Origin of the sequence: Chryseobacterium sp. Leaf201 (genome assembly GCF_001421435.1) — a bacterium.
Lineage (GTDB): Bacteria > Bacteroidota > Bacteroidia > Flavobacteriales > Weeksellaceae > Chryseobacterium.
On sequence record NZ_LMKA01000068.1, the window covers coordinates 57672 to 115342 of the forward strand.

A 57671-nucleotide genomic window follows, 5' to 3' on the forward strand; every position below is an offset into this window, starting at 1 on the left:
AGAATTTAGGGGCAGTTCTGGAAATAATAATCTGCGGCTTTGAACCTTTGAAATCTACCGTTTCAACAATAGCTCTGATATTCTCACCCTTTTTAAAGAAGTCTGACGGAATCTGATTTTCTTTAGGCAAAATGAATTCGTTCTCTTCATCATCCAGCAAAATCACGTGTTTATGACGGATATGGTGGATCTCCCCTACTACAATTTCCCCGATTTTATCTTTAAACTGCTCGTACAGCATGGCATTGTTGTGTTCCTGCAATTTCGTAGCCAAAATCTGTTTCAGGGTAAGGATATTTCTTCTCCCAAGCTGGGCAACAGGAATTTCCATGGTAAAATCTTCTCCTACTTCGAAGGTAGGGTCAATTTTTTTTGCTTCAGAGATTTCAATTTCCAGGTCATCATCTTCAGACATATCGTCTTCAACAATGGTTTTATTTAAAAATATCTGAAAATCTCCTTTATCAGGGTTTACAATGACATCAAAATGATCATCCGAATCGTATCTTTTTCTCAGAAGTGTCTTCAGGGAATCCTCAATAATTGCCATAAGGTCAATCTTACTGATCCCTTTCTCGTCTTTAAAATCACCAAAGGATTCAATCAACGCTATATTGTCCATTTATTCTTTTTTATTTTAAAATTTAATCGTTACTAATGCTTTCTTAATCTCAGAGTACGGAATTTCTTTTTCCTCCTCCACATCTACCTTTCCTTTACCCACCTCTTTCGGCTTACGGTAACGTAAGATCAATGTAATTTTTTCTTCATCCACTTTTGCCAGTTCCCCTTCTACATTTGTTGCATCATTCAGCAAAACGTCAATTTCTCTTCCTATGTTTTTAGCAAACTGCCTTGGGGTTACCAGAGGCTCGCTTAATCCGGCAGACATTACCTGCAGGCTGAAATCGTGTTCTTCACGATCCATGTTGAATTCTATGGCACGGCTTGCATCCAGACAATCCTGCAGGGAAACTCCGTTATCACCATCCAGGATTACGGTAATGTCATCTGCTGCAGAAAACTTCAGATCAATAAGAAATAAATCTGTTCTGGCCGCCAGGAATTCATGCAATAATTCTTCAATTTTCTTTCTAAACTCCATACGTTATTTAAATCTTGATTTACCCGTACGAAAAAAGGCTTTCTTCCGAAGGCCTTCCCATGTTTTTCCTGTAAATCCACTGCAAATATACAAATTTTTATTAAAAAAGCAAATATCTTATTATCAGGTTGATAAGTTAATATTTATTTACACTAATTTAAAAGGCGTTATGATGGTATTTTTATTACTTTTGTGACTGAATTTTTAAAAACATACATTTTGAATATTACTATTGTAGGAACAGGTTATGTAGGATTGGTTACAGGAACCACTTTAGCAGAACTTGGAAATTCAGTATACTGTGTGGATATTGATGAAAAAAAAGTAGAAGGCATGAAAAACGGCGTAGTTCCCATCTATGAGCCGAATCTTGAAGAAATGTTCCTGAGGAATATCCAGTCGGAAAGATTATTTTTCACTACTGATTTAAGAGAGGCACTGGATAAAAGCGAAGTTATTTACCTTGCCCTGCCTACCCCTCCGGGAGAAGACGGATCTGCAGACCTTTCCTATGTACTGAAGGTAGCGAACGACCTTGGAGAAATGATGACGGAATATAAGGTTATCGTTAACAAAAGTACCGTTCCTGTGGGTACAGCCGACAGAGTAAGGGAAGTGATCGCTTCAAAGACGCAGATTCCTTTTGACGTGGTTTCCAACCCCGAATTTTTAAGAGAAGGGTTTGCCGTAGAAGATTCCATGAATCCTGCGCGGGTCGTGGTAGGATCAAGCTCAGATAAAGCCAAAGATATCATGGCTAAAATTTACCAGCCGTTTACCAATACCGGAATTCCGATTATTTTCATGGACGAAAAGTCTTCCGAGCTTACGAAATATGCAGCCAATTCATTCTTAGCGGTAAAAATCACGTTTATGAATGAAATTGCCAACTATTGTGAAAAGGTAGGGGCAGATGTAGACAAAGTAAGGCTGGGTATGGGAAGTGATGACAGGATCGGACAAAGGTTCCTGTTCCCCGGAATCGGATATGGAGGAAGCTGTTTCCCGAAAGATGTAAAAGCACTAATTAATTCAGGAAAGCAGGAAGATTTTAATTTCCAGATCCTGGAAGCGACAGAAAACGTAAATATTGCCCAGAAAGTAATCTTGGTTTCTGAAATTGAAAAATATTTCAGCGGAAACATCGCAGGCAAGACCATTGCCATGTGGGGGCTGGCTTTCAAAGCGAATACCGATGACATCCGGGAGGCTTCATCCCTGGACAATATTGCATTGCTTTTGGAAAAGGGTGCAAAAATAGTAGCCTATGATGCCATTGCAGAAGATAATGTCCAGAAAGTTTTAGGAGATAAGATCCAGTATGCAAAAAGTATGTATGAGGCACTGGAAAATGCGGATGCTTTGTTCATTGCTACAGAATGGCCGGAATTTAAGAATCCGAATTTTGAATTGATGGGCCGGAAAATGAATAACAAGGTTATTTTCGACGGAAGAAATATGTATCCGCTGGAAATCCCTGAACAGAATGGTTTCTATTATAAAAGTATCGGACGTAAAACAATTTTAAATTAAAAAAAGATGAAAAATATAATTATTACCGGCGGGGCAGGATTTATCGGCTCCCACGTGGTAAGAGAATTCGTAAAGAACAATCCGGACTCAATGATCATCAATCTTGATGCCCTTACCTACGCAGGAAACCTGGAAAACCTGACCGATATTGAGAACGAACCGAATTATGTTTTCGAAAAGGCAGATATTACAGAGCCTGAACAGTTAAGAACCATATTTGAAAAATATAATCCTGATGCCGTGGTGCATCTGGCTGCAGAAAGCCACGTGGACAGAAGCATTACCGATCCGATGGCCTTCATCAATACGAATGTTAACGGAACAGCCAATCTTTTGAACCTCTGCAAAGAATTCTGGACGCTGAATCCCGATCATACCCACGGAAGATTCCCGGATGAGAAAAGAACCCATCTTTTCTATCATGTTTCTACAGATGAAGTATACGGAAGCTTAGGTGAAACCGGATTCTTTTTAGAGACCACCGCTTATGATCCGCAGTCTCCGTATTCCGCTTCAAAAGCAGCGTCTGACCATTTGGTAAGGGCTTACGGAAATACTTACGGAATGCCTTTTATCGTTTCCAACTGTTCCAACAATTACGGACCGAACCATTTCCCTGAAAAGCTGATCCCGCTTTGTATTTCAAATATCATCAATGAAAGGCCTCTGCCGATTTACGGTGACGGGAAATATACTAGGGACTGGTTATTTGTTATTGACCATGCAAGAGCAATACACCAGATTTTCAATGATGCGAAGACCGGTGAAACGTATAATATCGGAGGCTTTAACGAATGGCAGAACATTGACCTGGTTAAAGAACTCATCAAACAGATGGATGAAAAGCTTGGGAATCCTGCAGGACATTCTGAAAAGTTAATTACCTATGTTAAAGACAGACCGGGCCATGATAAGCGATATGCTATTGATGCGGCGAAGCTGAATACGGAGCTGGGCTGGAAGCCGTCGGTAACCTTTGAAGAAGGATTGGGAAAAACCATCGACTGGTATCTTGAAAACAAAGAGTGGCTGGAGCACGTAACGAGCGGCGATTACCAGAAATATTACGAAAAACAGTACAACTAATACAACACACAATACGATGAAAGGTATCATTTTAGCCGGAGGTTCCGGTACCCGACTTTTTCCCCTCACCATTGCAGTCAGCAAACAGCTTATGCCTGTTTATGACAAACCGATGATTTATTATCCCCTGTCCACTTTATTGCTGGCCGGGATTAAAGATATTCTTATTATTACCACACCTCATGACCAGTCAGGTTTCATTAAACTCTTAGGAGACGGATCCCAGATCGGCTGTAATATTGAATATATGGTACAGCCAAGCCCGGACGGACTGGCGCAGGCTTTTATCCTGGGTGAACAGTTCATCGGCAGTGATGCTGCGGCATTGGTACTGGGTGACAATATCTTCTACGGTTCGGAAATGGGGACTCTGCTTAAAAACAAAACCAACCCGGATGGTGGTGTTGTTTTCGCTTATCATGTCTCCGATCCTGAAAGATACGGTGTAGTGGAATTTGATGATGATTTTAAAGCAGTATCCATTGAAGAAAAACCGACACAGCCCAAATCCAGCTATGCTGTTCCCGGACTTTATTTCTATGATAATGAAGTGGTGGAAATTGCAAAGAACATCAAGCCTTCTCCAAGAGGAGAACTTGAAATTACCGACGTTAATAATGTTTACCTGCAAAAAGGAAAGCTGGAAGTGGGCGTTTTAGACCGCGGAACTGCCTGGCTGGATACCGGAACGTTTGATTCCCTTAATGATGCTTCGGAGTTTGTAAGGGTGATTGAAAAAAGGCAGGCTTTTAAAATCGGGTGTATTGAGGAAATTGCCTTCAGAAATAAATTCATTAATGAAGAAAAACTGCTGGAAACCGCTGCCAAATACGGCAAGAGCGGGTATGGCGAATACCTGAAACAGCTGGTTAACGAATAGCCTGAATATAATTATCTGAAACCTAAATAAGAACATTGGTTTTATTTGAACCCAATTTATAAATACCGATCTCCATATTACACTACCGCTCAGGAAAATACACTCATTTTTCCTGAAAAAGAGACAGTTATTTATTTTACTTTAAATTTGCAAAAAATTTATTTTGAAAACGACAGTTTATACCTCCGAAAAAAAGACCCATTTTTTTCAGGAACTTAAAGCCATTTATAAAGATATCAGGTCTTCCAATTTCCTGGCTTATCAAATGGCTAAAAGAGATCTGCAGTCACAGTACAGGCAGTCTTTTCTGGGCTTCTTCTGGGCATTTGCCCCTATTATTACCAATTCCCTGGTCTGGATTTTCCTAAGCAGCTCAGGTACGGTAAACGTAAATGCGGACAGCAGCATCCCCTATATTGTATTTGTGGTAATCGGTACTACGCTGTGGAGTATTTTTACTGAAGCCCTTCTGATTCCGCTCACTTCTGTAAACGGCGCCCGGTCAATACTTTCAAAAATAAACTTCCCAAAAGAAGCACTCCTGATATCCGGATTTTATAAAATGCTATTCAATCTGGCACTCAAGCTGATTCTTGTTGCCGGTATTTTATTAATTTATGGGATAAAGCCGGGAATCGGCATTGTATTATTTCCTTTCATATTGCTTGTTATTACTCTTTTTTCTTTTTGTATAGGACTGCTTCTCACTCCGATAGGCCTTATCTATACTGACATCAGCAAATTGCTGACTACTGCCGTATCGTTTATCATGTATATTACGCCGGTTGTATATGCTGTTCCAAGACAGGGTCTGTTTAAAAAACTTTTTCAGGTTAACCCTTTAACATATATGTTTAACGATGCCCGAAACAGCCTGATTGATCTGCCGTTTAATAATGCCGCTTTTTTAATTGCAGCAGCGGTGATCAGTTTTTTTGTCATGCTGGTAGGACTGGTAATTTTCAGAAAGTCTATGCCAATAGTTATTGAAAAAATAGGATAATATGAAAGATCAGGAAAAAGAAATACTCGTATCTGTACAGAATGTTTCCAAGAAGTTTTCGATGGATATGAAATCTTCTCTAAAGTATGGAGCTCTGGATATTATCAAAAGTACATTAGGCATAAAAATAAACAAAGACCTCCGTCCCAAAGAATTCTGGGCGGTGAAGGACATCAGCTTTAAACTCAGGAGAGGGGAATGCATAGGATTGATCGGGCATAACGGTGCGGGCAAGAGCTCGCTTCTGAAAGTTTTGAACGGACTTTATGCACCTGATAAAGGCCAGATCGTCATGAAAGGAAAGATCGGAGCGCTCATTGAACTTGGTGCCGGATTCAATCCTATTCTTACAGGCCGTGAAAATATTTATAACAATGCATCTATATTAGGTTTTACCAGAAAAGATGTAGAAGAAAAAATTGATTCCATCATTGAATTTTCTGAGATTGAGCAGTTTATTGATATGCCGATTCAGAACTACTCTTCCGGAATGAAGGTAAGGCTGGGATTTGCTATTGCTGCACATCTTGAGCCTGACATCCTGATTATCGATGAAGTACTTGCTGTAGGAGATTTGGGATTTGTTTTGAAATGCTTTAATAAGATTGATGAGCTGCTTCCCAATACTGCGCTAATTTTTGTTTCGCACAGCATGCCGATGATTTCCAGGATCTGTAACGAAATCATTTTAATGGATCATGGCAAGGTGGAATATTATGGAAATGATATCGGGAAAGGTGTACAGCTCTATTACAGTAAATTCTCTAATAATGATGAAAATGTAGTGTTTGACAGTGGTGTATTAGAACTGATTTCAAAGCAGACTGATCTTACAGACAATACCATACAGCGTAATGTTGATTTCACCCTGACTTTTACTGTTAAAATTAAAAAACCACTCCTTAAGTCTCCGGCCATTTATGTTGAATTCAAAGATAAAGATCAGAAACCTATTGCCGCAGTATATGTTAAGGATGAAATAGATGTATCACAGGAAAATAGCACAATCACTTATTCTGTAAAGGTGAAAAACCCACTATTTACCTTAGGTAAATATATTATTGATGTGGGTTTTTACAACAAACAAAACACAGATACAATGCTAAGAATCAACAATATACATGAATTCATTGTAAGCGGCAAGGAGGAACAATGGGTTCCCTTTGAACTGGAGGCTGATAATATGATAACATTAATTTAAACACTATGATTCCTGTAACGAAACCCTTTCTCCCTCCTGTAGAAGAATATAATACATATCTGGACGGTATCTGGAAAAGAAACTGGCTTACGAATATGGGTCCTCTGGCCAGCCAGCTGGAAATGGAACTGAAAGAACATTTAAAGGTTAATCATTTACTCTTTGTAACCAACGGAACTGTTGCCATACAGATGGCAATAAAAGCCCTAGATATTAAAGGCGAAGTTATTACGACTCCTTTTTCCTTTATAGCGACTACCAGTTCTATTGTCTGGGAAGGCTGTACTCCGGTTTTTGTAGATATAGATCCTGACAGCCTGTGCATCAACGCTAATAAGATTGAAGAAGCTATTACTGAAAACACAGCAGCAATTCTCGCTACTCACGTATATGGCAACCCTTGTGATGTAGAAGCGATTGAAATTATTGCTAAGAAACATAATTTAAAAGTGATCTATGATGCAGCGCATGCTTTCGGTGTGGAAGTAAACGGAAAGTCTGTTTTCGAATACGGTGATATTTCTACCTGTTCCCTTCACGCTACTAAGCTGTATCATTCTGTAGAAGGAGGACTGATTATCACAAAAGATCCTGAACTGCTAAAGAAAATTGCCTCTATAAGAAACTTTGGAATCTCCGGCTTTGACTCTTTTTCGGAATTGGGAATTAACGGTAAAAATTCTGAATTTCATGCTGCGATGGGACTGGCTAACCTGAAATACATTACCCGGATCCATAACAAAAGAAAAGCACTGGCAGAACTTTATGATGAAAAGCTTATAAATCTTAAAGCCGTAAAACCTTTCTGGCATCAGGGTGCCAGTGAGAATTATGCCTATTATGCAATTGTACTGGAAAGTGAAGAGCTCCTTCTCCGTTTAAAGGCTGAAATGGATAACTATGAAGTGTTTACAAGAAGGTATTTTTACCCAAGCCTGGCTTCAGCACTGCCCTATCTTCCAAAACTGGAGCTGCCGGTAACTGAAGATATTTCCAAAAGAGTTCTATGCCTGCCTTTCTATTATGACCTTACTTTTGAAGAAGTAGAGTTTATTGCAAGATTGATGTTAAGAATCCAAAACAACAAATAGTATGAAAGTAGCTATAATGCAGCCGTATTTTATGCCGTATATCGGATATATAAGCCTAATTAAACATTCTGATTTGTTTATACTTTTTGATCCTATACAATTTATTCGGCACGGATGGATTGAACGAAACCGTATTCTTAAACAAGATGAAGGTTGGCTGTATATTCAAGTGCCTTTAATTAAAGGTAATAGAGATACATTAATCAAAGATTGTTATGTTGACAATTCAAAAGACTGGAAGAAAAAGATTTTATCCCAAATTCAGATTTACAAGAAAAAAGCTCCTTATTATTATAAGGTAATCAAACTGATTGAAGAAATTTTTGAGTATGACTCTGATACGATTACAGGTATAAATAAACATGCATTGGAAAAAATATGTCAGTATTTAGGATTTGAAAAAAAATTACCGGTGTTTTCGGATATGAATTTAAATATTGAAACTCCTACTGGGCCTGATGAATGGGCATTGAATATATGCAAGAAGCTGGAATCGGATAGAGATATACATTACATTAACCCAATCGGGGGAATTGATTTCTTTAACACACAAAAATATACAGATTGTAATATCGAAATTTCATTCCAGAAAATGATTCCTGTAGATTATGATCAGAAGAGAGAAAATTTTGAATACGGACTGTCTATTATTGATGTAATGATGTTCAACTCACCGGAAGAAATTAATATGATGTTGGATCAATTTGAACTAATCAAATGATTAATAAAGCAATAGGAGGATATTTTGATCTTGAATTACCTGACCATAATCAAAGTCATTTATATGATAACCTGATCAATCTTAATTCTGCAAGGAACTGTCTGGAATATATTCTTGTTGCAAAAAAATATTCCAAGATATATATTCCTTACTATACATGCGATGTTATTTTGGAGCCGGTTAGTAAGCTGAATCTGACATATGAATTTTATGATGTAGACTTTAATTTAGAACCCCTATTTGATTTTTCTAAAATTAAAGATTCTGAAGTTTTTTTATATACAAATTATTTTGGAATCAAAAATAGATATGTAGATATTTTATCCCGCAAAATACCGGATCAGATCATTATTGATAATGCCCAGGCTCTATTCTCAAAGCCTGTATCGCATATCGACACATTTTATTCTCCAAGAAAATTTATCGGAGTAGCAGATGGCGGTTATTTACATACAGATACAAAGCTCAATGAAAATTTTGAGCAGGACAAGAGTTATAACAGGATGAGCCATCTTCTGAAAAGAATCGACTGTTCTGCCGAAGAAGGATATTCAGATTTTTGTGACAATGATCGATCACTTGAAAATCAGCCTATCAGAAAAATGTCTACATTGACAGAAAGAATATTATCTGGAGTTGATTTTAAGCATATAATAAAAAAAAGAAGAGAGAATTTCAGCTTTCTACATGAAAAATTGAAAGAAAAAAATCTTCTGGATATTGACTTTGACGATGACTGTATACCGATGATTTATCCTTTCCGTACCAATGACATGGAAATCAGGCAGAAACTCATCAATGAAAGAATTTATTGTGCATCATATTGGCCAAATGTACAAGATTGGTGTGATGAAAATAAAAATGCTTTTACCTTATCAAAGGAAATTATTGCTCTGCCGATAGATCAGAGATACTCTATTGAACACATGAAAAAGATTTTGGAATATGTATAACGTTTTAATCAGGCCGCTTGTCATACAGGATGCTTTAACTTCATATCAATGGAGAAATGACAATGAAGTCTGGAAATATACAGGTTCAAGGCCAAATATTGATATTACGGCAGAAATCGAATCTTCATGGATAGAAAAAGTTTTACAGGATATATCCAGCAAAAGATTTGCTATTCTTTGTAATACCCAATATATCGGAAATATACAACTTACAAATATTAAGGAAAAAACAGCTGAATTCCATATATTCATTGGAAATAAAGACTTCTGGGGTAAGGGAATTTCTCAGCTGGCTACGTACCAGATTCTTTATTATGCCAAAGAAATTTTAAAGCTTGATGAAGTATATTTAACCGTAAGGCCTGAAAATAAAGCCGCTGTGAAGTCTTATCAAAATAATAATTTTAGCATAATACAGGAGACGGAAGAGTTTATAAAAATGTCTCTGAAACTTTCTGAACTCAGCCCTCCTACATTAAGTATATTTGTAATGGTTTATAATCATGGCATATATTTAAAAGAATGTCTGGACAGCCTTCTGATGCAAAAAACAGCTTTTAATTATGATATTGTCATTGGTGAAGACTGTTCCACAGATCATTCAAGAGAAATCCTGCTTAATTACCAAAAATTATATCCAGGAAAATTCAAACTTTTGCTTCATGATAAAAATATAGGTGCCGCAAACAATCAGGAGCAGACTTATAAAAATTGTACCGGTAAGTATATTGCTGTCTGTGAAGGAGACGATTACTGGACTGATCCTTTAAAGCTTCAGAAACAGGTAGATTTCTTAGAAGGAAATAACGATTACAGTATGTGTTTTCATAATGTAGAAAAAATAGATATTGAAGGAAAAATATTAGACATCCCAATTACTGAATCTGAAACAGCAGAAAAAGCCTATACCATTGAGGACTTAGCCGAAGGAAATTTCATTCATACTGCATCGGTTATTTTCAGAAAGAACTTTGAAGCATTACCTTCGTGGATTATTTCTTCCCCTGCGGGAGACTATCCTATACACATGATTAATGCTTCATATGGATTAATCAAATATTTTCCGGAGAAGATGGGTGCCTACAGAATAGGACAGGGCATCTGGAGCTCACAAACAAAACAGATTCAGTATATTAACACCATATTTGTAATAAAACTGATGATAGCCAATTTAAGCTTAAATGAACAAGTGGTAAAAAATCTTAACGAACAGATCCAGAGGCTAATTTTATATATAAGAGATACGCTGCCTGTGAGTAATTATCCTCAGGATCCTGAGAAAGCGGCATACAGTCTTTCCATAAAAAAATTGATCATTATATTATTAAAGAAAATCAGATATTCTTTTTAATAGTTTACAGAGGAAACTTTATTATATAAGTGAGATTATTAAAATATATAATAAAACAGTTGTAAAATCTCGAATCCTGCCTGAATTTATCTAAATATAAGTATGAAAAAAAATAAGAAAATATTATTTATCAGTCATGAAGCGAGCTTATCGGGTGCTCCTATCCTGCTCTTGAGCTTACTGAAAAGAATTAGAAAAAATACGGATCATACTTTTGATGTTTTGCTTTTGCATAACGGAGCTCTATATAATGATTTTGCAGCTGTGGCAGATCATGTTTTTTTAGCCGCTGCCCAGACTTATGAACCTTCATTTCTAAAAAGAAATTTAAAGAGGGTAAAAAGGCTTATTATAAAAGAGACAGCCGTTAAAGAAAATCCGGTTGATAAAATTACTGCTGACTTATTATCTAACGGGTATGATCTTGTATATGGAAATACCATGCTCTCGCTTTCGTGGCTGCTTCCTTTTAGTAAAAATAATATTTCTACGGTAATTGCTGTACATGAATTAACGTTTGGGATCGAAAGCAGTGTTAAAAAAGACCATGTTATCGAAAACCTTAACAGAATTGACGAGGTTATTGCAGGCTCAAAAGCCGTTGCAGACAATCTCATAGAAAATTACGCGGCAGATGCAAAAAAAATATCCGTAATTCATTCATTTGTAGATGAGAAAATAGTTATTGACAAAGATTCCGAACATATAAAAAAAGAAACTGGCATAACTGACAATCAATTTATCATAGGCATTGCGAGTGCTCAGGAATTAAGGAAAGGAACTGATCTGGTACCCATGCTGGTAAAAAAAATTACAGATAAGGCTCCCGATCTTTCATTTAAATTTATTAACCTCGGAGGAACAGTTAATAATTCTGCAGTAAGATGTTCAAAATTGGATGCAGAAAAAATGGGTGTAAACAATAAAATCATTTATATAGAACATAATTCGGCACCCAATAACTATATTAATATCTTTGATGTTTTTTTACTGTTATCCAGAGAAGATCCTTTTCCATTGGTAATGCTGACAGCGGCTAAACTTGAAAAACCCATTATTGCTTTTGAAAGAAGCGGCGGAGCGGAAGAATTTCTCAGTGATAACCATGGAATTCTTGTTCCCTATCTTGATCTTGATAAAATGGCAGAGGAAATTATAAAATTATCAAAAGACAAATCTGGCAGGAAGGAATTAGGACAGAAGATTAAATACAGAATTGACCATGAATATTCTGACAATGATCTGACTCATAAGACATTGAATTTGATAAACAAATATTAGAACTGAAATGATTACAGGCAGAGGACTTATAGCTGAATCACTTAAAAGTATCGATTCAGAAAATTTTTTATTTTTTGCATCAGGTGTTTCAAATTCTCTTGAAACAAAAACATCCGAATTTGAAAGAGAACATACACTTTTGAAGAACAGCATGGCTGAGCATCCGGAAAAAAAAATAGTATACTTTTCTACACTCAGCATTCATGACCAGTCTAAAAAAGACAGCCTGTATGTTCTTCATAAACTTAAAATCGAACGTTTTATTCAGGATAATACTGATAATTACTTAATATTGAGAATAGGGAATATTGTTGGAAAAGGCGGCAATCCCAATACGCTTTTCAATTTTTTAAAATCAAAAATAGAATCAGGAAGTTCTTTTTCACTTCATAATAAAGCAAGGAGATTATTTATAGATATTGATGATATTTCCGGGTTTTTAAAGAAAAACGGACAGTTAAAAAAACAAATCGTCAACGTTGCTTTTCCGGATTATTATGATTTAAAAACAGTAGTAGAGGCTATCCAGCAAAAAACAGGTAAAAAAGCAGCCTATCAGGAAATTGAATTCGGAGATTTTTATCATGTTCCGTTCTGTGAAAATATAACCGATCATTTTAAAGGTATTGCTGCTGAAGATTATTTGCAGAATTTAATTAAAAAGTATATTTAATTTCAAATGCTTTCCATCATCATTTCCTCATATCAGCCCCATTATTACGATCAGCTTGTTAAAAATATTAATGAGACCATCGGTAATGATTTCATGTATGAAATTATACAGATCCAAAATCCCAATATAATGGGTATTACCAAGGCTTATAATGAGGGTGCCCGGAAAGCGGTGTATGATTATCTCCTGTTCTTACATGAAGATGTCCTGTTTAAGACCCAGGGCTGGGGAGTGAAGCTTATCAGTCATCTGGATCAACCTGATACCGGTGCGGTAGGAATTGCAGGATCTTCATATGTTCCGTCTGCTCCCTGCGGATGGTACATTAATAATTCTTCATACAATCATATTTACTGCATTCAGAACAGCAAAAAAAATACTCCTTCTCTGATTTCTACCTTTCAAAGCGGAGAAACAGAAAAAAGGGCTTTTGCATTGGATGGTGTCTTTATTGCCACCGGAAAGAAAAACTTCAGGGAAATCCTATTCAATGAAAATCTTACCGGATTTCATGGATATGATCTTGATTTCAGCCTGAGAATGGCAAAGAAATTTAAAAACTTTGTGATTGGTGATATCCTGATTGAACATTTTTCAGAAGGGAACCCTGATCAGAAATGGTTTGATAATATAACAGAAGTAAGAAAAAATATACTCCCGGATTTTAACCAGACGACTGACATGAATGTTGAAAAAAAAGCTTTTTTAGAGTTCATGAAAAAGTACTTTTCTTATCATCTCATCAGTACGAGGACGATTAGAGAGACTTTGCGGTTTTTCCCGAAAAGATTAAATTTCAGGGATAAAACAGAGATTCTTAAAAGTTATTTTTATTATATAAGGTATTCCAAATCATACAATAAAAAATTCACGAATGAATAAGCTGGCCATCATTGTCCCCTATTATAAAATTACCTTCTTCAAAGAAACACTGCAGTCACTGGAAAACCAGACTGACAGGAAGTTTTCTTTATACATCGGCAATGATGCAAGCCCTGATGACCCTGAAAACCTCATCGGAGAAATTCTGCAGGACACCCCTTTTCAATATTTTAATTATCCTGATAACCTGGGAGGTAAAAACCTTGCCCTGCAGTGGGAAAGAATTCTGGAGAACGTTAACGAAGAATGGTTTCACATTCTGGGTGACGATGACGTGATCAGCAAAAACTTTGTGGAACAGTTCTACAAACACATTGAAGATATTGGAAAAAATGGCTGCAATGTTGTTAAATATGCCCTTTCACGGATTGATGATGCAGGAAATATGATAGATGAAGGCCCTGAGTTTACAAAGCTGACTGATCCCATTGATAATTTTATGGGAAAATTTACGGAAGGAAAACTGAACAGCCTCAGCGAACACATTTTCCGGAAAACTAAGTTTGACCGGTATGGGTTTAAAAAGTTTCCTCTCGCATGGGCTACCGATGACCTGGCGATCCTGGAATTCAGTGAAGGGAAAGCTATTTATTATATTGATGAAGCAAAAGTGCTGGTAAGGGTAAGCGGGGAAAGCATCAGCGGGCAGCAGGAAAATATGCCCGAGAAGCTCTTTGCCATTTATCTTTTTGAGCAATATGTTATCCGGAAATTTTATACCCGGCTCCCAAAGCAGTACCTTCGGAAACTTATTAACCAGCAGATCAGCTACGCTTATAAAAACAAACAGAAATTAAAGATCAACCTGGCCAGATTGTATTTATATCTCAAGGATTATAAAAAGCTTCTGGAACTTCCTAAAACCTATTATTATTTAGCTGAAAAAAAGAAATGACCATTCTCTCAAAAATAAAAGCTTACGGCCATTACCTGCGGTACCTGTATCTGCTGAAAACCAGTCCACTGCTGAAAAAGCATCTGCAGGATCCGCTGACCATTCCTGTAATTATCATTAATTACAACCAGCTGCATGATCTGAAACAGCTGATAGGTTTCCTGATCAGCCGGCGTTTTAAAAACATTGTCATTTTAGACAACCATTCGGATTACCCACCTCTTCTTGAATATTATAAAACAATTAAAGATTCTGTAACCGTGGAGCTGCTGCCTGAGAATTACGGCCATATGGTTTTTTTTGAACGGAAAGAACTTCAGCATAAATACGGGAAGGGCTTTTTTATCCTTACCGACGCCGATGTTATCCCCAATCCGTCTTTACCGGAAGATTTTATGAATACCCTTCTGAAACTTATACATACCTATTTCAGAAATGTAACCAAAGTAGGTTTTGCCTTGGATCTTAAAACCATTCCTGATTTTTATCCGATGAAAGAAAAAGTAATCGATTGGGAAAAACAGTTCTGGGCTGCCGAAGTGGAAAAAGACCTGTATAAAGCGAACCTGGATACTACTTTTGCGTTGTATAAACCCGGATACCCAAAGCATTTCAATACACAGAACTTTCTTAAAGCATTACGGATTGCCGGTAATTTCACGGCCGTTCACGGAGGATGGTACATCAATCCTGAACAGTTTACGGAAGAAAACCTGCATTACATTAAATCCGTAGGGAAATCCAGCACATGGAAGCTTGATGAGCAGGGTAAACATGACAATAAAGGCCAGGCAAATTATAATTAACTTTATGCCCGTTTAAGTTCAGACAATGAAATCAGAGAAAACAATTTATAAAAGAAAAGGATGATTATAGGAAGCGGACTTATTGCAAAATCATTACAGCATCTGGATACTGAAAACACGGTATACTTTGCTTCCGGCGTTTCCAATTCCCTGGAAACAAGAAATTCAGAATTTGAAAGGGAATTATCGCTCCTTAGAACAGCTATCCAAAACAATAAAGGTTCCAGGCTGGTTTATTTTTCAACCCTGAGCGTTCATGACCAGTCTAAGCAAAACAGTCCGTATGTGCTTCATAAACTGCAGGCAGAAGACTTAATAAAAAATATTTCGGAAAATTACCTGATCCTGAGAATCGGGAATATTGTAGGCGCAGGAGGAAATCCTAACACTCTGTTTAACTTCCTGAAAAACAGAATCTCAGAAAAGACCCCTTTTATTCTGCATAAAAAAGCAAGAAGAATTCTTGTGGATATTGATGACATTTCCCGGTTTTTTGAATCGGAGTACAAACACCTGAACAACCGGACGGTTAATTTCTCTTATCCGTATTATTACAGCATGAATGAAATTATAGAAGCCATGGAAGAACAGCTGGACACGGCAGCCATCTATCAGGAAAACGAAGAAGGCGATTTCTATCCGGTGGAGTTTGATGACTCCGTGACTCAGTATTACTCAGAAGTGAATGCTGCTGATTATTTAAAACTGCTGATTAAAAAATACCTGTAAAAACATAAAATCAAGATGAGCTTTACCCATATTATCACTACCTCATTCAACGTTCCCTCTGTAAGCTGGAAACAGACCCGCGACGGCAAAAATACCCTCACCAACGAATGGTTTATGGACAGGATTGATATTTTCGACAAATACTGCCTGCCGTCATTTAAAAACCAGACCAATAAAAATTTCTGGTGGATCGTATTTTTTGATGTAAATACCCCGGAATTTTATAAAGAGCGGATTAAAGAAATTGAAAAAGAGTTCCCCAGGTTCAAACCTTACTTCGTAAATGACCTTGAAGAAAAAAAACTTAAATTTCCTGAAATTATCCCCGAATATACAGCAGGTTCATCCTATCTGATTACAACGGATGTAGATAATGACGATATGCTGCACAGGGAATATGTTGATACTATCCATCGTTTATTCCGTCCTATAAACAATCTTGTCATTGATCTTAGAAGAGGCCTGCAGCTTACCCGTACTTCAGGAAATGAAGCCTTCATTACAGAATATTATTCCGTGGCAAACCCTTTCGTAAGCCTGGTGGAAAGTGTGCAGGATTTTAAAACAGTCACCCATCATTTCCATCATCAGTACCGTGATTTTAAAGACATTGCTGTTTTTGATGAGAAACCGCTCTACATTCAATTCATCCATCAGAATAACCTTATGAATAAGACGTTTGACAATAAGAGGTTTTATAAAATTGATTTCAGTGACTACGGACTGAAGGACGAAGACCACTTTACAATATCTTTTTATAAAACCCTGATCTACAATATCAAAAGATATACAAATTTTTTAACCTCAAAAAGATCATGAATATCTCCGTAATTATCCCGGTGTATAATGCCGCTGATTATATAGAAAAGGCAGTTCAATCTGTTTTGCAGTTTATGGAGGTAAAGGAATTACTGCTGATTGACGATGGCTCGAAGGACGGCTCTAGAGAAATCTGCAGAGAAATTACAGCAGTAGATCCACGGATAAAATTCATACAGCATCCGGACAAAAAGAACCATGGCGTTTCCGCTACAAGAAACTTGGGGATTGATCTTGCTTCCCAGGAATTTATTGCCTTTCTGGATGCAGATGATTATTACCTTCCCAACCGGTTTGATGCAGAAAGGGAGTATTTCAAAGATCCTAAGATTGATGGAGTGTTCGGCGCTCTTGCTACAGAATTCATTACAGAAAAAGGCAAGGAAGAATATATGGAAAAATTTATGACGGACGGCCTTACAACAGTATATGAGAAAGCAGAAGGGAAAGATGTATTTTTAGGATTATCTGAAGTAAATAAAAATTTTGGGACTTTTTTTTCCATGATTGCCCTCACGATCAGAAAAAAAGTTCTTGATCAGAATAAGTTAAGGCTGAATGAAAAACTGAAAATTGGCGAGGATAAAGAGTTTATCATTAAACTGTCTTATTATGGATATCTGAAATCGGGGTTTATAGACCAACCGGTTGCTATCCGTACAGGGCATGAGCATAATACGATCACAAAAATTAAAAACAACTCGCAAAACTTTTTCCATCATCAGTATCTTCTCTATGAATCACTGTATTTCTGGGCGGTAAAACAAAAAGACATTCCGGAAATAACTAAAAACTTATTCAGGTACAAATACATGTTTTCGAAAATTGCCAGTAAAAGCGGTTTATCAAAATATACCAATTTCATAAAGTATGCGATTTTTAATCCCAGGCTTTTAAAAACAAGATACCGGTATTATGCATTGAAAAACAATCCGAAAATATAAATAAACAACGTAAAATAATGGCTGTTGAATTGAAAAGACAGTCAAAAAAACATGCTGAACTTCCGCTTAGATCTCTAAATTTTATTTTATAAATTTATACGTCCCTAAATAACCAGATCAGGAAGAAATAAGCAAATACAACATACAGCCAGTGATGAAAAATAAAATATTATGTGCGGAATAGCAGGAATTATAGCCGGTAACGCCCGGAATTACCAGGAAGCGTTGAAAAAAATGACCGATTCGCTGGCACACCGCGGTCCGGATGCTGCCCATGCCGAATATTATGAAAACGCAGCGTTAGGCCACAGGAGGCTCTCCATTATCGACCTTTCCGAAAACGGCAAACAGCCGATGTTTTCCGGTACCCGCAATGAATGCATTGTTCTGAACGGTGAAATTTACGGATACCAATCCATAAAAGCAGATTATTCTGACTACCCTTATCAGGGAAGTTCGGATACGGAAGTGATTCTGGCCATGTACCAGAGAAAACAGGAGAAGCTTATTCATGACCTTCCGGGAATGTTTGCCTTTGCGATCTGGAATGATGAAAAGCAGGAACTGTTCTGTGCCAGGGACCGCTTTGGGGAAAAGCCGTTCTTCTATGCTATCGGCAGCAATAATGAATTTATTTTTGCGTCTGAAATAAAATCGATTCTTGCCTCAGGGCTGATCCGCCCGAAAGTGAACCAGGAAGCACTTTCCCATTATCTGCAGTACGGATATGTAAGCACGTACCACAGCATCTATGAAAATATCCATACCCTTCCTCCCGCGCATCAGCTGATCTGGAAACACGGGAACTTTTCCGTATCCAGATATTACAGCCTGCCTCAGAAAGACCGGGTAGTCAGTCTATCTGATGCCAAAGAAGAATTTACTTACCTTCTTAAAAAAGCAGTCCAGAAGCAGATTGTCGCTGACGTAGAAGTAGGAAGCTTTCTGAGCGGCGGACTGGATTCTTCATCCATTGTGGCACTGGTAGCTGAATTTCTGCCGAACCAGACCACCATCAGCTTCGGGTATGATCATAAAGACAGCGAACTTAAATATGCCAAAGAAATAGCGGATAAGTACAAAACCAATCATATAGAAATTAATGAACAGAAAAAAGATCTGTCGGCCTCCCTGCTTCAGGTAACACCTTTTCTGGATGAGCCTTTTGCAGACCGCTCTTTCATTCCTCACTATGAGATCTGTAAAGCGGCCGGGGAAAACCTTACGGTTGTGCTTTCCGGTGATGCAGGCGATGAGCTCTTTGGCGGATATAATTTCTATCAGATTGAAAACCAGCTGAGAAACCATTTCAGCTATAAAAATATAATCGCTCAATTCGGGATGAAACTCTATCAGAAAATGAGAGAGACCTCATTCATCACCCAGAAAAATATCCAGCATAAAAACATCCTGGATTTCCATCAGAATTTTGTACGGAATACATTCAGCAAGGAGGAAAGAAGCAGATTGGGCATTTCTGAAAATTATCAGCAGCCTTACAGTTTTACGCCGGATCCGGATTCCCTGAATGATATCATGAGGATAGATCTGGAAAAATTTGTTCCTGGTAATATGATGGTAAAATCTGACAGAATGGCCATGGCTAATTCGCTGGAAGTAAGGACTCCTTTTCTGGATGTCGATTTTGCAGAATTCTGTATTCAGCTTCCTGAACAGCTGAAACTGGATAACAGCCATGATAAAATCATTCTCCGTGAATCCATGCAGTCATACTGGACAGAAACCATCAGAAACCGCAATAAACAGGGCTTCGGAATGAGTGTGGAAAGCTGGTTTGAAGAGGAAAACCTGATGAACTTATCCAACGATCTCCTTAAAGATAAAAACCAGAAAATCTTTAATTATATTGATTTTTCATCTGCACAGAAATTCCTCAATAAAGACCATAAACACTGGAACCTCCTGCAGCTGTCACTTTGGGCGCATAATAACCAAACTGTTTTATAATGCTGGAAATATCGGTTATCATTCCCGTCTATAATGCTGCGGAATTCCTTGAAAAAGCCGTACAGTCTGCCCTTCAGTTTGATGAGATAAGAGAAATCATTTTGGCTGAAGACGGATCAACAGATCAGTCACTGGAACTTTGTGAAAAACTGGCTTCCCAAAATCCGAAGATCAGGCTGTACCGCCATGCGGATAACGGCAATCACGGTGCAGGGGCTACGAGAAACTTAGGCATGGAAAAAGCTTCATCAGCATTTATTGCATTTCTGGATTCTGATGACCATTATTTGCCCAATCGGTTCGATACGGAAAAAGAACTGCTTAAAGATCCGGAAATTGACGGTATTTTTGGTGCCCTGGGCGTAGAATACCTGTCCGAAAAAGGAAAGCAGGAATACGAGGCCAAATTTAACAGCTCGCTGCTTACTACTGTGCAGTATGCTGCAGAAGGGAAAGAAGTTTTCAGAGGGCTGCTGGGTCTGACACCGAAAACGTTCGGCACCTTTTTTCATCTGAATACCCTTACAGTCCGTAAATCTGCCGTTGTTCAACATAACCTCCGCTTCAATCCTGACCTCCGGGTACATCAGGATTCTGATTTTATCATTAAGCTCGCCTATTTCTGCCATCTGAAATCAGGAATTATTGACAAAGCCGTGGCCATAAGGGGCGTCCATGACAACAACAGGATTACAAAGATTATCCGGTATTCAAAAAAATACAATGAACGCCAGTACCTGCTTTGGGATTCTCTGTATAAATGGTCTGAAAACTTATCTTTAAAGTCTGACGAAAAAGAAAAATTTTATTTGGAAAGAAAAGCTTTCGAACTTTCCCAGAAACAGGGTTTAAAAAAACTGATAGGATTAGCTTCAGCAGTAATGACAAACCCTAAAATATTAAAAACAAAGTACCGGTTTACTTTTAGCCATACTAATCAATCTTAAAAAAATGATGAACATTTCCGTAATAATTCCGGTCTATAATGCTGAAAAATTTGTTACCCAGGCTGTAGAATCTGCCTTACAGTTTGAGGAAGTAGGTGAAGTTATCCTGATTGAAGACCAGTCTCCGGATAATGCCCTGGAAGTCTGCCGGAACCTTGAAATGAAGCATGAAAGGGTAAAGCTGTTCCAGCATCCTGACAAAGGGAATCACGGAGCGGGCCCGACCAGGAATTTAGGACTGGACAAAGCAACCGGTGATTTTATCGCATTTCTTGATGCCGATGATTACTACCTGCCCAACCGTTTTGATGCAGAAAAAGAACTGTTTAAAAATCCTGAAATAGAAGGCGTATACGGTGCGTTAGGCGTTCATTACTATTCTGACAAGGCGAAAGAGCAGTATTACCATATCTTTGGCGACCGTCTTACAACCGTTTACAAAAAGCATGACCCAAAAGATGTTTTTCCGGGGCAGCTTAACCTGAGAGGTAGCTTCGGGCTTTTCAGCATTGACTGCCTGACCGTCAGAAGGGAAGCGATGGTAAAAAAACTGAATCCTTTTTTCAAAACCCATCTCAGGCTGCACCAGGATACGGAATTTCTGTTCAGGCTGTCCTATTATCTTAACTTGTATCCTGGCATTCTTGATCAGGCTGTGGCAGTAAGAGGCGTGCACGAGAGCAACAGAATTACAGCCGTAGATTCAAAAAAAGTAAATCCGGCTTCCAGCAGGGTTCTGTTATGGAGAGAGGTAAATACCTGGGCACAGAGCGAAAAAACCATTCCCGAAGATATAAAACTGCATATTCTGAGAATGCTCCGCAGCTATGAAATTGCCCTGGCCACTCCGGTAAAGAAATGGCAGATGATTGTAAAATATATGGTTACCGATTATCCGAGTATCAGATCAGGACTTTATAATATTAATTTCAGGAAATATTTACTTTAAAAGTTTTGATTTTAATTTATTAACCACAAGCTTTAATGTAGTCGAAAAACTGATTTTGGAGAAATCTATGGTCTGGTTATACAGCCGGATATAAAATTCGTGCTCGATAATAACAAAGGTATACTCATTTTTCCTGCGGGTAAGAGTCTCATACACCTCATCATAACCTGCAAATTCTCTCTGGAGCAGTGACATCAGCTTTTCCAGCTTTTTCATCTGTGCCGTACCGTTATCAGTCGTCCAGATTCCCGTTCCTACCCTGTAATCAGCCATATTAATGGGCAGATACTTTATTTTACCTTTCCTGGCTACCATCATCTGCAGCGGATAGTCAAAAAGAGGACTTTCCACATACCAATCCGGAAGATTCATATGCTCCGCTCTCATCATCACAGAGGGCGTATACATCATAGATCCTTTGGAAAGATCTGAAAGCGTGTACACAGCTTCTACATTTTCTTTGGGAGCCGGCCCTATTACTTTATCATCAAGAATTCTGTCTACCTGATGGAAACAGATGGAAAAATCCGGATTTTCTTCCAGAAACCGGGCCTGGATTTCCAGTTTTTTCGGGTCTGTCCAATAATCATCCCCTTCACAGAAAGCAATATATTTACCCTGGCATTGCGGAAAAGTATAGATATAATTAGGTAAAACGCCCATGTTTGCATGTGCCAATAGCCTGATCCGGTGTCCGTTCTCATGGTTTTTTATGATGTCTTCAATAATTTCCACAGTACCGTCTGTAGATCCGTCATCAGAAATCACCACCTCATATTCAAAAGAAGTTTCCTGCATCAGCAGGCTTTCTACAGTCTGTTTTATATAATCCTTCTGGTTATACGTAAGGGTACAAACACTAACTAAGGGCTTTGTCATTATAGCTTGGTTCTGTTAATAAATTAATTTCAATCAATGAAACATGGTATTTCAATACGCTAACTGCTTCACTGTTTATGTTTTTACATGGGGTCAAAAGTAAGGCTTTTTTCTGATTTTCACCTTCTTTAAATAATTCCGTAACGGTTTTTCCGCAGCCTCATAAAGGAATGCTGAGACCAGCAGCAGGCACGGAATATAGATCAAAAAGACCGTATCACTCTTATAAATTTCCAGGCTTTCCCATAATATCTTTCTTAAAATATACAGCACAGGAATATGTACAATGTACACGGCATAGCTGATTTCGCCTAAATATTCAAGCGGCTTCCAGGAGAATAACTTCGTCAGAGCGCCGTTGTTGCATGAAATCAGATAAATTACAGGAATGAATAAAACAGCCATTAAACCATTGTGAAAGTTTAAGGGAATAAAGATTAAAGCCAATAAAACGGCTGTAAACAATAAGATGATCATACCGTCATAATTCCTCGGTCTGAAATTTTTCATAAACAGGATTCCCGCGAGGTTCCCTACCAAAAATTCATTAAGGTGTAATAACGGAAAATAATGGATGAACTCATAACTGACGGTATGAGGCCCTTTATATGCTGAAGAAATGATATAAAGATTTGAAAAAATCTGTGTCCCCAGCCAGATCAGAATAATGATAACCCAGATATGCTTATTCCCTCTTATGTAAAGATAATTGTACAGGAAAGGAAAAAGAAGATAAAACAGAAATTCCACAGAAATTGACCATCCTGGAAAGTTCAGCACCATCACATCTCCCGGAACCCAGCTTTGAAGCCCGGACAGATACAGGAACACATTGTAAAAACTGAAACCTGAATATCTTGTAAATAGAAGCAGAAGCATCCCGGCAACATACAAAGGATAAATTCTTGCAAACCTGTTCTTATAAAAATTGGTATAGTCAATCTTTTCTTTTTTATGGTAGGCCACAATCATAATGAATCCGGAAAGGATAAAAAAATAACTCACGCCTACATTTGCCTTTAAGAAAATGTCGGAGAGGTAATTGATTTTATATAAAAATAAATCTTTTTTAAAATGGGAAACAACAATCGCCAATGCAGCGATGAACCGGGTAAAAGTGATCTGGGTGATTTTCACAGAAATAGACTGGTTTTTCTTAACGGCCCCGGATCAATACCCGCACACGACATACATACTTTGGTCACTGTGTTAAATTTAGTGCACAAAAATAAAGATTTTTCAATTATTTTCAGGATATAATTATCTTTGTGAAAATTTATTAACACAAATAAGATGAAATTTTCTGTTTTAATTGCCAATTATAATAATGGAAAGTTTTTTAAAGACTGCTATGAGTCCATTCTCGCACAGGAATATAAAAACTGGGAGGTTGTCATTATTGATGACTGTTCAACAGATAATTCTATTGAAATAATAAAAAGCATCATTCTTGATGATGAAAGGTTTAAACTGTATATAAACAGTTCCAATTACGGCGTTGGCGTAACCAAAGCTGAACTGATTGAAAAAGCATCCGGAAATATCTGCGGATATCTTGATCCTGATGACATCATAAAGCCCAACGCTCTTAAAAGTGCAGTAGAAATCATGGAAAAGAAAAAAGAGGTTGTCCTCACCTATTCCCGCTTGGCAAAATGTGATGAAAACCTGAATATCTTAAAAGAATTCAAAGCCGCAATGCAGGTTCCCAACGGACAGAAAACTTTTTTTAATTTCCCGATCCAGATTGCGCCTTTTGTCGCATTCCGGAGGGATATTTACCTGCAGGGAAAAAAAATAAATCCTGAACTGAAGATTGCCGAAGACCAGGATCTTTATTTTAAAATGTACGAGGTGGGAAAAGTGCACTTCATCAATCAGACCGATTATTTATACCGGGCGCACGCCGGAGGAATTTCCCAGAACGAAAACAAGCCCAAATCAAACAGCTATTATGCACGTTCGATCTGGGAAGCCATGCAAAGAAGAAATATTAAAAAAATCAATGGAAAGACAGTCCCGGAAAGCTATACGGATCCCAGAGAAATTTTTGATCTTTTAGAATACCAGAACCGGATCCCTTTCCGCATCAAAAAGAAAATCACCGTTATTTTACAAAATCTTTTCAGTTAATGCCAGACAACAAAAAAATAAAAGTTCTCTTCAGGCACCGTTCCATGGAAATGGGAGGTGTTGAAAAAGTAGTTTTAAGCATGCTTAACCATCTGGACCGCCAAAAGTTTGATCTTACGGTCTGCCTTAATATGAATCAGGGGGAACTCCGGAATGAAATCCCTTCCCATGTCCGAAAGGTGTATCTTACGGAAGGAAAAGAAGATTTATCCAAAAATGCCCTCATTAAAAAACTCCAGCTGGCTAAAAGAAGGCTGAAGCTTAAGCGGTCTGAAACAAATCCGAAAATTTCGGATAAAGTTCTTCAGGAAACTTATGATGTGGAAATTGCCCCTACCTACTCTGTTTTTGCACCGGTTTTAAACTCCGGCAACAGGAACTCAAAAAAAATAGGATGGTTCCACTCTGACATTACAGTTCCGAAATTCAAGCCCCTTATCCCTGCAGTTTTAAAGCAGATCCCTCAGTTCGATTACTTTATTTTCGGTTCCCAGCAGACCAAAGACATCCTGGTAGAAACGTATCCCGACCTGAAATTACCGGAAAACCAAGTGATTCTTAATGCGATCCCGATTGATGAAATAAGGCAGAAAGCACAGGCTTTTAAACCCAATTTCCCGGATAAACCGGTTTTTGCTTCCGTTGCCAGGTTACACACCCGGAAAGGATTCCATAAATTAATGGATGCACATGCGAGGCTTATAAAGGATGGCTTTGACCACCACATTGTGATTATCGGGGACGGGGAAGAAAGGGAAAATCTTAAAAAGCAGGCTGAAAAGCTGGGTGTTACCGGAAGTTTTGAGTTTTTAGGCTCTCTTATCAACCCTTATCCCTACGTAAAAAATGCCGATTTCTATATCCTTCCTTCGGAATCAGAAGGCTGGCCGCTGATTATCGCCGATACGCTTATCCTTCAGAAGCCTATTATTGCCACCAATGTGGGAGGCGTTCCTGAAATGATTATCCATAAAGAAAACGGATATCTGATCAACTATGAAACCAATGAAATGTATGAAGCGATGAAGCTGTTTCTTACCGACCGTCCGCTGGTTTCAAACATAGAAGAAAACCTGAAAGATATTGACAGGCAGTTCGACAATCAGAAGATTTTTGATGCTGTTGAAGAAATTATTATTAAACTATCAAAAAAATAAACATGATTCTACTATACCGGGCAATCCTTAAGATCCATACTATGTATCATTTTATGATACAGCAGATTTACCTTAAAATCTGTCTTTCCAAAGGCCTGAAAGTAGGCAGAAATGTCCGCTTTGTAGAAGTCCCGCAGTTCGGAACGGAATGTTTCCTGATTGAAATCGGTGATGAATCTACATTTTCAAACAATGTAAGATTTGTCAATCATGACGGCGGGCAGAACGCACTTCACTTTTTTGATGAATATAAAGATGTCCGGACTTTCGGAAGAATAAAGATCGGTAAGCAATGCCTGATCGGGGCTGACACCATCATTATGCTGGGCGTGGAAATGGGTGACAACTGTGTACTGGGAGCAGGCTCCATCCTGACAACTTCGATGCCGAGCGGAACGGTATACGCCGGAGTTCCGGCAAAATACATCTGTACGGTTAAAGAATACGGAGATAAACTACTGGCGAATAACGTAATGTATCCCCGGGAACTGGAGCAGGACAGGCCTAAACTTGAAGCGTACATCAAAGAACATCTTCCGCATACGTATAAACCGGTAAAGAAATAATGAATGGCTGAGAAAAAGAAAATCCTTATCCGCATCGGTTCTCTCCGCCATGGAGGCGCAGAGAAAGTTCTGGTCACGTTTTTAAAAAACCTTCCCGAAGAGCAGTATGAGATTGACCTGCTGCTTAACCTGTATTCCGGAAAATATTTACCTGAAGTCCCGAAATGGATTAATATCCTGTATCTGCATAAAGGCGAGATGATTACTACAAACCGCCCTCATGAAATCCCGAAAAAGGCAGCAAGGGTCCTGTACCAGGGAATGCTGAAAAAGTTCCCTAATATTCTGTACAAAGGAAAACTGAAGAATAAAAAATATGATCTGGAATTTGCAGCCATCCACGGAATGCGCGATGAAATTTTGGGATCTCCTTTAAAAAATTCTAAAAAAATAGTCTGGATCCACAATGATCTTTCGCAGGTAAAAGGCTATACGGAGCAGGAAATCAGGAAGTTTTTTGGTTTTGACAAGATTATGGTGATCTCTGAGAAAATTGAGCAGCTTTTTCACAGCCTGGCCAGAAATGAAAAAGAAAAACAGAAAATTGTAAAAATTTATAATCCTTTAGATACCGGAGAATTTATTTCAAAAGCAGATCAGCCGGTGCTTAATTATACTTTTGAAACTTCAGTTCCTACCTTCATATCCGTCGGGACCGTATTTCCGCAGAAGGGTTTTGACCGTTTGCTGAAAGTCCATAAAAGGCTTTTGGATGAAGGTTTTCAACATAAAGTATTAATCATAGGGGACGGTTATGACTTTGAAAATATTAAGAAACTGAAATCAGAGCTTGATGTTGATGAAACGGCCGTCATGTTAGGGTTTACCGATAATCCCTATCCTTATTTCAAGAATGCGGATTTCTATATTTTAAGCTCAAGGTATGAAGGTTTCCCAACCGTTTTATTTGAAGCCCTTACCCTGAAGAAAAGGATTATTTCTACCGAAGTTTCCGGCGCTGCAGAAATGCTGAATAACGGTGAACTCGGCTTACTGGTGGATAACTCTGAAGACGGTATTTATCAGGGCATGAAGGAAGCATTATCGCACCCTGAATCATTTGAAAAGTATATCTCTAAACTGAAAAATTATGAAATGCCTTTCAAGCTCGAAAATTCAGTCCGTAAGATTGCTTCAATTCTAGATAACTTATAACGATCAGCTTAAACTCATCTATTTTATATTACTGTATGCCAGATCAACATTCTATCCTTCAGAAAGATTTTTACCGGGAAAGCGGAAAATGGCTTTCCACCTTTAACATGTGGGCAAAATGCATCAATCCCAATCTCCATTTCATTTACATTCTGAGAAAAAGCAGGAAGCATCTTAAAACACCTGTATTAAATTTTTTCTGGAAACTTATTCTGAGGCATTACCAGATTAAGTACGGTTTCCAGATCTATCCTGAAACTGAAATCGGGGAAGGGTTCTATTTAGGGCATTGGGGCAGCCTGGTTATCAATCCGAAAGCAAAGATCGGCATGAACTGCAACATCGCCCAGGGCGTTACCATCGGGCAGCAGAACCGAGGAAAAAATGCAGGCTTCCCTGTCATCGGCAATGAAGTATGGATCGGGACAAATGCTGTTATCGTCGGAAGTATTACCGTTGGGAATAATGTACTGGTGGCCCCGAATTCCTATGTCAATTTTGATGTGCCGGATAATTCCGTAGTTGTAGGCAATCCTGCAAAAATTTATCCTAACGAGAACGCGACAGAGGGTTATATTAATAATAAAATCTGATAAATTTATTATTCTCATTCGACCTTAGCCTTTCTAAAATAAAGGGTAACTGTTAAAATTCAGATACTTTTTCTACTTTATTTATGGCATCAGGCTTACTCATAAAATGAGGAAACGATAATCTTACCTGCTTATCATAGATAACCACAGCTTATTTTTCAAAAATTTTTAATATTAAACTTTGTTAAAAATAATTGCTTTTTCCTTAAAAATTATATTTTTGTACTGTTATTGATTTAGTCTATTGAATTTAGAAATAATTTACACGAAATAAATAATTATAAACTTTAAATTTTAATTTATGTCACAATCGTACGAAGTTATTTTCGAAAACAACAGAAAATGGGTAGAGTCTAAAATCGGTGATAACCCAAGCTTCTTTGAAGAACTTGCCAAAACCCAGACCCCTGAGTATCTTTACATCGGATGTTCAGACAGCAGGGCTACGGCAGAAGAACTGATGGGAGCGAAACCCGGAGAAGTTTTTGTTCACAGGAACATTGCCAATGTGGTAAATGCTTTGGATATGAGCGCAACAGCAGTAATAGAATACGCTGTACAGCATCTGAAGGTTAAACACATTGTGGTGTGCGGACATTACAACTGCGGGGGTGTAAAAGCAGCGATGACACCTCAGGATCTTGGTATTTTAAATCCATGGCTGAGAAACATCCGCGACGTTTACAGGATTCACCAGACTGAACTGGACGCTATCGAAGATGAAGGTAAACGTTATGACAGGCTTGTAGAGCTTAATGTTCTTGAGCAGTGCATCAACGTGATTAAAATGGCCTGTGTGCAGGAAAGGTACATCCTTGAGGAATACCCTATTGTTCATGGCTGGGTTTTCGACCTTAGAACCGGTAAAATTATTGATCTTGAGATTGATTTCGAAAAAGTTTTGAAAGACATCCAGAAGATCTATAATCTTAGCGAAGACCAATGGGTAATGAGCAGAAAGAGAAACCAACCTCTTTAAATCTGAGTACATGAAATTCTGGAGTATAATTACATTACTGATTATCCTGAACTTTACAGCCTTGCCGAGCATTGCTGTAATGGCCGGCTGGGAAATCCCCAGGACCAATGTAATTGTCAATGAAGAAGAAACTCACGCTCACTATTCATTATTTTCTGTTTATGAAAAGACACTTCCAAAAACACTGAATGTCTATGACTATCTGAAGTTTTTTGAACCTTCCCTGGAAGGCAGTTCTTTTGTACTGATCGATGATTCCTTTCATCTTTCGCCCTTTTTATCCATATTTTCTCCGCCTCCGGAAGCTTAATTTTTATTTACACTTTTAATGATTATTGATCCCTGCCTGAACTTTTCGGCAGCGGAAACATCCGTATTTTAAAAATTAAATTTCATTTTTTACTGATGTATTGAATTTCAATAGGTCAGTTTATTCACAGCAGTTTTCACATCATGAAAAAAACATCATTAATCGGAGGAATTAAGGAGAATTTCCCTTCAGGACTCGTTGTATTTCTGGTAGCACTCCCACTTTGCCTTGGGATTGCTCTGGCATCAGGGGCGCCGCCTTTATCCGGAATTATTGCAGGCGTTATAGGAGGTATCGTTGTTGGGTCACTCAGCAACTCCAACATATCGGTTTCAGGGCCTGCAGCGGGCTTAACGGCGATTGTATTGACAGCCATTACAGATCTGGGTGCATTTGACATCTTTCTCTGCGCAGGAATTATAGCGGGAGCCCTGCAGCTGATCTTAGGTTTTATAAAAGCCGGAAGTATATCCAATTATTTTCCCAACAATGTTATTGAAGGCATGCTTGCCGCAATCGGGATTATTATTATCTTAAAACAGATCCCTCATGCACTGGGGTTTGATAAAGATTATGAAGGTCACGAATCTATTTTTGACAATGGGCTGAACTTCGGGTATTTTACGGAATTATCCGGGGCTATTCATCCGGGTGCCGTGGTTGTAACCCTGGTTTCCGTAGCTATCCTTATCGCGTGGGACCGAATTTATGTCTTGAGAAGGATGAAAATGCTTCCGGGAGCCTTAGTTGCGGTAGCAGCCGGAATTGCCCTGAACCAGATTTTCAGAATGACAGGAAGTTCGCTGGCCATACAGCCGCAACACCTTGTCTCTTTGCCGGTACCGAAGTCTCTGGACGATTTTAAAAATTTAATAACGCTGCCCAACATCAATGGGTTTACCAATCCTAAAGTATGGATCGCAGGAGCAACCATTGCCATTGTAGCGTCTATTGAAACCCTGCTCTGTATTGAAGCTTCCGACAGGCTGGATCAGCAGAGGAGAATAACGGATACCAACCTTGAGCTGAAAGCACAGGGAATCGGGAACCTGATCAGTTCTTTCATCGGCGGGCTTCCGATGACATCGGTGGTGGTAAGAAGTTCTGCCAATGCCAACGCAGGAGCAACTTCCAAGATGTCCGCAATCATCCACGGGGTTTTATTACTGATCTGCGTACTTTCCATTCCTGTAATCCTGAATTTAATCCCTTTGGCAACACTGGCAGCGGTGTTGATTTTAGTAGGGTACAAGCTGGCGAAACCGGCAACATTCAGGCACTTCTGGCATTTGGGTAAATTCCAGTTTATTCCGTTTGTAGCAACCGTAGCAGCCGTGGTGGCAACCGATTTGTTGAAAGGAGTCGGTATCGGTCTGGCAATTTCCGTTTTCTATATCCTTCAGGGAAATATGAAAAGAGCGTATTATTTAAGCCGTGAAAAGCTGAGTACCGCAGGCGGGATCGTCATCAAACTTGCAGAGGAAGTATCTTTCCTCAACAAAGCAGCCATTAAAAAAACCCTGAAAAACATCAAGCCCAACTCTACGGTAACAATTGATGCCCGGGGTACGTCCTATATCGCAACAGACGTTTTGGAAATGATCCAGGATTTCGCGAACATCAGGGCTAAAGAGGAAGATATCAATGTAGAGCTTTTAGGTTTTAAGACATCGTACAGGGACTATGAAACCGATGAAGATTCACACATCATCGTTACCCATACGAAAGCAATGTAGATAATATTATAAGAAGCATATTTTAGTTAGATAAGTTGATGGAAATTATCAAATAAAGTACATCAGAAGGCTGCCGACTTGGCGGCCTTTTTTAATTAAGACCGTTAAACTATTCAGCTCTTTTCGTTGATAATAAAGAACAGCGGATTAAATACAATTGATTTTACACCATAATCAGGATAAGGCATTTCAATCTTAATTACTTACCTTTGATTTTCAAATAATGTGACAGACAGCTCATGACTATAAAGACGAATACATTTCTGATCGGCATGCTCCTTTTTTTAAGCAGTTTTCTAAATGCCCAGAAGCCGGTAAAAGATACTTTGGCGTACCTTAAAAAATTTGAAACCAATAAAGAAAAATACATCGGGAAGCCCTTTTCTTTGCTGTTGAAAGACATGGCCCAACTGCAGCCGGCAAAAGCCAGATCTGACATCAAAGAAGACAGGGATAATCCGCTGCCAAGCACTGTATTCACCTTTTCCGGGAGAGATATTAATTCCGGAAACCAGCCTTCGATGGTGATCACGTGGAAACCCGATGACCGCCCCACAACACCTCTTGAGTTTTTTCAGGAAGAGCATAACTACCGTTTTACGGTAAGCGAAAAAAATTATTTTGAGAAAAAGATCATAAGGAATATGGTGGTCTCCAAATAGCAAAACCTCCCGGGCCGGAAGGTTTCTCTCTATTATTAAATTCCTGTCTGTTATTTGCCATTAAAGGCAGACATGGTATTGCTGATGCCTGCAAACACAAAAGACAGGCATGCTTTAGAAAACTTTTCAATTCTTTCCGCAAGCTTTTCCGTTTCCTCTGCATTCCAGGTTCCCAATACATAATCTACCTGTCTCCCTTCAGAAAATTCTGCAGAAATCCCGAAACGGAGTCGCGCATAATTCTGGGTATGAAGAACCTCATTGATGTTTTTCAGTCCGTTATGGCCGGCATCCGATCCTTTTCCCTTCAATCTTAAGGTCCCGAACGGCAGCGCTAAATCATCGGTGATGATCAGTACATTTTCCAACGGTATGTTTTCTTTCTGCATCCAGTATTTTACGGCATTTCCGGAAAGATTCATATAGGTATCGGGCTTTAAAACAAATACCCTTCTTCCTTTGTATTTCCCGTCGGCCATCCAGCCGAAATTAGTGGTATTAAAAGATACTTCCAGGGTTTCCGCTATTTTATCCGCTACTTTAAAACCTACATTGTGGCGTGTGTTTTCATATTCAGCCCCTTTGTTCCCGAGGCCAACAATCAAATATTTCATGAAGAAATTTTTTGCAAAATTAAAGCATTAAAAATAAAAAAGCTCAATCTTTGGAAAGATTGAGCCTTCAGTATATAAAAAGATTTCTTTTATAACGGTTTGTAGATGTAGTTGATGCTGTATCCGCGGATCATATATGTCTGGGGATCATAAGCATAATCTGTTGACCTTATCAGCGGATTTGGAATAGGAGTCGTAAGATCTGTTGCAGAGACTCTTTTCGGGCTGTTAGGTGACATAATCCAGAAGTTATTCATATCATGGAACTTGTTTTCTACAGATAAAAGCCTGGAGATTTTATAAGCGTTCGGCAATAATGTAAACGGACTGATCTGTGCATCATAATTCCCGTAATCATAACTCCACCTTTCGGTTACTGTACCGAATACGCTTCCGCTCATGGTACCGAATAATTTTGTTACTTTAGAAACATTATCTCCGGAATATTCATATTTCGTTTTTGAATAATCCGTAAACGAAGTTCCGGGTGCATCCGGACCGTTTTTCATGATAATAGAATCCAATTTTCCTGTAGCCGCAGAATATTTTAAATTATAAAGCGCTTTGGATTTTTTGTAAAGTATCTGAGGACCGGGTGTAGTAGCAGGAGGGGTTATTGTCCTCTTGTAAAATGAGCGGTTTTCTGAAATAATTTCCAGTCTTCCCGTACTTCCATACGTAAACTGCTGGGTATATGATATACTGTCTTTATCAATTTCTCCATTACCATCCAGATCAAGAAAGCCTCTGAAATCAACTCTGCTGATTTTATCACCGCTCCATGCGATGTTGGCCGCAGAATCAGCACTGTCCATCACTACTCTGGACAATTGCAATCCGTTATAATAATAAGTGGCCAGGGTATCTGAATCTGTGATTTCTCTGTATAAAGCTCTCGGACCGTTAAGCCCTGTGTTCGTATTGATGTCAAGCAGCGGGTTCCCGTCTTCATCCATCAGGTCTTTACAAGAATGGACCGTAGCAACACCTACAAACAGTAAAATAAAATAAAAAAGTCGTTTCATTCCGATAGGGATTATTTATTTTTCCACAAATATAATTTTTTTTTGAATAAAAACCATGTATTTATTCGTTTTCAGACAAAACCATTAAAGGATGGTAATTATTATAACGCTTTATATATGTATTTAATTGTCTGGCTCTGGTCAGAAGTTGGATAATTCTGAGAATCATACAAATATCCTTTCGGAACTGAGATCGGAGGCCCCACAGGATTCTGTATGGTTATTTTCCCGTAGTTGTTTGAAGAGATCATACTGTAATTGGTCTGTAATATCATACCGGTTACAATACAGTACTCTTTCGGTAAAGTAGTGTAAGGATTTATTTTAGCATCATAATCTCCGTAAGCGTAGGACATGGTGGAAGCTGTAGAAGGATCAGGGTTGGCCCCGTCCATCAGCATAGCAGTATAGTCTACCTTGGCAACATTATTTGCGGAGAATGTAAATTTGGTTTCCATATAATGGGTGTAGGATGTGCTTCCGCCCATTTTTCTCTTTTCAACAATTCTGTACAGTTGTCCGTTGGCATCATAGAAAACCGTAAAATCGCCGTGGTTGGTTATCCCGAGTACAGATTGGTCCATGGTGAAAGAAGACAGCTTCCCGCTGGTGTAAGAAAGGGTATATAAATTATCATAGATATGCGGATTTGCATTATCAAGATACTTAATTTTTGAAATTTTATTCCCCGTATAGGTTACCGTTGCCGTAATGGTATTATCAGAACCTGCGTCCCGGATAAAAGCCTGGGAGAGGATTCCCGCATTGGTAATATACTCTTCCAGATCTTTATTTCCGCTGTTCAGTTTGCTTAAGATTCTCGGGCCTGTAATAACAGGCGTATTTGTTGAGTTGTTTTTATCCTGGTTCGGCGGATCCTCCGTTGTATTGTCACATGAAACCACAAAAGCAAGTGCCAGTGCTGTTAATGATGAAAGAAAGTACTTTTTTATCATAGTATCAATTTAATGCCGTCAAATATAAATTATTTTGATTAATCTTCCTTTGAATTTTCAATTAAATGGCAGAAAGAATAAAAAAAACCCAAAAACTTTCGCTTTCAGATTTGTAATTTCTATAAAATGGTTTAAAAATCAGTAGGGCTGTAAAACCGAAGTAGTAAGTACCGACTGAGACATGTCTGCATCAAGAAAAACCGTATTCACAGGTATTCCCACACCCAGAGTCCCTGAATTCAGATTTCTCTTTGTACAGGCAACCTTCACCGTGTAATTATTTTTAGGGGTTAAATCGGTAAGCGTGGCATTAAGGTTAAAGATTTTATAAGCTCCGTCCGTTCCGATTAAAACATCCGTCCTTACGGCTTTCAGTTGGTCATCTACAAAAATCCCGCAGGCAAAACCGGTAGAAGAATTTGTATTCGCCGTTTTCTGTGCCGTGGTCTGAAAAGAAAAAACCACTTTATTGGTGGTCTTGGTTACCGAAAAAGTATCCTGTGTCCCGGGAAGTACCGTCCAGGTGCTGTTAATAACAGAATTTTCCATATAGGGCGCCGTTGATCCGTTGATCCCATTGAACACGGCTCCCGTCTGATCAGACACGGTATTCATAAAAAATAAAGACATGCTTCCCTGGCCGTCTGCAATCCTGATGCTTTTCCAGTCGTTCACCGGAAGGTCGGCATTGTTGTGAAAGATCGTCCCCGCAGTTCCGGCAGACCCTTTTACCGTATTTGTCCCTCCTGTCCTTATTTCTTTTCTTGAATTAAAATCTCCTTTGATGTCCAGGGTTCCCACCGGGTTGGCTGTATTTATACCCACCTGCGCATAGGAACAGATGGAAAGTACGGAACCTATGATAAAATATATTTTTCTCATGATTAATTTAAAATGGAATTAAATACCTGCGGCACTTCGTAGACATCTACTTTAAGTGAAGACTGGGTAATAAAGCTATCTATATTGTTAGAAACATTAATGCCTATTCCCAGCGTAGCCGTCGAGTTATAAGATTTCAGTCTTGAGCATGCGACACTCACCGTATGGGTTCCGGCAGAAAGATTTTCGGCCATCCCGATCTGGTTGTGTGTGATAAATGTATTGCTGGAGCTGCTCGCCCTGAGATTCCGCTGTCTTAAATTAACCAGCTTATCATCCACAAAGATCCCGCACGCATAGTCTATGGAAATATCCGGAGCTCCATTGGCCGGGAAATCTGCCTGAACTACCGTTTCAAACTGGAAATAGGTTTTGCTCTGTCCGCTGTGTACCAGAATCGGTTGGGACAAAGATGCTATTTTTTTAAAACCGCTGAGCGTACTGAAATTAGCATTCTTTACAAATGAGGTAGACCTTGTAGATCCGGTGGCCGACTCTTCCGAGCTGGTAAACTTAACGCCGGTACGGTCTGAAAAGGAGTTGTTGAAGATCAGATAGAATTTATTGGCTTCATATTCCGGGATGCGGAGCGTTTTCCAGATCGGCGGAAATCCTGCGCCCTGTGAAACCAGCACCTGATCATGGGTACCTTCGTATAATTTGTTATCCGTAACATTCAGCACAGATAATTTTCCTCTGAGATTGGTATCTCCATTAACGTCTAAGGTTGATTTCGGAGATGTTGTCTGTATACCTATCTGCGCGTTAAGAGATAGGCACGCAGCAAGAAACAACGGTGATAATATTTTCTTCATGTAAGTAAATAACGGGAGATTAATTGACCTGATAAATCACGTATTCAATAACATCTATTTTAAAATCAGATTCTAAAGTAAATGCATTGGAAACCGTATTGGTATTGGATATATTCCGGCCGATGGTAAACTGGGAGTTGAGGTTGGATGATTCAATTTTACGGCATGCCACCTCAACCTTCTGATTGCCTGCAGGAACGTTCTGTTCCGTATAGCTCAGCGTAAAAATATAGTCCTGGATGCCTTCTTTTTCCGTGTTGTTGTTTGAAGTAATCTTGTCCGGACGTATAGCCACCAGCTTACCGTTCCTGAAAACGCCACAGGTAAAGGTAACGCTCTGGGAAGCTGTTGCCACAGGTGCTTTCATCTCAACTCCGGTCTGAAACTGGTAGGTAAGCCTGTTTTTCCCGTTCCTGATCACAAAGTTATTTTCCAGCCCTGCAATCTTTACCCACGTTCCTTTGGAAGTGTCCGTAATATTATCGCCGACCATATTTTTATAAATACCGTCCGCTGCCACACCTGCGGAAAGCGTGGAGATACCTGCCTGGTCTGATGATAAATAGGAGTTGATGAGTTTGTACTGCCCTTCTTCCATAAAGGACACATTTAAAGATTTCCACACCGGGGGCAAACCTTCGCCCTGGGATACCAATACCTGCCCGTTGAGTCCGGGATTACCTGTCTGGGCGGAAGTGCCGCCTACTTTTAGTTCTTTTCTTAAGGTGGTTTTCCCGTTTACATCGAGAACAGAATTGGGTGCAGTCGTGCCAATTCCCACCTGCGCGTAAGCCGGAATCGAAATAAGAAATCCGGCTACGCAGTGATACATAGTTTTATTCATAATAAGGGACTGCAAAAATAAAATAAAAATTTTAAAAAAGTAGAGTGCACCCCTATAAAACTATAGAAATTAACTAATTAGGCGATAATTAAATTTTATTAAAAGTAGAATTATTACGACTGACAGCTGTTAGTTTTTTTCATTTTCAAGGATCGATTTAAGAAGATAATTCACTTCTTTTACATTAATCACATTGTCTTTTCTCATCATCAGGTGATTTCCTTCCTTACCGGATTTCTCCTTCAGCTGGGCTTCCCGGGGATTTTGGGTAAGGTAACTGATGATGTGCCTGAATTTGTTGGTCTGATAAAATTTATCCTGAGGATTGCCCGGAAAGTACCCTAAAAACACCCCGTTCTTCATGACAATTTTTTCGAATCCGATTTCTGCCGCGAGCCATTTTAAACTGACACTTTTCAGTAAATTTTTTGCCTCTTCAGGCAATGCCCCGAAACGGTCAATAAGTTCAGCTTCAAATTTCTCCAGATTTTTCTCGTTATCGATTTCCGCCAGTTTCTGATACAGCAGCAGCCTTTCTTCGGTATTTGAAATATACTCATCCGGCAGCATCAGCTCAAGGTCCGTATCAATATTCACATCTTTGGTGGTTTTGAACAGCTTGTTCCTTTCCTCTTCATTTTCAAATAAGTTTTCAAATTCCTGGTCATCCTTTAGTTCCTCCAAAGCTTCCTGCATCAGCTTCTGATAGGTTTCAAAGCCCATTTCGTTAATAAAACCACTCTGTTCAGCGCCCAGCAAATCTCCGGCGCCCCTTATTTCAAGGTCTTTCATAGCAATCTGGAAACCGCTTCCGAGATCTGAAAACTGTTCTATTGCTTCCAGCCGCTTCCTGGCATCGGAAGTCATCATGTCATACGGCGGCGTAATCAGGTAACAGAAGGCCTTCCTGTTGCTCCGTCCTACCCTTCCCCTCATCTGGTGAAGGTCTGCCATCCCGAACCGTTGGGCATCATTGATAAAAATAGTATTGGCATTCGGGACATCCACACCACTTTCGATAATGGTGGTGGAAACCAGGACATCATATTTACCTTCCATGAAATCGAGGACATTTTTCTCCAACTGTTTGCCTTCCATCTGGCCATGCCCTATAATTACCCTTGCATCGGGAACCAGCCTCTGGATCAGCCCGGCAATATCTTTTAAGTTTTCAATCCGGTTATTGACAAAATACACCTGACCGTCCCGCTGGATTTCGTATGAAATAGCATCCCGCAGCGTTTCTTCATTAAACCCGATAATATGGGTGTCAACAGGCTGCCTGTTGGGCGGTGGTGTTTTAATTACCGATAAATCCCTGGCTGCCATCAAAGAGAACTGGAGGGTCCTCGGGATCGGCGTGGCCGTTAAAGTAAGCGTATCCACATTGCTTTTCAGGGTTTTTAATTTATCTTTTACCGATACCCCGAATTTATGTTCTTCATCAATGATCAGAAGACCGAGGTCTTTGAATTTAACCGAACTGCCTGCCAGCTGATGGGTTCCTATAATAATATCAACTTTCCCGTTTTTTAAATCTGCAAGCGTTTCAGATTTTTGCTTGGCTGTCCTGAAGCGGTTGACATAAGCCACGGTTACCGGGAAGTCCTTTAATCTTTCCTTAAAGCTTCTGTAATGCTGGAAAGCAAGAATGGTTGTAGGCACCAGCACGGCTACCTGTTTTCCGTCTGTTGCCGCTTTGAAAGCCGCACGCACCGCTACTTCTGTTTTCCCGAAACCTACATCTCCGCAGACCAGGCGGTCCATTACCGTATCTGCTTCCATGTCTTTTTTCACGTCGATGGTTGCTTTTTCCTGATCCGGTGTGTCTTCATACAGGAAGCTTGCCTCCAGTTCGTTCTGAAGATAAGAATCCTGGGTATAGGCAAAACCTTTGGCTGTTTTCCGCTGCGCGTATAATTTGATCAGGTCGAAAGCAATCTGCTTTACCTTTGCTTTTGTTTTCTGTTTTAAAGATTTCCAGGTAGGAGATCCCAATTTGCTCAGCACCACTTCCCTTCCTTCGGGTCCGTTGTATTTTGAAATCTTATGAAGCGAGTGAATGCTTACATATAATAAATCGCCGTTTTTATAGGTCAGTTTGAAACATTCCTGGATCTTACCGTCATTGTTCACTTTTACCAGTCCCATAAATTTCCCGATCCCGTGGTCGATGTGGGCAATGTAGTCGCCTATTTTCAGAGACATCAAGTCTTTCAGGGTAAGCTGCTCAGATTTGGCAAATGCATTTTTGGCCTTGTACCGCTGATATCGGTCGAAAATCTGGTGATCTGTGTAGACTAAAAATTTATTCTCATGATCTACAAATCCTTCATGAAGTTCGGAAGTAAAACTTTTAAACGGGAGTTCGCGTTCCAGTTCTTCAAAAATCATCTCCAGTCTTTCTTTCTGCTTTTCGGATGAAAAGGAAATCCAGGTATCATAGCCTTCGCTCTGCCGGGCCTCCAGGTCTTCGGCCAGCATTTCAAAATTCTTATGGAAAGAAGGCTGCGGGATCTGATCTGTTTTTATCTCTTTCCATTCTATCAGGCCTTCAATAGGGACACCTCCAAAATCAACCGTCTTAAACTTTTTATAATCGAATAAAAATTCCTGGTCCGAAATAAAGAGTTCCTGCGGAGACCTGTGTGCTATATCTTTGCTTAACGTATCATATTTTTCCAGTGACTTCTCATAAAATGATTTCAGCTTCTGCATGCCGATGATCCCGTTTCTGGAAACGACAAAGCTTTTTTCCGGCAGCAACTGCAGCAGGGAAACACGGCTTCCCGTCACCGTAAAATTCATATTGGATACCAGCTGAAGCTCTTCCACCTTGCTTATAGACAGCTGGGTTTCTATATCAAATGTTTTAATGCTTTCCACTTCATTGCCGAAGAATGTAATCCGGTAAGGCTTTTCATTGGAGAAAGAGAAAACATCCACAATCCCGCCCCGTACGGAGAATTCACCCGGTTCAGAAACAAAATCCGCCTGCTGGAAATTATAGTGGTTCAGCAGTTCATCAACAAAATCAAAATCCAGCTGGTCGCCGACTTTAATATGATGGGAAATGGCTTTAAAATCTTCTTTCTTCAGAACTTTTTCGGATAAGGCACCTGCATAGGCAACAATTACTTTCGGAGATTTGCTTGAGGTGATTTTATTGATCACTTCCGTCCTTAACACCAGATTGGCATTCTGCGTCCTCTCCACCTGATAAGGTTCAAGATGGGTAGCCGGAAAGTACAGTACCTTTTCTTTTCCTAAAAGATTCTCCATTTCCGTGCTTGCGTACAGCGCATCTTCCTTATCATCCAAAAGATAGATCATGTGCTTCTTCCGGGTGAGAAACAGCTCTGCTACAAAAATGGAAACCGAAGAACCGGCACTTCCTTTTACATAAATATGTTGATGGCTTTCCAGTTGGGTAAAAATTTCTTTTCCGAATTCTTTCTGGAGGAGATGCGGAAGGAACTTTTCAGAGATGGTTTTTAACTGCATAAATTGTAGGATATAAACGGGAAAATCGATTCCGGAGCTCCCGGAATCGTTTTGACTATAACAAAGATAATGCTATTTTTTTCTTTACTGTGGTTTCAGTTAAAATCTGAGGCCCGGGCACAAACTTTATGAATATTCTATTTTCTACAGATCCTAAATATCAGTACTTTCCGTAACAATTTGCGTTGATAATTTACTCCAAGATCAAACAATCCATATCTGCATTGGGGGTATAGTGTATCTTCCCGTTCTTTTTGCCTGTATCATACCCCCATTGGGCAACAGCGGTGAGCAACGGAATAAGCGTTTCGCCGAATGAGGTCATTTCATACTCTACTTTCAGAGGTGGCTTGCTTGTGTGTACGGTCCTTTTTATCAAACCGTCTTCCTCCAGTTCTTTGAGCTGCAGGCTCAGCGTCCGCTCCGTAACCATTGGGATGGACTTCCTCAGTTCACTGTAGCGCTTTTTTTCGATGAGATTAATCAGGATCACCGCTTTCCATTTTCCTCCTATATACTTCATAGTGAGGCTTGTGGCACATGGATAATGTTTATCGTCTATACTGTACATCTGTTACTATCATTATTGACCGTTATTGCAAAGGTAATACACTATACCTATGTTTGCAACTGAAAAAAGTATAGTACCGATAGAACAATGATAAGATTGAGAATGTCGGACATTGCTTACTCCAATTAAAAAAGAAGGAAATAATTTAACAACAAATACTTGTAAATATGGATTTTTTAGAGATTGCAAAAAGAAGATACGCAACCAAAAAGTACAACGCTGCTAAAAAAATTTCAGCAGAACAGATTGAGGAACTGAAACAGATCATACGGTTAAGCCCGTCTTCGATCAACAGCCAGCCGTGGAGGTTTACTTTTGTCACCAACGAAACCGTGAAAAAAGAGCTGGCTTCCCAGTCTTATATGAACGAACAGGCGATTAATGATGCAGGTCTGTTGGTGGTGTTCAGTGTTATGGATAATATCGAGCATTTTGAAAAGCGGAATATTGCCATTCTGCCGGAAGGATGGATAACCGGTTTTTATGAACCTATGATAAAAGCCAACGGAGATGCAGCAACACAATCATGGATGGAGCATCAGGTTTACCTTTCGCTGGGTTATTTTTTAAGTGCCTGTGCCAGTATGGGACTTGATTCCACACCCATGGAAGGCATCAACCGTACAGCCTACAAAGAGATATTGCAGCAGGACGGCTATGCCCCATTGTTTGCCGTTACCGTTGGATATGCTGATGTAAGCGATCTGACGCACCCGAGTGTTTCACCAAAATCCCGTTTTGATTTAGAAGAAGTCGTAAAGTCTGTTTAATTTATTTCTTTAAATTCTTCGAAAGTATTATTCTATACTTAATCAGATTCAGTTAAAAATAATCTCGTGAATTCAGGCTTACTCTTAATAAATACTAAATTTTTCTTTTAAAAGTTAAAATCCGCCTTAAAACCAAGGATGGCACACCGTTTGAAAAAAACCATTTAACAAACCTAAAGAAATAATATTATGAAAAAAGCAATCAGAATTTTAGGATTATTCCTACTAACATTTTTTGTAGTCACGACCATTGCATCATGCAGCGACGATGACGATCCGGCGAACAATGACTTCTTCGCAGGGACTTACAGAGGAAGCGTATCTTACAACGACGGGCAGACCAATAACTCTACCAATGACGGAAGTGTTTTTGTAACCAAAATTGCCAGCGGAACAAAGTACAACTTTTCGTTCTCCAACGGAATTCCTGACCTGAATGGAGTGGAATTTAACCAACAGGGTGACAACACACTGGTAATGGTAGGTTCTACAGCCACTTCTTACATCAGGATCGATAACAATGACCTGAAAATTCTTTACATTAAAGACGGTAAAACCTGGACAGCCAACTGTACAAGATAAACCGAATCTGATAAAAAATTACAGCCTGCTTTTCTTACAGAGAAGCAGGTTTTATTTTGTTCTGTTTCAAATAATGCTTAATTGATATTCCTGTTTCTAATTTATAATAAAGATGATATTGTATAAGCCGTTTAATCTTTTTTTAAGCTCTGATAAACTTTAGTTAAGTTTCTGAAATATAGATTTCAAGTCCGGATTTTGTATACCTTTGATGAACAGAATCAAACAAAACAATTCATATGAAAAAATTATTATCTGCCCTGTCCATCGTATTAGGCCTTGGCCTGGCCACTGCCCAGCAGACAGCTCCGGTGGTAAAAGCATCAACCCATCAGACGGTAAAAACAGTGAAATCTGCAACTCCGGCGACAGTAAAGCCGGCGGCTGCTCCCCAGGCAGCAAAAATGAAAAAAGACGGAACCCCGGATAAAAGGTATAACACGAACAAAAACCTGAAGAAAGACGGTACGCCGGACAAAAGATACAAAGCAAATAAATAAACTCAACTTATAGTTATTTTCATAATCAAATTTCGAAGAACCGGTGACCATTCAGTCATCGGTTTTTTTATTGTAAGCTGTAAAAAGTGGTGAAAGATTCTTCAGTTATTTATAAATTTGGAACATGGTAAACTTCCTAAAGAAAGCAGCGGCACTGGCCTGGGCAAAAAGCCACGTCCGGAACGCTGAAAAATTTAAAAAAAATGCGGAACAGAGTCAGGAGAAACTGTTGCTCTCCCTCGTGGATACAGCAAAGAAAACACTGTTCGGGAGAGAGCATACTTTTGAAGATATCAGATCCGTTTCAGATTTCCAGGAAAAAGTAAAAGTTTCAGACTATGAGGATCTGAAACCGTATATCGAAAGGGTAAAAAGAGGACAGGCAAATATCCTGTGGACAGATGTTCCCGAATATTTCGCGAAAACTTCCGGTACCACTTCCGGATCAAAATACATCCCGATTTCCCGGGAGGGCATGCCTTTTCAGGTGAAAGGAGCCCAGAGTGCCCTTTTCCATTATATTGCCAAAAAGAACAATGCAGATTTCGTCAACGGAAAAATGATCTTTCTGCAGGGAAGCCCCGAATTGGAAGAAGTTTTCGGAATAAAAACAGGCCGTCTTTCAGGAATCGTAGCCCACCATATCCCAAAATATTTACAGAAGAACAGGCTTCCGAGCTGGGAAACCAATATGATGGAAGACTGGGAAGCCAAAGTAGATAAGATCGTTGAGGAAACGGAAAAAGAAAACATGACCCTGATTTCAGGGATTCCGCCTTGGCTGATCATGTATTTTGAAAAGCTTAATGAAAAACACGGTAAAAAAATCAAACAGATTTTCCCGAATCTCCAGCTGATCGTAACGGGAGGCGTTAATTACGAGCCTTACCGTGACAAAATGGAGGAACTGCTGGGAGGACCAGTAGATATTGTACAGACCTTTCCGGCTTCTGAAGGTTTTTTTGCATTTCAGGATGATTATACAAGGGAAGGATTACTGCTTCTGACCGATCACGGAATTTTCTATGAATTTATTCCGCTGGAAGAATACGGAAAACCGGATGCCGCCAGATTAACGTTAAAAGAAGTTGAGCTGAATAAAGACTATGCTTTAATTTTAACCACAAACTCCGGGCTTTGGGCCTATTCCATCGGTGATGTAGTGAGGTTTATCGATAAAAATCCGTACAGAATCTTAGTGAGCGGAAGGACGAAGCACTTCACGTCAGCATTCGGGGAACACGTGATTGCCTTTGAAGTGGAAGAGGCCATGAAAGCAACCGTGGAAAAATTTCCGGCACAGATTACAGAGTTCCATCTTGCCCCGCAGGTGAACCCGGCGGAAGGACTGCCTTATCATGAATGGTTCATTGAATTTGAAAAAGAACCTGAAAATCCGGAAACCTTTAAAACTGAACTTGACAGCCAGCTGAGAAAACGCAATACATATTATGATGACCTGATTTCCGGGAATATCCTGCAACCTCTCCATCTTACATTGCTGAAAAAGAATGCTTTTCATGAATATGCAAAATCTCAGGGCAAACTGGGAGGCCAGAACAAAACCCCGAGACTGGCAAATGACAGAAAAATTGCCGGTTTATTGGAAATATATAAACTTTAAACAGATTTTTTCAATTCCGGAAACGTATATTCGAAAAAAATTATAAATTTGGAAAACTAAAAAATAATAATGAGAGCATCTGTACTTTTAAAATCATCTTTATTAACATCGTTATTTGTGATTTCGTCTTGTGCCACTACAAAATATACAGAAGACACCGCAAAAAATGATTACTCTAATCTTGAAGCAGGGAAAATGTATACGGTAATGATGAAAGACGGTTCAAAAAATCAAAAAATGTTATTCCGTAACGTAGACGGTGATAACCTGATCGGGACTGCCGGAAAAAAAGACAGTACAGTGGTAACCATTCCTAAAGCCAGTGTGGCCGCAGTAAGAGACAGCCGTAAAGCGAGAATTACTGCAGGAGCCGTTGTAATCGGGGCTGCCGGTGTTGCAGCTTTGGTATTGAGCTCAACAAGAGCGGATAACTAAAATAGATTTTATCTTTTAGGTCCTATTTACTTTATCATTTAAAAAAATAAGATAAGCCTGCCCTCAAATCAATATTTGAGGGTATTTTTGTCGGATGATATCATTCACCCCGCTCCAGACCTTAAAGAATGTGGAATTCAGGAATCTTCTTACCGGAAGATTTTTTATTGTATTAGCCTTCAGAATGCTTGCCACATTATTGGGATGGTGGGTATACCAGCTGACCAAAGATCCTTTTTCCATCGGATTGATAGGACTTTCAGAGGTAATTCCGGCTGTAAGCTGTGCTTTGTATGCAGGGCATGTTATTGACATGAATGAAAAGAAAAAGCTGCTCCTGATCTGTAATTACGCCTATATTTTCCTGATCGGGCTCTTGCTGATTCCGGCATTTTTTAATGTTGAACTTCATTTTTCGGGGCATCAGATTACCTATTTTATTTACGGGGTTATTTTCTTTACCGGGATTGCCAGGGCTTTCATCGGGCCGATTGTCCCTTCCATGATTCCTAAAATTGTAAAAAAAGAAAACCTCCCGAATGCCGTTACTTTAAACCAGGCCACTTTTCTGGTATCTTCAGTATGCGGACATGCAGCCGGAGGTTTTCTGATTGGATTTTTTGGAGTAAAATGGACATTAATTGCCGTTATATTATTAATATTTTTCGCCTCATTGTTCTTTTTTCAGTTAAATAAACAGTATTCCGAATACAAAAAAGAGAATGTTGACGTTATAGAGAGTATGCGCGAAGGAATTTCTTATATTTTCAGGACAAAAGAGATTTTGGGTGCGCTGTGCTTAGATATGTTTGCGGTTCTTTTCGGAGGTGCCGTAGCCATGATTCCCGTATATGCTTCAGACATCCTGAAAGTAGGTGCGGAAGGTTTCGGGTTACTGAATGCCGCATCAGATATCGGATCCATGTGCATTATCATTATGTTATCGATAATTCCTTTACGGAAGAACCAGGGTAAGATTTTACTGGCTGCCGTTACAGGATTCGGGCTTTGTATCATCGGGTTCGGGTTGTCCCATCTGTACTGGCTGTCTTTCATGTTCCTGATGCTGAGCGGGATGTTGGACGGGATTTCCGTAGTCATCAGGGGAACAATTGTTCAGCTGAAAACGCCGGATCATATCAGAGGCCGGGTGTTGAGTGTCAATTCAATATTTATTATGTCGAGCAATGAAATGGGCCAGTTTGAAAGCGGATTGATGGCGAAGATGCTTGGCGTGGTGCGCTCAGTTGTTTTCGGCGGAACAATGACGGTACTGATAGCACTGATTGTAGGAACCACCAACACTAAATTGAGAAAAATGCAATATTAAAGGCATAAATAGCAATTTATTAAATTAATCTTAAAAACTTTAATTTAAAATTAATAATTTTTTATATTTGTAATATAAAATTTCCCCCTTCATGAAAAAAATTCTACTAATTTTTCTGGGCATCCTGTCCCAGATGTTTTACGCGCAGTCGGACTGTACCTCAGCCCTTGCCGTCTGTGGAAATTCCAGTATTTCCTATACACCGAGCGGATTCGGGAGTGTCCAGGAAAGCCCTCTGGGCAGCGGATGCCTTTCTACTGAACACTTTTCCGTATGGTATACATTCACCGCCTCTACCAGCGGAACCCTTACGTTCCTGATTACCCCGAATGCACAGGCTGATTATGACTGGGCTGTTTTCGGACCGAATAAGCCCTGTGGAAGCCTTGGTACACCTATAAGATGTTCTTATGCTGCTCCTTCAGGAACCGGATTAACAGGTCTTAACATGACTGCAACCGATACCACAGAAGGTGCGGGTGGCGATGGTTTTGTAAAATACCTGGATGTAATTGCCGGTGAAACCTATTATTTAATTATAGATAACTTTTCAGCCAATACCAACGGATTTGTGTTGAGCTGGGACGGTACTGCAACCCTGTCTTCCCCGTTTACGTCTGCGGTTCAGCCGAACCCTTTCATACCGCCGGGAACACCGAACCCGGTTCCGACACAGCCGAACGAGGTAATCATCTGTACCGATCCTGCTGTATTCAATTTCTCGACTTTATCTACAGGTATCGTTAACGGAAACCCGAATTTCACCGTAAGTTATCATACAAACTCAAATGATGCGCTTACCGGTAACAACCCGATTACTACACCGCAAACCGTAAGCACAACTGCGGTATATTATTACAGCATCAGCTATTCTGATCCTGCCAACCCGAACAGTGCAATCAGCAAATGTAAGCAGACGGGAATCTTTAAATTCAAGCAGGGGAACATCACGGCTCTTGATGTTACCTTAACCGAATGTAACAACAATAACCAGGGTACGGCTGTATTTAACCTTACTACGGCTGATGTGCTGCCTTCAGATCCTACCGCCATTAAAAAATATTATCCTACGATGGCTGACCTCAATGCAGGGACCAATGAAATTACCAATCCTTATACTTTCACTTCATCTACAGGTAAAGTATATGTAAAGGTGGCGACATTACAGGGTTGTTCTGATGTTGCCGAGATCACGCTGGCTTTCTATGCAGATTTCACGGTAACAGATGCTACGCTGAGATCATGTTTTATAGAAACGAATCCTTCTACAGCTTTATTTAATCTTACAACAGCAGCGGTAACTACCCTTACAGGAGCTGTTAAAACATATTATCCATCTGTGGCAGATGCCGTAAACGGAACCAACGAGATTTTAACCCCGACTGCCTATATTGCTCCGAACGGCGTGATCTTCGTCAGAGTACAGGATGGAAACGGATGTTATAAAGTTGTTAAAGTAACATTGATTGTATTGCCTCCTGTTTATTCCAATATTCTGGAAGATAAGATCATCTGTATGGAAGATACGACCACTTTAGATGCAGGCCCGGGATTTGTAGCCTATAAATGGAGTACGGGAGCCTCCACCCAGTCTATTACAGACGTTACTGTAGGAACTTATTGGGTAGAACTTAAAACCGGAGACTGTGTTGCGAGACAGGAGGTTAAAGTATACCCTTCCGAACAGCCTGTTATTTCAAGCATTGATATTACAGACAATACCATTACTGCAAATATTGCAGGCGGGACTGCTCCTTACAAATACTCAATTGACGGAATCAACTGGCAGGATTCAAACATTTTCAACAATGTACCGAGAGGTGACCATATGATCTATGTGAAGGATGCCTATGACTGTGATCCTATCACCGTGACGGTTGTGGTACCGAACCTGGTTAATGTAATTACACCGAACGGTGACGGAGTGAATGATATAATTGATTATTCAGCCCTGTCCGGAAAACAAAGCCTGGTATTAAGTATTTTTGACCGGTACGGAGTGAAAGTAGGACAGGCCGACAAGACCACCGGATTCAAATGGGACGGAACCACGGGCGGTAAAAAAGTACCTACCGGAACCTATTGGTATTCTGTAACCTGGAATGAAAATGACAAGAAGAATACGCCATTCAAGTTCTCAGGATGGGTAATGGTAAAAAACAGAGACTAACCCTTAAATAACTAAGAGAAAACCGCTTTTTCCAGGCGGTTTTTTTCACATAAATAAGTATAATACTATTTAATAAAAAAATCATTTCCAATGAAGAAGTTATTACTGCTGACTATTTTATTTTTCTCACAATTGTTGCTCTCACAATCAGACTGTGCCACGGCAATTGCAGTATGTGGGAATTCAGGTCAGTCATATACTCCAAGTGGTTTCGGTACAGTACAGGAAAGCCCTTTGGGAGGATGCCTGTCAACAGAGCATTTTTCCGTTTGGTATAAGTTTACCATTGCTACCGGAGGGACGCTAACATTTGTGATCACACCTAATCCTAATTCTGCCAGTACAGATTACGACTGGGCTGTTTACGGGCCTAACGTACAGTGCGGAAGCCTTGGCTTACCGGTAAGATGTTCATTTTCCGGAGGCGGAGGTCCTACAGGACTCAACATGACCTCTCTTGATACTTCAGAAGGTGCAGGTACCGATAATTTAGGAAATCCTTCTGACCGTTTCGTAAAATACATGGACGTTTTGCCCGGCGAAACCTATTATTTAATCGTAGATAATTTTTCCAGCAATACCACCGGGTTCTCACTGAATTGGGGAGGGACAGCCACACTGGCTTCTCCGTTTACGGATCCAAACCTTACGCCTAACCCTTTTGTACCGCCGGGAACGCCGGGAACAACACCGGGATCACCCAATGAGATCCTGCAGTGCCAGCTTCCTACAACTTTTGATTTCAGCACGCTGACTCCGGGAATTGTTAACGGGAATCTTAACTTTCAGGTTACTTACCATTATACCTCCAATGATGCGCTTACCGGGGCAAACCCCATCACCGCACCTATAACGATAAACGGTACAGATATTTATTATTACAGCATCCATTATCAGGATCCGACCAATCCGGCGAATCCGATCAACAGCTGTACGCAGATCGGGCCGTTTAAATTCAAGCCGGGAAACATCACAACGATGAACGCCACGCTCACCAGCTGTAACATCAACAATGCAGGTTCAGGTATTTTTAACCTGACAACGGCCAATGTATATACAGCAACCCCGGGCTCAACAAAAAAATATTATCCTACCCTTGCAGACCTGAATGCAGGAACCAATGAAATTACCAATTCGGCAGCCTACCCTTCCGCAGCTCCGAAAACAGTTTTCGTAAAGATAACCACGAGCCAGGGATGTGTAGGGACAGCGCAGATCGCCCTGCAGTTTTTCCCGCCTTTACCGGCAGTAAATGTTGCCATTAAAACCTGTAACAATAATAATGCAGGTACGGGTGTTTTTGACCTGACTGCAGCAGACGTATATCCTCCGGGAGGTGTTACCAAAAAATATTATCCTACCCTGGCGGACCTGACTGCAGGAACCAACGAAATCGCTAATCCGGCGACCTATACTTCTGCAGCACCGAAAACAGTGTATGTAAAAGTATCTACACCGCAGGGATGTACGGGACAGTCGGAAATTGCCTTGCAGTTTTACCCGACCGTTGTGGTAAAGGATGCCACTATCGAATCATGTTTTATTGATTCTAATGTGATCACAGCTTCTTTTGATCTTACCCAGGCCAATATTACGTCACAAACCGGTATTACGAAGAAATATTTCGCCACACAGGCTGATCTGCTGGCAGGAACCAACGAAATCCTGAACCCAGCGGCATATATCTCAACAAATACCGTGGTCTATGTAAAAGTAATAAATGCAGACAGCTGTTTTGCGATTGCTAAAATCACGTTAAAAGTTTTGCCTCCGGTAAAATCAAACGTCCTGACCGACAAAATCATCTGTATTGAAGATACAACTACTTTAGATGCAGGACCCGGATTTGACGGTTATGAATGGAGCACGGGAGCCACCACCCAGTCTATTTCAAATGTGACGGCAGGTGCCTACTGGGTAAAACTGAAAACAGGAAAATGCTGGACTTTACAGGAAGTGAAGGTTAACGCCTCTGTACAGCCCGTGATTACCAACATTGAAATCACCAATGATTCTTTCACGGTAACGGTAAACGGAGGAAAGCCGCCTTACAAATACTCCCTGGACGGAGTAACATGGCAGGATTCCAATGTATTTACAGGCCTTCCGAGAGGAGAAAACAAAGTATATGTAAAAGATGCCTACGACTGTAGCCCTATTGATGTCCAGGTTACAGTTCCGAATCTGATCAATGCCATCACACCGAACGGAGACAATGTGAATGATTATATTGATTATTCCGCGCTGGCTTATAAGAAGAATTTAGTCTTAAAGATTTACGACCGCTATGGCAATATGATGTATACCGCTGATAAAATGAGAGACTACAAATGGGACGGTACATCAAACGGTAAAAAAATCGTTACCGGGACCTACTGGTACACCATCACATGGAATGAGAACGATAAGAGCAGTACGCCGACAAAATACAGCGGATGGATACTGGTTAAAAACATACAATAATAATTTTCAGATACTTAAAAATCACCTCAGTTTTGAGGTGATTTTTTATTGGCACTTTGTGGTACCTGGGCCATATCAGGGCTAATTTTTTAGTATTTTGATTTCCAAAAAAACTATCTTTGCATCATTATGGCGCAGAAAGAAACTCTATCTTCATTAACGAACGGAAACTTTGCAAAAGAGCTTTCAATTGCTGACGGAAAACTCCCTCCCAATGCATTAGAATTTGAAAGACTGGTTATCGGTACTTTTCTGATTGATAAAAAAGGTCTTGACGAATCTATAGATTTATTAACGCCGGATGTCTTTTATGATCCCAGACACGGCATCATTTTTTCAACGATTTTAAAATTATACGAAGGCAACCAGCCGGTTGACCTGATGACCATAATCCAGGCACTGAAAAAAGAAGACAGACTGAGCCAGGCAGGCGGAGACCATTACCTTATTGACCTGACCATGGGCGTAAGCTCATCCGCTCACATTGAATACCATGTGCGCGTGATTCTTGAAAAATATATCCTAAGAAGCCTGATTAATGTTTCGGCCAACGTTATTGATGCCTCCTATAAAGAATCAACAGATGTTTTTGAACTTCTGGACAAGGCGGAACAGTCATTTTTTGAAATTACCAACGGAACGATTAAAAAAGGATTCGATACGGCCAATTCACTGGTAAAACAGGCGATTGAAACCATCAAATCCCTGAAAGACAAAGAAGGGCTTTCCGGAGTACCTTCAGGATTCCGTGATGTGGATAAAGAAACCGGAGGCTGGCAGAATTCCGACCTTATCATTATTGCGGCACGTCCGGCAATGGGTAAAACGGCATTCCTTCTTTCAATGGCAAGGAATATTGCGGTAGGGCACAAAATCCCGATGGCTTTATTCTCCCTGGAGATGGCTTCGGTACAGCTGATCACCAGGATGATTGCTTCCGAAACAAGAATTTCTTCGGAAAAACTAAGAAAAGGAACACTGGATGATGAAGAATGGCAAAGGCTGTTCTCCAACGTCTCCGAACTGGAAAATGCTCCTTTATATATTGATGAAACCCCTTCCCTGTCGATTTTTGATTTCCGTGCAAAATGCCGGAGGCTTGTTATGCAGCATGGGGTAAGGATCATCATGGTCGATTACCTTCAGCTGATGACCGCAGGCGGCGGCGGAAAAGGAGCCGGAAACCGTGAGCAGGAAATTTCCATGATCTCCCGTTCATTAAAGGCCATTGCAAAAGAACTTAACGTTCCGGTTATTGCACTGTCCCAGCTTTCCAGAAGTGTGGAAACCCGTCCGGGAAAAAGGCCTCAGCTTTCCGATCTGAGGGAATCCGGAGCGATTGAGCAGGATGCGGATATCGTATCTTTCATCTTCAGGCCGGAATATTATAAAATTACCGTTTGGGACAATGACGAAGAAGGACAGGAAACCTCAACCGAAAACCAGGCGGAGCTGATTATTGCAAAACACAGGAACGGGGCAACAGCCGATGTTAGGCTCTCTTTCCTTAAACACTTCGCAAGATTCGGCGATGTGGAAGCTGCATTTGACGGAGGTGCCGGAGGCTACCCTTCCAGTTTCGGAGGTGGCGAGCCAAGCGGATTTGACAAAATAAAAACAACCATCCAGCCCGGTGCCGCGTTTGACCTGCCGAATAAATCACAGGTATCAGGATCTTCGATGAACGATTTTGATGACGATGATGATTTTCCGTTTTAATCAATCTCCTGAAAAAAAAGTTCAGAGAAGCTGAAACATATCTTCAGGGAGAGTATTACTAAGGGAAATCTGAAATAAAATTTATAATTAACCATCAAACTTTATGATCATTCTTTTGTCATAAAAGTTTATATTCAATACACCTGATTTGAGAATAGAAATATACACCGACGGAGCCTGCAGCGGAAACCCGGGAAAAGGCGGATATGGAATTCTCATGCGCGTTCCCGAAAAAAATTATCAGAAAACATTTTCAAAAGGTTTCCGTAAAACTACCAACAACAGGATGGAACTTCTGGCTGTGATCACCGCGCTGGAAAAGCTGAAATCTCCTGATAATGATATCCATGTGTATACAGACAGCAAATATGTTTCGGATGCCATCAACCAGAACTGGCTGGCCGGATGGATCAAAAGACGGTGGAAAAATGTTAAAAATCCGGATCTATGGCAGAGGTTTGCAGTACTGTATAATCTGCACCAGCCAAAGATGCACTGGATTAAAGGCCATGCAGGGCATTTTGAAAATGAGCTGTGTGACAAACTAGCCGTAAGTGCTGCTGCATCAGGCAATTTAGAAATTGACACCTATTTTGAAAGTCTTGAGAATAACTCCCTTTTCTAATTTATAATGAAAATAAATTCCGATTAAAAGTTTTCATCATTTCTTATTTTAGCTTATCATTTATTGTAAAATAACCATCAAATTCAGTAAAATTAATATTGAATACTTATAATTTGGTTGGGATTTAATATCTTTGGCTGATAATTAAGTACCACAATATATGAATAAAAAGCTACTGACTTATTTTATCCTCTTTCTATGCTGCTTTTTCGGAAAAATTTCTGCCCAGACCTACCAGCTGACAGGGAACCCTGTCAACACAGCCGGGTGGGATGTTGTTCCGTCAGCAGCGGTTAGTGGTGACTTCGTACAGCTTACGGCAGATCAGACCTCTCAGGTAGGCGGTATCAAATTAAACGCTCCCATCAATCTTAAATTCTGTGATAAATGGAGAGTGGAATTCGATTTCAGGATAGACGGAAACGGAACCACGTCTTACGGCCGCGGTGACGGTTTTGCCTTCTGGTATCTTGCCAACCCTCCTGCATCCTATACTCAGGGAGGCGGTTTGGGGATTCCTGCCAATTCAACAGGGCTTATGGTAGGTTTTGACATCTTCAACAACAGTACCGAAGGCCAGATGAGCAAAGTGCACGTACTGTACGGGACGAATAATACTGCGGGATCCAATATCGAATTCAACAATACAGCAGGAAGTACATTCCATACTGCGGATCTCAATACCACCCAGCCATTTGTCGGGGCTACCTACAAGCATGTGGAAGTATTGGGACAGGTAGATCCTGCCAATGTGAACAACTGGATCATCAATATAAAAATAGACGGTGTTGTAGTGGTTAACCAGTCTTTCGCCCCATCCGGAGGCGCGGTTGGGATGACCCAGGGATATTTCGGCTTTTCAGCATCTACGGGGGCGGCAAGTGCGAGACATTCGATCAAAAATGCCAAAATTTACACAGATAAGGTTTCCATCACCCAGCCTTCGGTTTCGGCGAGTTTCTGCCCGAATCCTTCAACCGGCCAGGGGACCGTTAACCTGACAAGTTACCAGAACCAGTTTGTGGCCAACCCTGCAAACTATACGTTCTCATACAGCGTAGCAGGAACACCGATTGCCAATCCTGCCAATTATCAGTTTACCGGGAATACAACGGTTTCTGTTTTAATTAAAGATAACGCCGGCGTATTGTGCGATAATCCGGATGCGAAGATTATTTTATCCCTTTCTCCGTTTACCGCAACTCCCGCTACACTTACCGAATGTAACAACAACAATGCAGGAACAGCAACGTATAACCTTACGCTTGCCAATGTGAATGAACCGCCGGGATCAACCAAAATCTATTACAAGACCATGGCTGATCTCAATGCAGGGACTAACCCGATTACCAACCCTAATGCTTACGTTTCTGCAGCCGGAACCGTATATGTAAAAGTAACCACTCCGCAAGGATGTGTAGGATCTGCTGTCATTACCCTGGCATTTTTCCCTCCTATTGTGTATAATGATACCACTATTGAGTCCTGCTTTATTGAAAGTGCGCCTACTACCGCTTCTTTCAACCTGACACAAGCTAACGTGACAAATGCTTCAGGCATTACCAAAACATACCACACCAACTTAGCTGATGCTGTAGCCGGAACAAATGTGATCTCAAATTCTCTTGCCTATATTTCAACCTCATCAACAGTATATGTAAGAATTACCAATGTGGCAACCTGTTTCGTTGTTGCCAAAATAACCCTTAAAGTCCTGCCTCCGGTATATTCTTCTGTCCTGAAAGATAAAATCATCTGTATCGATGCAAAAACCACGCTTGACGCAGGTCCTGGATTTGATACTTACCTGTGGAGCACAGGCGATACTACCCAGGCGATCCAGAATGTTTCTCCGGGGCAGTACTGGGTTCAGCTGAAATCGGGAAGATGTACATCAACACAGCTGGTGAAGGTTATTCCGTCACCTCAGCCCGTAATTACAGGGATTGATATTACCAATACCACAATTACCGTCAATGTAAACGGAGGAAAAACTCCTTACCAGTATTCTCTGGACGGCGTAAACTGGCAGGATTCCAATATATTTACAGGCCTTCCGAGAGGTGAAGCCGTAGTATATGTAAAAGATGCGTATAACTGTTCGCCGATTAGTGTTCAGGTTACCGTTCCGAATCTCATCAATGTGATTACGCCTAACGGGGACAACATAAATGACGTAATTGATTACACTGCTCTGGCTTACAAGAAAAATCTGGTTTTCGTTATCTATGACAGATACGGAAACAAGCTTTATGAAGCCGACAAACTGAGAAACTACAAATGGAACGGAACAGCCGGCGGTAAAAAGGTAATGACAGGAACTTACTGGTATACCATCAGCTGGAATGAAAATGACAAAAACAATACCCAGACTGTTTATAACGGCTGGATACTGGTAAAAAACATAGAATAAGAATTACAAGAAAAGATCACTCTCCATGTGAGAGTGGTCTTTTTTATTTCTGTAAAAATATTATATGGTCAACTGCTCAGATGATAAACATTCTGTCGGAAATTTTATCATGAGCGTAAATACATACCGTAAACCAATTTAAAATATTAATAACTTAAGCAATTCGCTCAAATGAAAAAACTAATACTGTCTTATTTTCTTATCATTTTCATTTGTCTCACCGGAAAATTTTCTGCACAGACGTATCAGCTTACCGGAAGCCCTGTAAATACAACCGGATGGGATCTTGTCTCCAATGCTTCTGTAAGCGGAGATTTTATACAGCTTACACAGGATATCGGGAGCCAGTTTGGCGTGGTAAAATTATCAACACCCATCAACCTTAAATATTGTGATAAATGGAAAGTGGAATTTGATTTCAGAATTGACGGAAACGGAACTACGGCTTTCGGCCGGGGTGACGGATTTACCTTCTGGTACCTGAGCAACCCACCTACAGGATTTACGAGCGGAGGCGGTTTGGGTATCCCTGCCAATGCCAACGGACTGATGGTAGGTTTTGACATTTTCAATAATTCCACAGAAGGCCAGATGAGTAAAATCCATGTCCTGTACGGAACCAACAACCTACCTGTAGGAAACAACAATATCGAATACAACACAACTGCAGGAAGTACATTTCACACGGCGGATCTCAATCCAACACAGCCGTTTGTTGGGGCGACCTATAAACACGTGATCGTAAACGGCGAAATGGATCCTGTAAATCCCAATATCTGGAACATAAAAATTCAGATGGATGGCGTTTTATTGGTAGACCAGCCATTTACCGCTTCCGGAGGAGCTGTAGGAATGACTACAGGATATTTCGGGTTTTCTGCAGCAACAGGAGGTGCAAGTGCAAGGCATTCCATAAAAAATGCCAAAATTTATATTGATAAAGTTCCTATTCTTACCAATACCATCACCCCGAGTGTCTGCGTAAACCCGGCTACAGGAAACGGAACCGTAAATTTAACGTCCTTCCAGAACCAGTTTGTCACAAACCCGGCAAACTATATTTTCACTTATTTCGGACCGGGCGGAACACCGATTACCAATCCTGCCAGCTACCAGTATCCTGCCGGAACCACTACGGTTACCGTAGTTGTACAGGATCCTTCATCCACGCTCTGCGATAACGGTGACGGAACCATTGTACTGACGCCCACGCCTTTTTCAGCAAACGACGTAACAATCAACGGCTGCAACAACAATAATGCAGGAGGGGCTGTTTTCGATCTTACAGCAGCGGCACTGTCATCAGTTCCCGGAAGTACATCAATATTTTATAATACCATGTCTGATCTTAATAATCAGATCAATCCGATTACCAATCCTTCAGCGTTCTTTTCGCCGGCTACAACAGTTTATGCTCAGGTAACCACTCCGCAGGGCTGTACGGATGCTGCACAGATTACACTGTCTATATTCCCGGTTGTAGTGGTACAGGACGCCACTTTAAGATCCTGTGCAATTGAGACCAAGCCTTCTACAGGTCAGTTTGACCTTACCATCGCTTTAGTTACCTTACAGACCGGTACAAAAACATATTATCCTTCTTTAACCGATGCACAGAACGGAACCAACCAGATCCTGACACCAACTGCATATATCTCTCCAAATGGAGTAGCATACGTTAAAGTTACCAATGCAAACGGATGTTATGCCGTTGCTAAAGTCACGTTAATTGTAATCCCGCAGGCTTTCTCTAAAATTCTGGAGGATAAAATTATCTGTATGGAAGACACGACAACACTGGATGCCGGTCCCGGGTTTATCGCTTACAAATGGAGTACGGGT

General features: G+C 40.0%; 53 protein-coding genes (2 of these 53 cut by a window edge). 41 read left to right on the forward strand and 12 right to left on the reverse strand.

All coding sequences use genetic code 11. The features are described from left to right. On the reverse strand, nt 1–622 hold the 5' portion of the coding sequence (gene nusA, locus ASE55_RS09195; RefSeq protein ID WP_056218238.1) for a transcription termination factor NusA. 614 nt of this gene lie to the left of the window's left edge; 622 of the gene's 1236 nt are visible here — the first part of the coding sequence; it begins with the start codon at nt 620–622; the stop codon falls past the left edge of the window. Between the two features lie 15 nt (nt 623–637). Next, nucleotides 638–1105, reverse strand: coding sequence for a ribosome assembly cofactor RimP (gene rimP / locus ASE55_RS09200; protein ID WP_056218241.1), 468 nt, complete (start codon nt 1103–1105; stop codon nt 638–640). 219 nt (nt 1106–1324) lie between these two features. On the opposite strand from rimP, the gene ASE55_RS09205 reads away from it, so the two are divergent. The 20 genes from ASE55_RS09205 (at nt 1325) to ASE55_RS09300 (ending at nt 21817) form a co-directional block, all read left to right on the forward strand. Beyond that, nucleotides 1325–2638 (forward strand): UDP-glucose dehydrogenase family protein, encoded by a 1314-nt coding sequence (locus ASE55_RS09205; protein WP_056218561.1) that lies wholly within the window; start codon nt 1325–1327, stop codon nt 2636–2638. Nucleotides 2639–2644: 6 nt separating this feature from the next. Next, nucleotides 2645–3724: a dTDP-glucose 4,6-dehydratase gene (gene rfbB, locus ASE55_RS09210; RefSeq protein ID WP_056218244.1), complete on the forward strand. Its 1080-nt coding sequence runs from the start codon at nt 2645–2647 to the stop codon at nt 3722–3724. A 16-nt stretch (nt 3725–3740) separates the two neighbouring features. After that, on the forward strand, nt 3741–4604 hold the full coding sequence (gene rfbA / locus ASE55_RS09215) for a glucose-1-phosphate thymidylyltransferase RfbA (RefSeq protein ID WP_056218246.1): 864 nt from the start codon (nt 3741–3743) through the stop codon (nt 4602–4604). A 163-nt stretch (nt 4605–4767) separates the two neighbouring features. Then, a complete protein-coding gene (locus tag ASE55_RS09220) occupies nt 4768–5607 on the forward strand; it encodes an ABC transporter permease (RefSeq protein WP_056218249.1) in 840 nt (279 codons plus the stop codon). 1 nt (nt 5608) lies between these two features. Continuing rightward, on the forward strand, nt 5609–6808 hold the full coding sequence (locus ASE55_RS09225; RefSeq protein ID WP_056218252.1) for an ABC transporter ATP-binding protein: 1200 nt from the start codon (nt 5609–5611) through the stop codon (nt 6806–6808). A gap of 5 nt (nt 6809–6813) precedes the next feature. Then, nucleotides 6814–7899 (forward strand): DegT/DnrJ/EryC1/StrS family aminotransferase, encoded by a 1086-nt coding sequence (locus ASE55_RS09230; RefSeq protein WP_056218255.1) that lies wholly within the window; start codon nt 6814–6816, stop codon nt 7897–7899. A gap of 1 nt (nt 7900) precedes the next feature. Continuing rightward, nucleotides 7901–8620: a WbqC family protein gene (locus ASE55_RS09235; protein ID WP_056218258.1), complete on the forward strand. Its 720-nt coding sequence runs from the start codon at nt 7901–7903 to the stop codon at nt 8618–8620. Further along, nucleotides 8617–9573 carry a hypothetical protein gene (locus ASE55_RS09240; RefSeq protein WP_056218261.1) on the forward strand — a complete coding sequence of 319 codons (957 nt, stop codon included), beginning with the start codon at nt 8617–8619 and terminating at the stop codon, nt 9571–9573. Before ASE55_RS09235 ends, ASE55_RS09240 begins: the two co-directional genes overlap by 4 nt. Further along, the gene (locus ASE55_RS09245) at nt 9566–10924 is read left to right on the forward strand and encodes a GNAT family N-acetyltransferase (protein WP_056218264.1); all 1359 of its coding nucleotides are present in this window, start codon (nt 9566–9568) and stop codon (nt 10922–10924) included. The genes ASE55_RS09240 and ASE55_RS09245 overlap by 8 nt, the downstream gene beginning before the upstream one ends. 102 nt (nt 10925–11026) lie before the next feature. Continuing rightward, nucleotides 11027–12205, forward strand: a complete 1179-nt coding sequence (locus ASE55_RS09250; RefSeq protein ID WP_056218266.1) for a glycosyltransferase family 4 protein — start codon at nt 11027–11029, stop codon at nt 12203–12205. Nucleotides 12206–12212: 7 nt separating this feature from the next. Next, entirely contained in the window at nt 12213–12878 is a 666-nt protein-coding gene (locus tag ASE55_RS09255; RefSeq protein ID WP_056218268.1) for an NAD(P)-dependent oxidoreductase, read from the forward strand. 6 nt (nt 12879–12884) lie between these two features. Further along, nucleotides 12885–13760 carry a glycosyltransferase gene (locus tag ASE55_RS09260; protein WP_056218271.1) on the forward strand — a complete coding sequence of 292 codons (876 nt, stop codon included), beginning with the start codon at nt 12885–12887 and terminating at the stop codon, nt 13758–13760. Continuing rightward, the gene (locus ASE55_RS09265; protein ID WP_056218274.1) at nt 13753–14655 is read left to right on the forward strand and encodes a glycosyltransferase family 2 protein; all 903 of its coding nucleotides are present in this window, start codon (nt 13753–13755) and stop codon (nt 14653–14655) included. Before ASE55_RS09260 ends, ASE55_RS09265 begins: the two co-directional genes overlap by 8 nt. Beyond that, nucleotides 14652–15461, forward strand: coding sequence for a hypothetical protein (locus ASE55_RS09270; RefSeq protein WP_056218277.1), 810 nt, complete (start codon nt 14652–14654; stop codon nt 15459–15461). The genes ASE55_RS09265 and ASE55_RS09270 overlap by 4 nt, the downstream gene beginning before the upstream one ends. Nucleotides 15462–15521: 60 nt before the next feature. Beyond that, on the forward strand, nt 15522–16190 hold the full coding sequence (locus tag ASE55_RS09275; protein ID WP_056218279.1) for an NAD-dependent epimerase/dehydratase family protein: 669 nt from the start codon (nt 15522–15524) through the stop codon (nt 16188–16190). Nucleotides 16191–16205: 15 nt separating this feature from the next. Next, entirely contained in the window at nt 16206–17009 is an 804-nt protein-coding gene (locus ASE55_RS09280; RefSeq protein WP_056218282.1) for a glycosyltransferase, read from the forward strand. After that, entirely contained in the window at nt 17006–17953 is a 948-nt protein-coding gene (locus ASE55_RS09285; protein ID WP_238585027.1) for a glycosyltransferase family 2 protein, read from the forward strand. The genes ASE55_RS09280 and ASE55_RS09285 overlap by 4 nt, the downstream gene beginning before the upstream one ends. A 171-nt stretch (nt 17954–18124) precedes the next feature. Beyond that, complete coding sequence (gene asnB, locus ASE55_RS09290) at nt 18125–19921, forward strand: asparagine synthase (glutamine-hydrolyzing) (RefSeq protein ID WP_056218291.1); 1797 nt, start codon at nt 18125–18127, stop codon at nt 19919–19921. Beyond that, nucleotides 19921–20868 (forward strand): glycosyltransferase family 2 protein, encoded by a 948-nt coding sequence (locus ASE55_RS09295; RefSeq protein ID WP_056218294.1) that lies wholly within the window; start codon nt 19921–19923, stop codon nt 20866–20868. The genes asnB and ASE55_RS09295 overlap by 1 nt, the downstream gene beginning before the upstream one ends. A 4-nt stretch (nt 20869–20872) precedes the next feature. Beyond that, nucleotides 20873–21817 (forward strand): glycosyltransferase family 2 protein, encoded by a 945-nt coding sequence (locus tag ASE55_RS09300; protein ID WP_238585028.1) that lies wholly within the window; start codon nt 20873–20875, stop codon nt 21815–21817. Here the strand turns inward: ASE55_RS09300 and ASE55_RS09305 are convergent. Both ASE55_RS09305 and ASE55_RS19890 read right to left on the reverse strand, forming a co-directional pair. Next, nucleotides 21809–22696: a glycosyltransferase family 2 protein gene (locus ASE55_RS09305; RefSeq protein ID WP_056218297.1), complete on the reverse strand. Its 888-nt coding sequence runs from the start codon at nt 22694–22696 to the stop codon at nt 21809–21811. The two genes, ASE55_RS09300 and ASE55_RS09305, sit on opposite strands and share 9 nt — an antisense overlap. 93 nt (nt 22697–22789) lie before the next feature. After that, on the reverse strand, nt 22790–23833 hold the full coding sequence (locus tag ASE55_RS19890; RefSeq protein ID WP_157844642.1) for an acyltransferase family protein: 1044 nt from the start codon (nt 23831–23833) through the stop codon (nt 22790–22792). Between the two features lie 156 nt (nt 23834–23989). Between ASE55_RS19890 and ASE55_RS09315 the strand changes: the two genes are divergently transcribed. The 9 genes from ASE55_RS09315 (at nt 23990) to ASE55_RS09355 (ending at nt 31987) form a co-directional block, all read left to right on the forward strand. Then, nucleotides 23990–24829 (forward strand): glycosyltransferase family 2 protein, encoded by an 840-nt coding sequence (locus tag ASE55_RS09315; RefSeq protein WP_056218300.1) that lies wholly within the window; start codon nt 23990–23992, stop codon nt 24827–24829. Beyond that, nucleotides 24829–25986 carry a glycosyltransferase gene (locus ASE55_RS09320; protein ID WP_056218305.1) on the forward strand — a complete coding sequence of 386 codons (1158 nt, stop codon included), beginning with the start codon at nt 24829–24831 and terminating at the stop codon, nt 25984–25986. The genes ASE55_RS09315 and ASE55_RS09320 overlap by 1 nt, the downstream gene beginning before the upstream one ends. Before the next feature lie 2 nt (nt 25987–25988). Beyond that, on the forward strand, nt 25989–26552 hold the full coding sequence (locus ASE55_RS09325) for an acyltransferase (protein WP_056218308.1): 564 nt from the start codon (nt 25989–25991) through the stop codon (nt 26550–26552). A 3-nt stretch (nt 26553–26555) separates the two neighbouring features. Beyond that, nucleotides 26556–27707, forward strand: a complete 1152-nt coding sequence (locus ASE55_RS09330) for a glycosyltransferase (RefSeq protein ID WP_056218310.1) — start codon at nt 26556–26558, stop codon at nt 27705–27707. Between the two features lie 35 nt (nt 27708–27742). Continuing rightward, nucleotides 27743–28300 carry a serine acetyltransferase gene (locus tag ASE55_RS09335; protein ID WP_056218312.1) on the forward strand — a complete coding sequence of 186 codons (558 nt, stop codon included), beginning with the start codon at nt 27743–27745 and terminating at the stop codon, nt 28298–28300. Nucleotides 28301–28601: 301 nt separating this feature from the next. Next, nucleotides 28602–29279: a carbonic anhydrase gene (locus tag ASE55_RS09340; protein ID WP_056218314.1), complete on the forward strand. Its 678-nt coding sequence runs from the start codon at nt 28602–28604 to the stop codon at nt 29277–29279. Between the two features lie 10 nt (nt 29280–29289). Then, nucleotides 29290–29589 (forward strand): hypothetical protein, encoded by a 300-nt coding sequence (locus ASE55_RS09345; RefSeq protein ID WP_056218317.1) that lies wholly within the window; start codon nt 29290–29292, stop codon nt 29587–29589. Nucleotides 29590–29732: 143 nt separating this feature from the next. Then, nucleotides 29733–31325 carry a SulP family inorganic anion transporter gene (locus ASE55_RS09350; protein ID WP_056218319.1) on the forward strand — a complete coding sequence of 531 codons (1593 nt, stop codon included), beginning with the start codon at nt 29733–29735 and terminating at the stop codon, nt 31323–31325. A gap of 239 nt (nt 31326–31564) precedes the next feature. Continuing rightward, on the forward strand, nt 31565–31987 hold the full coding sequence (locus ASE55_RS09355; RefSeq protein ID WP_056218321.1) for a hypothetical protein: 423 nt from the start codon (nt 31565–31567) through the stop codon (nt 31985–31987). Between the two features lie 50 nt (nt 31988–32037). Here ASE55_RS09355 and pth read toward each other — a convergent pair whose 3' ends face one another. From pth to ASE55_RS09395, 8 genes are all read right to left on the reverse strand, one after another. Next, nucleotides 32038–32601 (reverse strand): aminoacyl-tRNA hydrolase, encoded by a 564-nt coding sequence (gene pth / locus ASE55_RS09360; protein WP_056218323.1) that lies wholly within the window; start codon nt 32599–32601, stop codon nt 32038–32040. An 89-nt stretch (nt 32602–32690) separates the two neighbouring features. Beyond that, the gene (locus ASE55_RS09365; RefSeq protein ID WP_056218326.1) at nt 32691–33626 is read right to left on the reverse strand and encodes a hypothetical protein; all 936 of its coding nucleotides are present in this window, start codon (nt 33624–33626) and stop codon (nt 32691–32693) included. Nucleotides 33627–33727: 101 nt separating this feature from the next. Beyond that, nucleotides 33728–34582 (reverse strand): hypothetical protein, encoded by an 855-nt coding sequence (locus tag ASE55_RS09370; RefSeq protein ID WP_056218329.1) that lies wholly within the window; start codon nt 34580–34582, stop codon nt 33728–33730. 138 nt (nt 34583–34720) lie between these two features. After that, nucleotides 34721–35464 carry a hypothetical protein gene (locus ASE55_RS09375; RefSeq protein WP_056218331.1) on the reverse strand — a complete coding sequence of 248 codons (744 nt, stop codon included), beginning with the start codon at nt 35462–35464 and terminating at the stop codon, nt 34721–34723. A gap of 2 nt (nt 35465–35466) precedes the next feature. Continuing rightward, nucleotides 35467–36279 carry a hypothetical protein gene (locus ASE55_RS09380; RefSeq protein ID WP_056218334.1) on the reverse strand — a complete coding sequence of 271 codons (813 nt, stop codon included), beginning with the start codon at nt 36277–36279 and terminating at the stop codon, nt 35467–35469. 19 nt (nt 36280–36298) lie between these two features. Next, nucleotides 36299–37111, reverse strand: coding sequence for a hypothetical protein (locus ASE55_RS09385; RefSeq protein ID WP_238585029.1), 813 nt, complete (start codon nt 37109–37111; stop codon nt 36299–36301). Between the two features lie 141 nt (nt 37112–37252). Next, nucleotides 37253–40627, reverse strand: coding sequence for a transcription-repair coupling factor (gene mfd / locus ASE55_RS09390; protein WP_056218340.1), 3375 nt, complete (start codon nt 40625–40627; stop codon nt 37253–37255). 193 nt (nt 40628–40820) lie between these two features. Then, a complete protein-coding gene (locus ASE55_RS09395) occupies nt 40821–41198 on the reverse strand; it encodes a winged helix-turn-helix transcriptional regulator (protein WP_056218343.1) in 378 nt (125 codons plus the stop codon). A gap of 167 nt (nt 41199–41365) precedes the next feature. On the opposite strand from ASE55_RS09395, the gene ASE55_RS09400 reads away from it, so the two are divergent. The 12 genes from ASE55_RS09400 to ASE55_RS09455 form a co-directional block, all read left to right on the forward strand. Then, nucleotides 41366–41968: an NAD(P)H-dependent oxidoreductase gene (locus tag ASE55_RS09400; RefSeq protein WP_056218346.1), complete on the forward strand. Its 603-nt coding sequence runs from the start codon at nt 41366–41368 to the stop codon at nt 41966–41968. A gap of 189 nt (nt 41969–42157) precedes the next feature. Further along, nucleotides 42158–42550: a hypothetical protein gene (locus ASE55_RS09405; protein ID WP_056218349.1), complete on the forward strand. Its 393-nt coding sequence runs from the start codon at nt 42158–42160 to the stop codon at nt 42548–42550. Nucleotides 42551–42789: 239 nt separating this feature from the next. Next, complete coding sequence (locus tag ASE55_RS09410) at nt 42790–43050, forward strand: hypothetical protein (RefSeq protein ID WP_056218352.1); 261 nt, start codon at nt 42790–42792, stop codon at nt 43048–43050. A 124-nt stretch (nt 43051–43174) separates the two neighbouring features. After that, nucleotides 43175–44674 carry a GH3 auxin-responsive promoter family protein gene (locus ASE55_RS09415; RefSeq protein WP_056218354.1) on the forward strand — a complete coding sequence of 500 codons (1500 nt, stop codon included), beginning with the start codon at nt 43175–43177 and terminating at the stop codon, nt 44672–44674. A gap of 69 nt (nt 44675–44743) precedes the next feature. Then, a complete protein-coding gene (locus ASE55_RS09420) occupies nt 44744–45109 on the forward strand; it encodes a hypothetical protein (RefSeq protein ID WP_056218357.1) in 366 nt (121 codons plus the stop codon). 94 nt (nt 45110–45203) lie between these two features. Next, nucleotides 45204–46439: an MFS transporter gene (locus tag ASE55_RS09425; protein WP_056218360.1), complete on the forward strand. Its 1236-nt coding sequence runs from the start codon at nt 45204–45206 to the stop codon at nt 46437–46439. 91 nt (nt 46440–46530) lie between these two features. Further along, complete coding sequence (locus ASE55_RS09430; protein WP_056218364.1) at nt 46531–48609, forward strand: T9SS type B sorting domain-containing protein; 2079 nt, start codon at nt 46531–46533, stop codon at nt 48607–48609. 90 nt (nt 48610–48699) lie between these two features. Next, nucleotides 48700–51072: a T9SS type B sorting domain-containing protein gene (locus ASE55_RS09435; RefSeq protein ID WP_056218366.1), complete on the forward strand. Its 2373-nt coding sequence runs from the start codon at nt 48700–48702 to the stop codon at nt 51070–51072. Between the two features lie 129 nt (nt 51073–51201). Further along, nucleotides 51202–52791 carry a replicative DNA helicase gene (gene dnaB, locus ASE55_RS09440; RefSeq protein ID WP_056218369.1) on the forward strand — a complete coding sequence of 530 codons (1590 nt, stop codon included), beginning with the start codon at nt 51202–51204 and terminating at the stop codon, nt 52789–52791. 148 nt (nt 52792–52939) lie between these two features. Then, on the forward strand, nt 52940–53416 hold the full coding sequence (rnhA, locus tag ASE55_RS09445; RefSeq protein WP_056218372.1) for a ribonuclease HI: 477 nt from the start codon (nt 52940–52942) through the stop codon (nt 53414–53416). 160 nt (nt 53417–53576) lie between these two features. Further along, nucleotides 53577–55829: a T9SS type B sorting domain-containing protein gene (locus ASE55_RS09450; RefSeq protein WP_056218375.1), complete on the forward strand. Its 2253-nt coding sequence runs from the start codon at nt 53577–53579 to the stop codon at nt 55827–55829. A gap of 171 nt (nt 55830–56000) precedes the next feature. Next, a protein-coding gene (locus ASE55_RS09455; RefSeq protein WP_056218378.1) for a T9SS type B sorting domain-containing protein crosses the window boundary here: on the forward strand, nt 56001–57671 show its 5' portion. The gene runs 591 nt beyond the window's last position; only the first 1671 of its 2262 coding nucleotides appear in the window; it begins with the start codon at nt 56001–56003; its stop codon lies beyond the right edge, outside the window.

Bases quoted from the DNA above. Each gene is read 5' to 3' on its own strand.
- ASE55_RS09225 (WP_056218252.1), top strand. From the start codon at position 5,609: ATGAAAGATCAGGAAAAAGAAATACTCGTATCTGTACAGAATGTTTCC.
- ASE55_RS09365 (WP_056218326.1), bottom strand. From the start codon at position 33,626: ATGAAACGACTTTTTTATTTTATTTTACTGTTTGTAGGTGTTGCTACG.
- ASE55_RS09280 (WP_056218282.1), top strand. From the start codon at position 16,206: ATGAGCTTTACCCATATTATCACTACCTCATTCAACGTTCCCTCTGTA.
- ASE55_RS09305 (WP_056218297.1), bottom strand. From the start codon at position 22,696: ATGACAAAGCCCTTAGTTAGTGTTTGTACCCTTACGTATAACCAGAAG.
- dnaB (WP_056218369.1), top strand. From the start codon at position 51,202: ATGGCGCAGAAAGAAACTCTATCTTCATTAACGAACGGAAACTTTGCA.
- ASE55_RS09325 (WP_056218308.1), top strand. From the start codon at position 25,989: ATGATTCTACTATACCGGGCAATCCTTAAGATCCATACTATGTATCAT.
- ASE55_RS09425 (WP_056218360.1), top strand. From the start codon at position 45,204: ATGATATCATTCACCCCGCTCCAGACCTTAAAGAATGTGGAATTCAGG.
- ASE55_RS09240 (WP_056218261.1), top strand. From the start codon at position 8,617: ATGATTAATAAAGCAATAGGAGGATATTTTGATCTTGAATTACCTGAC.
- ASE55_RS09435 (WP_056218366.1), top strand. From the start codon at position 48,700: ATGAAGAAGTTATTACTGCTGACTATTTTATTTTTCTCACAATTGTTG.
- ASE55_RS09265 (WP_056218274.1), top strand. From the start codon at position 13,753: ATGAATAAGCTGGCCATCATTGTCCCCTATTATAAAATTACCTTCTTC.
- ASE55_RS09335 (WP_056218312.1), top strand. From the start codon at position 27,743: ATGCCAGATCAACATTCTATCCTTCAGAAAGATTTTTACCGGGAAAGC.
- ASE55_RS09235 (WP_056218258.1), top strand. From the start codon at position 7,901: ATGAAAGTAGCTATAATGCAGCCGTATTTTATGCCGTATATCGGATAT.
- pth (WP_056218323.1), bottom strand. From the start codon at position 32,601: ATGAAATATTTGATTGTTGGCCTCGGGAACAAAGGGGCTGAATATGAA.
- ASE55_RS09230 (WP_056218255.1), top strand. From the start codon at position 6,814: ATGATTCCTGTAACGAAACCCTTTCTCCCTCCTGTAGAAGAATATAAT.
- ASE55_RS09395 (WP_056218343.1), bottom strand. From the start codon at position 41,198: ATGTACAGTATAGACGATAAACATTATCCATGTGCCACAAGCCTCACT.
- ASE55_RS09315 (WP_056218300.1), top strand. From the start codon at position 23,990: ATGAAATTTTCTGTTTTAATTGCCAATTATAATAATGGAAAGTTTTTT.
- ASE55_RS09295 (WP_056218294.1), top strand. From the start codon at position 19,921: ATGCTGGAAATATCGGTTATCATTCCCGTCTATAATGCTGCGGAATTC.
- ASE55_RS09250 (WP_056218266.1), top strand. From the start codon at position 11,027: ATGAAAAAAAATAAGAAAATATTATTTATCAGTCATGAAGCGAGCTTA.
- ASE55_RS09245 (WP_056218264.1), top strand. From the start codon at position 9,566: ATGTATAACGTTTTAATCAGGCCGCTTGTCATACAGGATGCTTTAACT.
- asnB (WP_056218291.1), top strand. From the start codon at position 18,125: ATGTGCGGAATAGCAGGAATTATAGCCGGTAACGCCCGGAATTACCAG.
- ASE55_RS09405 (WP_056218349.1), top strand. From the start codon at position 42,158: ATGAAAAAAGCAATCAGAATTTTAGGATTATTCCTACTAACATTTTTT.
- ASE55_RS09370 (WP_056218329.1), bottom strand. From the start codon at position 34,582: ATGATAAAAAAGTACTTTCTTTCATCATTAACAGCACTGGCACTTGCT.
- rfbA (WP_056218246.1), top strand. From the start codon at position 3,741: ATGAAAGGTATCATTTTAGCCGGAGGTTCCGGTACCCGACTTTTTCCC.
- ASE55_RS09450 (WP_056218375.1), top strand. From the start codon at position 53,577: ATGAATAAAAAGCTACTGACTTATTTTATCCTCTTTCTATGCTGCTTT.
- ASE55_RS09285 (WP_238585027.1), top strand. From the start codon at position 17,006: ATGAATATCTCCGTAATTATCCCGGTGTATAATGCCGCTGATTATATA.
- ASE55_RS09420 (WP_056218357.1), top strand. From the start codon at position 44,744: ATGAGAGCATCTGTACTTTTAAAATCATCTTTATTAACATCGTTATTT.
- rfbB (WP_056218244.1), top strand. From the start codon at position 2,645: ATGAAAAATATAATTATTACCGGCGGGGCAGGATTTATCGGCTCCCAC.
- ASE55_RS09320 (WP_056218305.1), top strand. From the start codon at position 24,829: ATGCCAGACAACAAAAAAATAAAAGTTCTCTTCAGGCACCGTTCCATG.
- ASE55_RS09385 (WP_238585029.1), bottom strand. From the start codon at position 37,111: ATGTATCACTGCGTAGCCGGATTTCTTATTTCGATTCCGGCTTACGCG.
- ASE55_RS09375 (WP_056218331.1), bottom strand. From the start codon at position 35,464: ATGAGAAAAATATATTTTATCATAGGTTCCGTACTTTCCATCTGTTCC.
- ASE55_RS09345 (WP_056218317.1), top strand. From the start codon at position 29,290: ATGAAATTCTGGAGTATAATTACATTACTGATTATCCTGAACTTTACA.
- ASE55_RS09350 (WP_056218319.1), top strand. From the start codon at position 29,733: ATGAAAAAAACATCATTAATCGGAGGAATTAAGGAGAATTTCCCTTCA.
- ASE55_RS09260 (WP_056218271.1), top strand. From the start codon at position 12,885: ATGCTTTCCATCATCATTTCCTCATATCAGCCCCATTATTACGATCAG.
- ASE55_RS09430 (WP_056218364.1), top strand. From the start codon at position 46,531: ATGAAAAAAATTCTACTAATTTTTCTGGGCATCCTGTCCCAGATGTTT.
- ASE55_RS09410 (WP_056218352.1), top strand. From the start codon at position 42,790: ATGAAAAAATTATTATCTGCCCTGTCCATCGTATTAGGCCTTGGCCTG.
- ASE55_RS09275 (WP_056218279.1), top strand. From the start codon at position 15,522: ATGATTATAGGAAGCGGACTTATTGCAAAATCATTACAGCATCTGGAT.
- ASE55_RS09400 (WP_056218346.1), top strand. From the start codon at position 41,366: ATGGATTTTTTAGAGATTGCAAAAAGAAGATACGCAACCAAAAAGTAC.
- ASE55_RS09255 (WP_056218268.1), top strand. From the start codon at position 12,213: ATGATTACAGGCAGAGGACTTATAGCTGAATCACTTAAAAGTATCGAT.
- ASE55_RS09340 (WP_056218314.1), top strand. From the start codon at position 28,602: ATGTCACAATCGTACGAAGTTATTTTCGAAAACAACAGAAAATGGGTA.
- ASE55_RS09270 (WP_056218277.1), top strand. From the start codon at position 14,652: ATGACCATTCTCTCAAAAATAAAAGCTTACGGCCATTACCTGCGGTAC.
- rimP (WP_056218241.1), bottom strand. From the start codon at position 1,105: ATGGAGTTTAGAAAGAAAATTGAAGAATTATTGCATGAATTCCTGGCG.
- ASE55_RS09300 (WP_238585028.1), top strand. From the start codon at position 20,873: ATGATGAACATTTCCGTAATAATTCCGGTCTATAATGCTGAAAAATTT.
- mfd (WP_056218340.1), bottom strand. From the start codon at position 40,627: ATGCAGTTAAAAACCATCTCTGAAAAGTTCCTTCCGCATCTCCTCCAG.
- ASE55_RS09415 (WP_056218354.1), top strand. From the start codon at position 43,175: ATGGTAAACTTCCTAAAGAAAGCAGCGGCACTGGCCTGGGCAAAAAGC.
- ASE55_RS09380 (WP_056218334.1), bottom strand. From the start codon at position 36,279: ATGAAGAAAATATTATCACCGTTGTTTCTTGCTGCGTGCCTATCTCTT.
- ASE55_RS09330 (WP_056218310.1), top strand. From the start codon at position 26,556: ATGGCTGAGAAAAAGAAAATCCTTATCCGCATCGGTTCTCTCCGCCAT.
- ASE55_RS09355 (WP_056218321.1), top strand. From the start codon at position 31,565: ATGACTATAAAGACGAATACATTTCTGATCGGCATGCTCCTTTTTTTA.